Genomic DNA, 54228 nt, shown 5'->3' with positions numbered 1-54228 from the left:
GCACGCCTGGCGCACCTGTCCCTGGACGTGGGCGACGATGAGATCGTCCGGCTCTTCGCCGGCTGCGATATGACGGGGATCGACTGCCCGCTGGGCTGGCCTGACGCCTTTCTTCCCTTCCTTGCCGGGCACCTGGCGTCCGACGCCGTGCCGGTGCTCGGTCACGACGGGATCGAGGGCCGCCGGCTGCTCGCCTACCGGGACACCGACCGCTTCGTCACGGGCAGGACCGGGCTCATTCCGCTCAGCGTTTCGGCCGACCGCCTGGCCCACCCGGCCATGAGGTGCGCGGTGATCCAAGCCAAGATCGCCCGGGACGTTGGACCGCAGCCCCGGGACGGCTCCGGCGGCCTCGCCGAGGTATATCCGGCAGCATCCCTGAAACTTTGGGGAATCCACGCCCGCGGCTACAAGGGCCGGGGGGACCCGGAAGCTGCCCAGCTGGCCACGGCCCTGGCCGGCCTTACCCGGAAGGCGCCGTGGCTGGACCTGGCCGGGTACGGGGCCGACCTTGCGGCGTCCGATGACATGTTTGACGCTGTGATCGCCTCCCTGACGGCCCGGGCCGTACGTCTGGGGCAGACGCTGCGACCGGGCGCCGGTGATGCCGCGGCCGCGCTGACTGAGGGCTGGATCCACCTTCCCTCCGGTCAGCTGTCCGGGCTTACGGCCGCGTAACCGCCACTGTTACTCCCTCGCGTCGCGGCAGCCCTTGGCAACTTGCCGCGCAACGGCCACCGGGTAGTGTGTGATCCAGTATGTTCACGCTGACCATCAATCAAACCGACAGCCGGCGCGACGGCGACCGCGTGCCGCAGCTCCTCAAGGACCTGCGGCACATTCCGGCGCGCCTTGATTTCGACCGGTCCGTGGAGGACGAGGTCCAGGGCATCGTGGATTGCCCGCATCAGGTGGTGGAGGCGGCGATGATCGCCCTGCGCAGCGGCAGCTGGTATGTGGGCATCGGAGTAGGTCCGGTGAATGAACCCCTGCCGAACCAGATCAAGGACGCCTCCGGCCACGGGCTCATCTACGCCCGGCGTGCCGTGGACCGTCTCCGGAACGGCAAGGACCGCGTCCGGGTGGCCGTGGAGGGCCCGCTGACGGATCTCGCGGCCGAGGCGGAAGCGGTCCTGAGGCTCCTGGGCCACATCGTGCGCGACCGCAGCCAGGCGGAGTGGCGGGTGCTGGATCTGCTTACTCCCGGAGTCCGGGGCCAGCAGAAGGCCGTAGCCGAGGAACTCGGGATCACCACGCAGGCCGTCAGCAAGGCCGTGGCCCGGTCCCAGTGGAATGAAGAGCACGCCGCGCGTCCCGCGGCGGCCCGTCTCCTGGGCCTCATCCTCGAGGTCCGCTAGCCGACGCCGTCCTGGTTCCGCCCCGCGGGGTTCCCACTTTCCGGTGTGACCGCCCGGGGCTAGAGGAGGCTGCGGAGCACGTAGGCGGCGCCGTCGTCGTACACCGACTTCGTCACCTCATCGGCGGCGGCTATCACTTCCACCGGGGCCTGGCCCATGGCCACGCCCCGGCGCGCCCAGGTCAGCATCTCGATGTCGTTGCGGCCGTCCCCGATGGCGACCGTCCGCGGGGCTTCGATGCCGAGCCGGTCCCGAAGTTGCTCCAGCGCACTGGCCTTCGTGACGCCGGCGGCGGCAATGTCCAGCCACGCCGTCCACCCCACCGAATAGGTCACGCCGGCGAGCCCGACATGGCGGATCGCGGCATGGAATTCCTCGGGGGTGTTCTCCGAACTGAAGACCACCACGCGTACGGCCGTTGCCTCCAGCATCGTCTGGAAGTCGACGCCGATCGCTTCGACACCGAAGCTGGCGTCCTGGAAGCGTTCGGTGGACAGGAAGTTGAAGTCCTCGTCCTCGAGGGCGTACTTGGCGGAGGGCAGCCGCTTGCGCAGGGCGCGCAGGGCCGGACCCGGGTCGAAGGTTGCCTTGTGGATGATTTCGTAGCCGTCCGGCAGGCCGGAGTCGACGCGCAGGATCACGCCGCCGTTCGAGCACACGGCGTAGCCATTGTCGATCCCGATGTGCTCGATCACGGGCAGCGTGGCATTGAGGGAGCGGCCTGTGGCGATCGTGACGTGGTGGCCGGCGGCCACGACTGCCTGTGCCGCCTCGCGGACCGCCGCCGACATGTGGCCGTCGTGGTCCACGAGGGTGCCGTCGACGTCCAGGGCAACCATCAACTTGTCGCGGGCGCCGTTCTGGCGGGCGTCGTTCTGGCCGGCGTCGTTCTGATCTGTAGTGCGCCGGTCATCGTTGCCGGCGACTGGGGATCCAGTCATTGTTGTCATCTCCCAAGTAGAGCAGACACCCCCGGCACCCGCTAGGACTCACGCCACAGCACGGCGTGAATTTGCGGTAAACACCCCACAGCGTGTCCACGGTGCGGCTGTTTGCCGGGGCGGCTGCCGGGCCGCGGGCGGTGTCTAGAGGACGTGGCGTCTAGAGGACGGGGAGGACGGTCATGCCGCCCAGATACTTCTGCAGCGCGGCGGGGACGTTGACGGAGCCGTCCGGGTTCTGGTGGTGCTCCAGGATGGCGACGATCCAGCGCGTGGTGGCCAGGGTGCCGTTGAGCGTGGCCACGGAGCGGGTGCCCTTGGGGGCGCCGTCCGCGTTAACGACCCGTTCCCTGATGTTCAGGCGCCGGGCCTGGTAGGTGGTGCAGTTGGAGGTCGAAGTCAGCTCCCGGTACGCGCCCTGGGTGGGGACCCAGGCTTCGCAGTCGTACTTCCGGGCGGCGGAATTGCCCAGATCCCCGGCGGCGGTATCAATGACACGGTAGGGGAGCTCGCACTTGGCCAGCATTTCCTCTTCCCAGGCCAGAAGGCGCGCGTGCTCGGCGGCCGCCTGTTCAACGGTGGTGTAGATGAACATCTCCACCTTGTTGAACTGGTGGACCCGGATGATGCCGCGGGTGTCTTTGCCGTGCGAGCCGGCCTCGCGGCGGTAGCAGGAGCTCTGGCCCGCGTAGCGGATGGGGCCGTTGGAAAGGTCCAGGATCTCGTCGGCGTGGTAGCCGGCAAGTGCGACCTCGGAGGTGCCCACAAGGTAGAGGTCGTCTTCGGCGAGACGGTAGATCTCGGCGTCGTGCTTGACGTCAAAACCGGTGCCCTGCATGATTTCTGGCCGGACCAGGGTGGGCGTGATCATCGGGACGAAGCCTGCCTCGACCGCCTGGTCCATGGCCATCTGTAGCAGCGCCATTTCCAGCCGGGCGCCGACGCCGCGCAGGAAATAGAAACGCGAACCGGACACCTTCGCGCCACGTTCCATGTCAATGGCGCCGATCAGCTCGCCGATCTCCAGGTGGTCGCGGGGCTCGAAGTCGGGGAATTCGCGGGGCGCGCCCACGGTCTTGAGCACGATGTAGTCGTCCTCGCCGCCGGCCGGGACACCGTCCTCGATCAGGTTGGGGATGGTCCGGAGCAGCTCGTCGTGGGCGGTCTGGGCCAGATCGGCCTCGGCCGACGCGGCCTTGACGGAGGCAGCGAGCACCTTGACGTCGGCGAGGAGGGCCTGCTTTTCCTCGCCCTTGGCCTGTGCCACCTTCTTGCCGAACAGGTTCTGCTCCGCCCGGAGGTTCTCAAAGTGGATCAGCGCCGCGCGCCTGGCCGAGTCCGCGGCAATAATCGCGTCGATCGCGGACTCGTCGGCACCGCGGGCGCGCTGGCTGGCACGGAACTTGTCCGGATTCTCACTGAGCTCTTTTACGTCGATCACCAGACAAGAGTATCCAATCCCACCGGCATTGCCGGGCAGCGCAGTCGGGCAGGCCAGTCCGGGGACGCCGGCGGGATACTGTTGGATCACAATGCGCGACTGGCTGCTCTACCTCGTCATCGCTGGGGTCCTGGCATTTGCCGTCTCCAGCTGGTGGGGAGTGCGCCGGTTAAAGGCCAAGCACACCCGCAGAGCGGTGTGGGAGGAAACCCACAGTCCGGCGCCGGGCCGGCAGAAGGTCGCAGTGGTCCTGAACCCCATCAAGGCCAGGTCGGCCGAGGCCCGGTCGCTCATTGAAACCGCGTGCGCCCAGGCGGACTGGGAGCCGCCGCGCGTCTTTGAGACCACTGCTGAGGACCCTGGTTTCTCGCAGGCGCGGGCTGCGGTGGCGTCCGGAGCCAACGTCGTACTGGCCTGCGGCGGCGACGGTACCGTACGCGTCGTGGCTGAGGTCTTGGCCGGGACGGAGACCGCCATGGGCCTGATTCCCTTGGGCACCGGCAACCTCCTGGCCCGCAATGTGCAGCTGGAAGTGAACGACCTCCAGGGAAACGTGCAGGCGGCCTTGTTCGGGCACCAACGGTTCATCGATACCGCGCGGCTGACCCTGGAGAACTCACGCACGGGCGAATCGGCGCAGCACACTTTCCTGGTGATCGCGGGCATCGGCATGGACGCTGAGGTGGTCAGTGACACCAATGACGACTTGAAAAAGGCGGTGGGCTGGCTCGCCTACACGGAAGCTGGGGCCCGGCATCTTGTGGGTCGCCGCAAGAAGGTTTCGATCGCCCTGGACGATCAGCCTGAGCAGTCCAGGAAGATCCGCAGCGTCCTGTTCGCCAATTGCGGCCTGGTCCCGGGGGGCATCGACTTCATCCCGCAGGCCATGATCGATGACGGGATGCTCGACATCGTGGTGATGAGCCCGCGCAGTGCAATCGGCTGGCTCGCCATGTACACAAAGATTGTGCTCAAACATAAGAAAGAACTGCCGGTGATGACCTACTACCGATCCGGCAAAATCACCATCCGATGCTCCGAACCGATGCCCACCCAGATCGACGGCGATCCTTCTGGCGAGGCCACGAAGGTCGCCGTCCAAGTGGACCCGGGATCACTGCTGGTCCGGGTCAAGGAGGGCACCGAGGGCGGTTAGGCCGACGCCGGGCGGCCCGGCGGCTACGCGCTGGCGGCCCTCTTTGCTTCTGCCGCCCTTTTGGCGGCCTCCGCAGCGGCCTTGGCGGCCCTGGCTTCGGACTGCTCACGGATCATGGCCTGCTCCTCTTCGAAGCGCAGGCGGTCTGCCCGGTCGGCGTCGTCGCCGTCCCAGTCTTGGTTGTCAGCGGCGGGCTTGGGATTGACAATCATTCCCTGGCCGTCATTTTCTGTGCTGGTGCCTGACATGACCCGCTCCCTCCGTTAGAGGATTTCCCCAATGTGGATCAAGCAAGCATACGCACAGTTAACTAGGCGTGGAAGTGCGCCCTCAGGCATTTGTCTACGCTTTGGGCGAACCCCCTGAGGCATATTCCGCCACCGCAGATGCCCCGCGAAGTATGCCTTTCACCCACGCATGCGCGGCCCGGAATGCCGGATCCGAGGTGTGCGGCGGGACGCTGCTCTCGTGGCCGTCGGCACGCTGGTAGGAACCGAGGAAGCGGGTGGCCGGGCTGATCCGGTGAAGGCCCGCGAGCGCGTCCGCCATCCGGGCGTCGGCCACGTGGCCGTCGGCATCAATGCTGAAGAAGTAGTGGCCCAGATACTGCCCGGTCGGGCGGGATTCGATCCGGCTCAGATTCACGCCGCGTGTGGCGAATTGATCCAGGATCTCCATCAGCGCGCCCGGGCGGTCCTCGGGCAGCGGCACTACCACGGTGGTCTTGTCCGCTCCGGTGCGCGGCGGCAGGTCGCCCGGCCGGCCCACGAGAACGAACCGGGTCACGGCACCGGGATTGTCACCGATGTTTTCAGCCAGCACCGACAGGAGAGGCTGCTCCGTGGCCACAATGGGAGCGCAGATTGCGGCGTCGTAGTGGGCGCCGTCCCCTTCCAGCAGGCCCATCGCCGCCGCAGCGGTGGAGGACCCCGGAATGTATTCCGCATTCGGAATATTAGCTTCGACCCAGAGCCGGCACTGGGCCCAGGCGTGCCCGTGGGTGGAGACGCGGCGGATGTCCCCGATCCGCACGCCCGGCCGGGCGACGAGGACGAAGCTAATGGGCACCAGGGCCTCCCGGAGGATCCGGAGTTCCTGACCGGTGGCGATGGCGTCCAGCGTGGCCGTCACGCCCCCCTCCACCGAGTTTTCGATCGGCACCATGGCCGCATCGGCGGATCCGTCCCGCACCTTGTCCAGCGCCGTGTTCACATTCGAGGACGGGATCCGGATGGCGTCCGCGGCATCCGGAACCTGCATCAGGGCCGCCTCGGTGAAGGTGCCTTCGGGTCCGAGGAATGTGTACGTGACGGTGGGTGCGGGCAACGGCTCTTCCTTCTTCATTTACAGGACGACCGGCTTGAGGCCGTTGTCGGACACGAGCGGCATGCCGGTCCCAACCCACTGGTCCATGCCGCCCGCGACGTTCGTTGCGGAGTACCCCATGCCAACGAGCCATGCAGTGGCGCGGTAGGACCGGCCGCCCGTACGGCAAATGAGGTAGACGTCCTCGTCCGGGTCAAGCTCCTCGAACCGGGCAGGCAGCTGGTCCATTGGAATGTGCAACGCGCCCTCGGCATGACCGGCAACCCATTCATAGTCCTCGCGGACATCAACGATCTTGGCACCCTCGGGGATGCCAGACACACTGACGCTCTGGAAGTCGCTCATGTTCGTCCTTTCCGCTGTTTTCCGGGTCTGATCCCAGCGTATCCCTCGCCGCTGGCACGGCACGCGCGCGGGCTGCACGTTACGCTTCTGGAGAGCACGAAGGAGGCCCATGGCTGACGAACACGCCGCGAAGCGGCCCAACCCCGGCTCCAGCCCCGGGACATGCCCTCCCCTCACCGCGACGGCTGGACATAATGCCACAATGCCCACCCGCAGGCCCCAGGAACGGACATGTCCTCCCCTCACCGCGACGGCCGGCCATCACCCGGGCTCCGCGCTCCCCTCCCCCGGGACATGCCCTCCCCTCACCGCGACGGCTGGACATAATGCCACAATGCCCACCCGCAGCTCCCACGAACGGACATGCCCTCCCGGAATGGGAGTCGCCCCGCTCCAGGACCGGCTGAGGCAGCATTTCCTTGGCTGAGATCCACGAGCTGTCCGCCGTCCGGCTCCGCGATGCACTCAACTCCGGCGAGCTTTCCGCCCTGCAGGCCGCCGACCATTTCCTGCGCCGCATCGAGGAACAGAACCCGCACCTCGGGGCCTTCATCACAGTTACCGCGGAACAGGCGCGGAGGGACGCGGCGGCTGCGGACCAACGCCACGCTCTCCGCGGCCGGGGCGGCGACGCGTTGCCCCCGCTGCACGGCATGCCGGTCGCGTTCAAGGACCTGACAGATGTGCAGGGGGTCGTCACCACGCACGGCAGCGCGGCCCTGGAGCACAGACCCGCCGTGTCGGACGGCGCACTCCCCGCCGCGCTCAAGTCCGCGGGCGTAACATCGCTGGGCAAAACCCAGGTTCCCGAGTTCGGCCTGACAGCCTACAGCGAGAACCGGGTGGCCCCGCCGTCGCGCAATCCATACGCTCTTAGCCGCAGCTCGGGCGGCTCCTCGGGCGGCAGCGCTGCCGCCGTGGCCGCGGGGCTGCTGCCGTTCGCGCCGGGATCCGACGGCGGCGGTTCCGTGCGGATCCCGGCCGCCGCCTGCGGGCTCGTGGGACTAAAACCGGGCCGGGGGCTCGTGCCGGCCGGCGAAAGCTCCGGCGACCCCGCACGGCTCGTGGTTGCCGGGCCACTCGCCCGCTCCGCCGCCGATGCCGCACTGATGCTCGATGCTTTGGTGCCCGGCCCGGCGGACGCCAGCTATCTGCAACTGACCGGCCGGGAGCCTGGCCGGCTGCGGATCGGCGTCAGCCTGGACAGCCCGTGGCAGGCGCTTTTCCCTGGCACCGCGGAGCGGGAGTCGCTCGAGGCGCTGGCCGACGGCGCCGCGCGGCTCGAGGCGGCCGGCCATGAGACCTCGGAGGCCGTGATCCGCTACGACAACCGCTACCCGGACGCCTTCACCACGGCCTGGACGGCCGGCGTCGGCAGTGCGCGAATCGCACCGCAGCGCGAGGCGCTCCTGACCCCGCTCACCCGCACGTTCCGGCGCCGGGCGCAGCAGCGCAGTACGGCCAAACTCAATGAATCCCTCGGTTTCCTCCGGCAGTTCCAGCGGGACACGATCGCCCAGTACGCGCGGTGGGACCTGGTGCTCACGCCGGCGCTGGCGCAGTCACCCCGGCCGGTGGGCTGGTTTACCGGTGCGGGCCACGGCGGCGGCTACTGGCCGGCCGCCGAATGGGCGGACGACGCCGACGACGACTACCGCAAGCAATGCGAGTACGCGCCGTGGTCGTCCATGGTGAACGTCTGCGGCCTGCCGGCAATCAGCATTCCGCTGCACTGGACCGGCGGCGCCGCCGGTTCCGGCCTGCCCATGGGAGTGCAGCTGATCGGACCGATGGGCTCCGAGGGGCTGCTGCTGCAGGTCGCGGCCCAACTAGGGTTCTGACCCGGCCCCTGCTGCCGCTAGCCGCGTTCGACCACGGCCGGGGCCCGCCCTGGCCGGACATGCTCCCCCGTCCCACCCGAAACCGGACATGTCCCGCGCTGCCCCCGGCCGGAGCACATGTCCACGGTTGACCCGGGCAAAGCACATGTCCAGGGCCCAGGGATGACATGTCCTCTGCTCATGCTTCTCAGGGAACATAACCAGCGGTTCCACCGGTCACCGGACATGTCCCGTGTCCTCGAGGGGCATGTCCACTGGTCATGATGACCTGCGGGCACAATCCAAATATGTCCACTCGCGGGGACCAGGAATGGGCATGTCCCCCGGACGGGCTGCACGAACGATGGTTGCCGTACGGACATGTCCCCGGACGGGCTGCACGAACGATGGTTGCCGTACGGGCATGTTCCCCGCTCCGGGGGACATGTCCCCTGGTCACGGCGACGGGCGGACACAAGCCATCTATGTCCAGGGGCGGCCTCCAGGGTTGGACATGTCCCCCCGGGGAGCCGCCCGCCGGCCGAGCGGTGCTGGCCAACGTGCCATCCCCCGCCAAATGGACGCTGCCTCCGCCCGGCGGATATGGTTCAGTCAAACCCGAGGCGGCCAGGAAAGAGGATCGATGAAGATCACCGGTGCAGTACTTGAGGAAATCGACCGCCCGCGCCCCTTCGCAGAGTCCAAGCCAATCAGCATCTCCGAACTCGACCTAACTGCGCCCGGGCCCACCGAGATCCTCGTTCGGCTGGAAGCCGCCGGGATCTGCCACTCGGACCTGAGCGTCGTCGACGGTAACCGCGTCCGGCCGGTGCCCATGCTGCTGGGCCACGAGGCGGCGGGCCGGGTCGTCGAGGTCGGGGCCGACGTCGCGGATTTAAAGCCCGGGCAGCGCGTGGTCATGTCCTTTCTGCCGCGCTGCGAGAACTGCGAGAACTGCGCCGAGGACGGCCGGCTGCCCTGCACCGCCGGCTCGAAGAGCAACAATGACGGAACCCTGCTGCACGGCTCCCGGCACTTGAGCCGTGGCGACGAGCCTGTCCACCATCACCTGGGCGTCTCGGGATTCGCTACCCATGCCGTGGTGGACCGCGCGTCAGCCGTACCAGTGGACGACGACATCCCGGCCGAAGTCGCCGCTGTCCTGGGTTGCGCCGTGCTGACCGGCGGGGGCGCCGTGCTCAACGCGGCCCGGCCCCGGCCCGAGGACAGCGTCATGATCGTCGGCCTAGGCGGGGTGGGCATGGCGGCGCTCATCACAGCCATCTCCCAAGGAATCTCGCGGATCGTCGCCGTGGACACCCTGGACCAAAAACTCGACCACGCCCGCCGGCTCGGCGCCCACGAGACGTACACCCCGCAGCAGGTCGTCGACGGTGGGATCAAGGCCCGGTACGTGATCGAGTGCGCCGGAAATGCCCGCGCCTTTGAAACGGCCTTCGCCGCGACCTCTCCCGGCGGCACCACTGTCACGGCCGGGCTGCCTTCCCCCGAGGCCCGCGCCCAGCTCGCGCCGTTGACCGTCACCGCCGAGGCCAGAACGATCGTGGGCAGCTACCTTGGTTCGGCCGTCCCGTCGCGGGACATCCCGAAGTACGCCCAGCTGTGGCGGGAAGGCAAACTGCCCGTCGAGGAATTGATCTCGGACCGCATCGCCCTGGCCGACATCAACAAGGCCATGGACCAGCTGGCGGACGGCCACGCCATCCGGCAGATCATCATGTTCGACGGCGGTGAGCGCGCCTGAGAGGCAGGCCGCGGGGGTCTGAGAAGGCCCCCGGCGGAACTTTTTCGGACGCCCCGCACGGCCCCGGAATCCGCGAAAATTTCCGGCGAAACACCGTCGCCGTAGCTTGCCCCAAGGCGCCGCGAATGTGACAATCGCGCGTCATAATGTCAGCATTAAGTAAATGAGCACAACTCATTTAGACAATCGCCCCGCTACAACGCCGGGCGATACTTCCTTTTTTGGCCACCCAAAGATGCTGGCCAGCCTCTTCTCCGTAGAAATGTGGGAGCGCTTCTCCTTCTACGGCATGCAGGGAATCCTGCTCTACTACATGTACTTCACAGCCGCTGAGGGCGGCCTGGAGATCGACAAGGGCCTGGCCGCCGGGCTCGTCGGCGCCTATGGCGGCGGCGTCTACCTCTCCACCATTCTGGGCGCCTGGCTGGCGGACCGGCTCTTCGGTTCCGAAAAGGTGCTGTTCGGCTCCGCCATCATGATCATGGCCGGCCACATCGGCCTGGCCCTCGTGCCCGGTGTCCCGGGCCTCATCACCGGCCTGGTGCTGGTGGGCGTCGGTTCCGGCGGCCTCAAGGCGAACGCGACCGCCCTCGTCGGCACGCTCTACGGCGAGAAGGACGAACGCCGCGACGCCGGGTTCTCCATCTTCTACATGGGTATCAACGCCGGCGCGCTGATCGGCCCCCTCGTCACCGGCTGGCTGCAGGAAAGCCAGGGCTTCCACTGGGGCTTCGGCGCCGCCGCCGTCGGCATGGCCGTTGGCCTGACCGTCTACGCCCGGGGCCGCAGCAAGCTCCCCGCCCAGAGTCAGCGGGTCGCGCACCCGCTCCCGGACGCCGAGCGCAAAAAGTACGGTCTGATCTTCGGCGTCATCGCCGCGGCCATCGCCGTCCTGCTCAGCACCGGCACCGTCAACGCCGAGAACCTGGCCACGTCCATGGCCTACGCAGCCATCGGCGCGTCCGTCATCTATTTCGCCCTGATCTTCAGCAGCAAGAAGGTCACCGCCACCGAACGCGGCCGGGTGGCGGCGTTCATTCCGCTGTATGTCGCCTCCGCCGCGTTCTGGGCCCTGTTCCAGCAGCAGTTCACCTTCATCGCCGTGTACTCGGAGGAAAAGCTGGACCGGAACTTCTTCGGCTGGGAAATGCCGGCGGCCTGGGTCCAGTCCATCAACCCGGTGTTCATCATCATCTTCGCCGGCGTCATGGCTGCCCTGTGGACCCGGCTCGGCCGCAAGCAGCCGGGCTCGGCGCTGAAGTTCTCCATCGGTCTGTTCGTCATGGGGCTGGCGTTCCTGGCGTTCATCCCCCTCTCCGGCGGCGGAAAGACTCCGCTGCTGGCCCTGGCGGGAATCCTGCTGCTGTTCACGCTCGCCGAACTGTTCCTGTCCCCCATCGGGCTGTCCGTGACCACCAAGCTGGCGCCCAAGGCCTTCCACACCCAGATGGTGGCCCTGTTCTTCCTCTCCGTGTCACTGGGCACCACGCTCGCCGGCATCCTGTCCGGCCTGTACAACCCCAACGACGAACTGCCGTACTTCATCGGCGTGGGCGGAACCGCCATCCTGCTGGCTGTGGGCATGGCGGCGGCCTCGCCGGCGATCAAGAAGCTCATGGGCGGCGTGCGCTGACCCGCTGAAACCGGCATCCCGCGCTGACCTTGCGCGGAAGCGGGGCCCGCCGGGCGTGTCCCTAGACGCTGTACCCGCTGTTGCGGGCGGTGCCGATGACCAATCCGATGATGACCAGCACCAGGATAGTCACGGCGATGCCCACGTAACCCATCACGAGCCCGGCGATCGCCATGCCCCGGCCTGCCGGTTCGCGGCGCAGGGCTAGGTGGCCCAGGATGACCGCGGCCAGCTGCGGAAGCAGGAAGAAACCGAATCCCACGAGTGCGGCGATGCCGCAGCACATGCTGGCGATGCTCAGCGTTTTGGGGGCCGGCGACGCGCCGTAGTAGGAGGGCTGGCCGTACGCGTTGTAGCTGCCCGGCTGGGCATACGGGGAGCTCTCGCCGTAGGACTGGCCGGGCTGGCCGTAAACCGGAGGGTAGGGGCTTGAGTACTGGCCCTGGTCCTGCGCCGGCCGGCCGTAATGGTCCTGCCCGGGCTGCTGGCCGGTGTAGGGCTGCTGCGGGTAGCCAGACTGCGTGTAGTCCGGCTGGGCCGGGGACCCGGGCTGGGCGAAGTGCTGCGTCGCGGACCCGCCGTGCTCCTGGCCGGAGGGCGGTGCCGGCTGCCGGGGCACATCCGGCTGGTGGTCAGGGAGTCGCAGCGTCGGCTGCTGGCCCTCGGGCGTCTCGTTGTTCCCTTGTTTTGGCTGGTCAGTCATGGCATGTCCCCTCGAGAAGTCTCTGGGTCCAGAGTACCGCCGCAGGGTTGCGTTGGACCCGGCATGTCCGGCGGACTTCTCGCGTCACAGGACCGGGTTTGCCGCGAAACCGTGTTGCACCGCGCCGTCGTCTGGCATGCTAATGCCATGGCTAGCCGCGCGGGCACAGTTGCCCAACCCCAGGACCTTGTTGACCTCACTGCGCTCCTTGACGCGTACTACGACGTTTCGCCGGACCTTTCCGACCCCGGGCAACGGGTGGCCTTCGGCACCTCCGGGCACCGGGGTTCAAGCCTGAAGGCGTCCTTCAACGAACCCCACATCCTTGCCATCACGCAGGCGATCGTGGAGTACCGGGCTGGACAGGGCATCACCGGTCCGCTGTATCTGGCCAAGGACACCCACGGCCTGAGTGAACCGGCGCAAAACTCTGCCCTTGAGGTGCTGGCCGCGAACGGCGTGAACGTCCTCATCGACGCCCGCCACGGCTACACGCCCACCCCGGCACTGAGCCATGCCATCCTCACCCACAACCGCAATGCCGCCTCCGGCGCCCCGCAGGCCGACGGAATCGTGGTGACCCCCAGCCACAACCCGCCCGGCGACGGCGGGTTCAAGTACAACCCCCCGCACGGCGGGCCCGCGGACACCGACGCCACCGGCTGGATTGCCAACCGCGCCAACGAGCTGCTCGAAAACGGCCTGCGCGGCGTCAAGCGCATCTCCGTGGCCGATGCCCTGGCTGCCGGGACGACCGGCAAGTTCGACTTCCTCAGCAGCTACGTGGACGACCTCCCCTCGGTACTGGACCTGAACGCCATCCGCGAGGCGGGCGTCCGGATCGGCGCCGACCCCATGGGCGGCGCCTCAGTGGACTACTGGGGCGAGATCGGCGAACGCCACCAGCTGGACCTCACGGTCGTGAATCCGATCGTTGATCCGCAGTGGGCCTTCATGACTCTGGACTGGGACGAGAAGATCCGGATGGACTGCTCCTCGCCGTCGGCGATGGCCTCGCTGATCAGCAGGATGTCCGAAGGAGCAAAGTTCGACATCGCCACCGGCAACGACGCCGACGCCGACCGGCACGGGATTGTGACGCCCTTGGTTGATGGACGCGGCGGACTCATGAACCCCAACCACTACCTCGCAGTCGCCATCGATTACCTGTACCGGCACCGCAGCGGCTGGAACCCGCAGTCCGTGATCGGCAAGACCCTCGTGTCCTCCTCGATCATCGACCGCGTGGCCGGGAGCCTGGGCCGCAAGCTCGTGGAGGTTCCGGTGGGCTTCAAGTGGTTCGTTCCCGGGCTGCTGTCCGGCGAAGGCGCTTTTGGCGGCGAGGAATCCGCGGGTGCCTCCTTTAACAAGATGGACGGCAGCGTCTGGACCACGGACAAGGACGGCATCCTGCTGGCCCTGCTGGCCTCGGAGATCACGGCCGTCACCGGCCAGTCGCCGTCGCAGCTGTACAAGGGCCTTACGGATCAGTTCGGCGACCCCGTCTACGCCCGGATCGACGCCGCCGCGTCGCGTGAGCAGAAGGCCGCGCTCGGGAAGCTGTCCTCCTCGGACGTCACGGCCACCGAACTGGCCGGCGAAACGATTACCGCCAAACTGACCGAGGCTCCCGGCAACGGTGCAGCAATCGGCGGCCTCAAGGTGGTCACCGAAAACGCCTGGTTCGCGGCCCGGCCCTCCGGCACGGAGGACGTCTACAAGATCTACGCCGAGTCCTTCAAGGGTGCCGAGCACCTCAAGCAGGTCCAGGCCGAAGCGAAGGCCCTGGTGGACGGCGTCATTTCCTAGCCGCCCGGCAAACTGGCAGCACGGCGCGGGTCGGCCTCCCACCGGGGCCGCCCCCGCCCGGTTCCGCTCCCCGCCGCATGGGGCGCGCGGGCGCGGGCAGGCGGGTGCAGGTATGGGCCGCGCGGGCAGGCGGGCGCAGGAACGGCCGTCCAGTGCTGTCAGTCGGTCTTGTCCTTGGGCGCGCCCGCGGCCAGCACCGAGCGGTCCCGGCCGAGCGTTTTCGCTTGGTAGAGTGCGGCATCTGCGGCGGCCACCACGTTCTGGAGGGTCGCTGCCCCGGAGTCGGCGGAGGCGATGCCGTAGCTGACGGTAGGCAGGCGCGGAACGACACCCCGCCCCGATTCCTGGAGTCCGCGGCTGATTTCGGCCGTGATTTCGCCCGCCCGTGCGGGGGTGACGCCGGGGAGCAGGAGGATGAATTCCTCGCCGCCGTAGCGGCCCACGAGGTCGGTGGAGCGCACCGTTACCGTGCAGGCCCTGGCGAACGCCTGCAGGGCGGTGTCCCCGGCCGAATGTCCGAACTCGTCGTTGATGGACTTGAAGTGGTCCAGGTCCGCGAGGATCAGTGACGCGGTGGTCCTGGTCCGGCGCAGGCGGCGCAGTTCGTTTTCCGCCAGGTCCAGGAAAGCCGCACGGTTCAGGAGGCCGGTCAGCCCGTCCACCGTGGCACGCGCCCGCAGGTCCTGGGTCAGCTGCTCGTAACTGAGTTCGGCCATCGTGAAAGACGCCACCACGAGCGTGACGGTGGAGAGCGCCGTCGTCGCCACCGACCCGAAGACGGAGGTGAAGATGGGGCCGGACTGACCTTCCGCCAGGAACGCGACAAAGCGGCCCGCGTAGAAGAGGGCAAGAAGGCCGGCGACGAAGGCCAGCGGACGGTGCACGTGCGAGTACTCACGTTCGAGCAGGAACAGTTCCCTGCAGCCAAGGCCGATCAGGATGCCCATGAACCCGAGGTAGAACGCGCCGCCGGCCCAGATGTTCGTGGCCGGACTGTCAAGGATTGAAGCGACAGCCACGATGCCGGGGGCAACCGCAAAATGCCAGCGGGATGTGCTGGCGCTCCGCAACGATCGGGCGCCCGCCCAGATGCTGGCCGCGCCGGCCACTAGCAGCACGTTTCCGGCCGGGTTGGCCCATGCCTGGTGGATGGTGCCGTTGAGCAGGAACGCCGAATTCCCGGTCAGGAAGAGCAGCAGGGCCATGCACCACCAGCCGCTGTACGCAGACCTCGTCCGCCGGAAGGTGATGAAATAGAACAGCAGGAGCAGCGTCAGGTCGACGAGGGCCAGGGCGACCCGCAAGGTGGCGGTGTCAAGGATCATGAAGTTCCCCCGTCCTTCGTCCGTCCTCCGATGTGTGTGATTCATCGTCGAAGTTGACCCAAGTATGGCACCCGCCCGCGGAAATCCATGGTCGGTGTACCGATGTGACGCACGGCGGCCCCGCAGCCGGGCGCGCCCGCGTCCGCTCAGCCTAAGGGACCGACCCACAGCTTGAGTACCCGGCGGGTGGCGTGCCCGCCGTCGGGCGCCATGTCCACCAGGGCAATCCTGTCCAGTGCGACGGCGTCTCCCGGATTGAGCCGTTTGTCCCCGTGGTGGGAGACGTGCGGGCGGAAGCCTTCCAGGGTGTAGGCCGGCGTCGAGATCCTGCCGGGCAGGTCCTGAACCATCCGGACCAGTGCCGTGTGCAGGCCCGTCAGTTTTTCGCTGGGTTCGATCAGGTTGACCGGGATGGACCCGCCCCTGCCGAAGCCGTCATCACGGCCCACGGTCAGGCCGCTTCCGAGGGCGTCTGCGACGGCCTCCTCCATCAGGGAGGCGAGCGTTTCGGCGAGCGGGTCCGCCGGCGTGTCGGCCTCCGCCGTTTTTGTGGGGTCCGGGTCCTGGGGATCGGCATCTCGGGGGCCGGGGCTGTGGGCGGCCGGCCGGGCGGAGTCGCGGGCCGCGACGTCGAATTTGACCAGCGTGATGTGCAGCGGCCAGTTATCCCGGGGGAACTCCAGCCCCTCGGCCACTGGCTCCACGAACGCCACCACAATGAGGTTCCGCATGAGGCAAGTTTGCCACGCCCCGGCGACTGAGGAATCGGGGCGTGCAGATCGGGGATGGTTGCCCCCAGCCACCCGCGCAATCCACTGTGTCGAGGGCTCCGGCGCGGACTAAAATAGGTAGTGGCCCCGGATGCAGGCCATGCGCTGAACCGCAGAAATGCGTCCCGTGTGCCTCCGGCCTGTCCCCCATGGTGCCGGAGGCACCTCCGCGAAAGAATGCGCCGGAGGCACCTCCGCGACAAAACAGAGCCCGGGGCACCTCCGCGAGGGGGCGGCACCTGCTTGCTATACGGTGCGGACGACGTCCTCGTATGCGAACTTCGGCTTGGCGTCGCCCCAGGCGTCCGGACCGGGCTGGCCGATGTTGACCACCAGGAAGCTCTTCTGGCTCCCGTCGGGGAAGAACGCGGCGTCGATCGCGGCGAAGTCAGCGCCCGTCATGGGACCGGCCGCGAGGCCCAGGGAGCGGACGGCGAGGATGAAGTAGCCGGCCTGCAGGTGGGCGTTGTTGTTGCCGGTTGCGGCGGCAAGGTCAGGCGCTGCGTCGTACATGGCCTTGGGGGCGATGTAACCGGGGAGGAAGCTGTCCCACTGTTCCTGCCACGCGGTGTCGTAGCTCAGGACGGCAACCAGCGGGGCCGACTCCGTCTTGGCGCGGTTGCCGTTGGAGAGGGCACCCACCAGTGTGGCGCGCGCTTCCTCGGAACGCACATAGGTGACCCGCAGCGGCTGGGAGTTGAAGGCCGTCGGGCCAAACTTGGTGAGTTCATAGATGGCACGGGCCTGCTCGTCGCTGACCTCGCCGGTGAAGGCGTTGGCGGTGCGGGCCTCGGCAAAGATGGCGTCGACGGCGGCTGCGTCGATTACTGCCTCGTCGTGGGCGATTGTCATGGGGTCCCTTTCGCTGTGCCTGCACTCCGTCTCGCGCCAGCCTTGCTGCTGTCCTTGGTTGCAACTCCCGGCCGGAACGGCGGCTTCCCGGCCCGCCGGTGATGTTGGCCACAATCGCGGGCCGTTCCGGCCGGGCAGCGGGCCGTTCCGGCCGGGCAGCGGGCTGCCCGGCGACGGCCGGGGGTCCCGTGGGGCCCTGCGCGGTAAAGTTGCACCGGAAGATTCCTTCCTCCCCACATTCTCCGAAAGGCCCCGGCAATGAGCATGCTCGGCACCAAGTGGAAACTCCACGGCACCGGAAAGTCCATCCGCCCCGGTGAGGTTGTCCGGCCCGACGAGCGGCTCACCTGGCCGCTGACGATCGGCGTCGGAATGCAGCACGTCGTGGCAATGTTCGGCGCCACCTTCCTGGTCCCGATCCTCACGGGCATGCCGCCGGCCACCACCCTGTTCTTTTCCGGCATCGGCACGCTGCTGTTCCTGGTCATCACCCAGGGCCGGGTGCCCAGCTACCTCGGCTCCAGCTTCGCGTTCATCGCCCCGATTCTGGCCTCCCAGCAGCAGTTCGGGATCCCAGGGGCGCTCGGCGGCGTGGTGCTCGCCGGCGCCACCCTCGCCGTCGTCGGCGCCGTGGTGCAAAAGTTTGGCGCCGGCTGGATCAACCGGGTCATGCCGCCGATCGTCACCGGCGCGATCGTGGCGCTGATCGGCCTGAACCTGGCTCCCGCGGCAAAGCTCAACTTCGACAAGGCCCCGGTCACGGCGCTGATCACACTTTCCGTCATCATTCTGGTCAGCGTGCTGTTCCGCGGCATCCTGGGCCGCCTGAGCATCCTGGTGGGAGTCGTGGTGGGCTACCTCGTCGCCATGGCCCGGGGCGAAGTGGACTTTGCCAAGATGGACGGCGCCGCGTGGGTGGGCCTGCCGCACTTCCAGCTTCCCGAGTTCCATCTCGGCGTCGTAGGCTTGTTCGTTCCCGTGGTGCTGGTGCTGGTCGCCGAAAATATTGGCCACGTGAAGTCCGTGTCCGCGATGACCGGGCAGAACCTCGACGGCGTCTCGGGACGGGCGCTGCTGGCCGACGGCGCAGCCACCGTGCTGGCCGGCCTGGGCGGCGGCTCCGGGACCACAACCTACGCCGAAAACATCGGCGTCATGGCGGCAACCAAGGTGTATTCGACGGCGGCCTACTGGGTGGCCGGCACCTTCGCCATCCTGCTGAGCTTCTCGCCGAAATTCGGTGAGCTCATCGCCACGGTGCCGGCCGGCGTCCTGGGCGGTGCCGCCACCATGCTGTACGGCATGATCGGGATCCTGGGCGTGAAGATCTGGGTCCAGAACAAGGTCAACTTCTCCAACCCGATCAACCTGACCACCGCCGCCGTCGCCCTGATCATCGGAATCGCGGACTATACCTGGACCATCGGGGAACTGACGTTCACGGGCATCGCGCTGGGCTCGGCTGCGGCTCTGGTGATTTACCACGGCATGAAGGCGATCGCGAAGGCTCGCGGGACGGTGGCGGAACCGGAAACCGAGGACCCGGCGCCCACCGCCGCCGTCGCGGCAGCGTTGAATGCTGCCGCGAAGCGCACGGCGAAGAAGCGCCGCTAGCGGCCCAGCCGGCCGTAGTTCAGCAAAAACACCGCACGAGAAAGGACCGCCCTTCCGGCCACCAATCGGTGGCCGGAAGGGCGGTCCTTGTGTTCTCCGCCAGCGCGGACGTACAGGCGCCGGCCCGCCGGGCCCTAGGGCCGGGCGGGTTTAGCCGGCGTCGAACTGTTCCTCGTCGTCGTCCCGATCCTTCGGGGACTTGCTTTCCGGCAGGTCCGTCCCGGAACCGTCTGGCAGCCCTGCCGCGTCCTGGCCGGACTCCGAGGAAAAGGATCGCCCGGCGTCGGGCTCTTCGGTGTTGGCCGCGTCCATGTCAGCCTCGGATGAGGGCATCGCTGCCTGCGAATTAGGCCTGGCGTCCGCGTCGAATCCCGGGTCCGTACTGGCGTTCTCTGCACTCACTTGTTCCTCCGTTCCACCGAGGCGACCTGCCCCGGGCGCTCCTGCACTGTCCTGCGATTCGGTGCCGGACTGGCTTAAGTCCGGCGCCCCGGCCGGGTACGCCTCGCCGTCCGTGCTGTCCTGGTTCAGTCCTGCAGCATCGAAGGCTTCTTCTTCGCGGGGCTGGGCGAAGGACTTTGGGTCGCCGTGGGGCATCTCCTGCTCCGCGGTCGGAGTTCCGTATCCCCCGGCTTCTTCAATGGGGTCCTCGTTCTGGTTCTCCTGTGTCATGCCGTTTCCTCCTGTTGTTCTGAGTGGAAATGGTGCTTGGACGACGGTCCGTTGTTGGGGTGGCGCAGGTTGTTGGTGCCGCTGGTGGTGGTGCAGCGCGGCAGCGGCTGCCGGTAAGGCCCTACAGGCCCTTGCCTCCTGTCACCGGCAGCACGGCTCCAGAAATGTAGGACCCGTGGTCCGAGGCGAGCAGCACGTACGCTGGGGCCAGCTCCGCGGGCTGGCCCGCGCGCTGCAGGGGCGTGTCCTGCCCGAAGGTTGGCAGCTTGTCGGGCCATTCAGTGGCGGGAATGAGGGGTGTCCAGATCGGTCCCGGCGCCACGGCGTTGACCCGGATCCCCTTCGGCCCCAGCTCCTGGGCGAGCGCTTTGGTGAAGGCGACCTGCGCTGCTTTGGTCATGGCGTAATCAACGAGCTGCGGGGAGGGGTTGAAAGCCTGGATGGACGCGGTGGTGATGATGGAGGCGCCCGCTTCGAGGTGCGGCACGGCTGCGCGGGCGGTCCAGAGCAGCGAGTAGAGGTTGGTCTTGAAGACCCGGTCGAACTCCTCGGTGGGGAGCGATTCAAAGCTGTCGCGGTTCTTCTGGTACGCGGCGTTCAGCACGAGCACATCCAGCCGCCCGAACTCCGCCAGCGCATCCTTGACGATGCCGGCCGCAAAGTCCTCGCTCCGGCCGTCACCGGGGAGCAGGAGCGCCTTGCGGCCGGCCTTTTGGATCCACTCGGCGGTGTCCTGGGCGTCCTCTTCTTCCTCCGGCAGATACGAGATGGCGACGTCGGCGCCTTCACGGGCGAAGGCGATGGCGACGGCCTTGCCGATGCCCGAGTCGCCGCCGGTGATCAGCGCCGCTTTGCCGCTCAGCGCGCCACTGCCGCGGTAGCTCTCCTCGCCGTGGTCCGGCGTCGGGTTCATTGGCGCGGTGAGGCCCGGCTGCTTCTGTTCCTGCTCGGGAAAACCACCGGAGTGGTAGCCGGCGCGGGGGTCGCCCGGCTGGTCCTGCCTGTGGGTCGAAGCGTTGCCTGAATCACTCATAGTCCACCTAACTGCGTGTCGGTTTTCTAGGGTTCGTTCCCGGGCCCCGGCGCCGGACCGGTTCCTCGAAACTATCCCAGCGGAGTCAACACTTCCACCCTAACGGGAAAATAATCAGCAGACTTACTACCAATTTGTCATAATCAAAGCCTCAAGCTTAAGTTGAGTGTGTGCTGCGGCCCGCAGCAGAACACGTCCGTCGAAGGAGCCCGATGCCAGATCCTGGCGAGTCCAACGGCCGCGGCCGGCATGAGACCGCGGAAGAGACGCTGGACCGTAACTGGATGGAACTGTTGCAGGAACTCCGGGTGCTGCAGACCGGCGTGCAGATCCTGGCGGGGTTCCTGCTGACCTTGCCGTTCCAGGCCAGGTTCGCGACGCTGACCGAGTTCCAGACGGCCCTCTACCTGAGCCTCGTGGTGCTGGCGGCGCTCACCACCGCGACGATCCTGCTTCCCGTCAGCGTCCACCGCCGGCTCTTCCGGCAGAGGCTGAAGGCCACCCTGGTATCCAGCGCGGACAGCATCACCAAGGTGTCGCTGGCGGGCGTGGCGCTCTTGAGCGTCGGGACGACGACCCTCGTCTTCGATGTCACTGTCGGGCACACCGCTGGCCTCATCGTAGGCGGTGTGCTGTTCGCGGTTCTGGTACTGCTGCTGGTGTTTGTCCCGGCCCGGCTCCGCAGGAAAGCACGGCAGTCCGACGACGACCAACCAGACGGCCCTGAAGGCAACCAAGACCGTGAAGACCATTACAACGACAGCGACAACCAAGAGGGCAGGGAATAGTCCGATGACGAACATCGCAGACCGACGGCATGACGCACCTTCAAGAACGATCGGCAAGTGGGTCAAGGAACATGGACTGCTGCTGGCCAACATCGGGCTTTTTGTCGTCTTTTTCGGCGGCATGGTCCTCAGCGGGGCAGCCAATTACAGCGATGAGCAGACGGCCCACGGCGAGGCGGCAGTATCCGTGCTGGAGTACCTCCGCACCGGGGCCTTCGTCGAAGCGACGTTTGAAAACTGGGAGTCAGAGTTCCTGCAGATGGGCATGTACGTCCTGCTGACCGTGTTCCTGTTCCAAAAGGGTTCCTCCGAGTCGAAGCCGATGGGCAGCGCCGCCCCGCAGGATGAGGACCCCCGGCACGCCACGATCAAGGCCGCCACACCCTGGCCCGTCCGCCGCGGCGGATGGGTGCTCAAGCTTTACGAGCACTCGCTGTCGATCATGTTTTTTGCACTCTTCCTGATGTCATTCGTCCTGCATCTGGTCGGCGGGACCCAGGACTACAACAGCGACCAGGAAAGCCACGGCCAGCCCACGGTGTCGGTGCTGGGCTACCTCGCCACAAGCCGTTTCTGGTTCGAGTCCTTCCAGAACTGGCAGAGCGAATTCCTGGCCGTGGCGGTACTGGTGGGTGCCTCCGTCTACCTACGGGAAAAGGGCTCCCCCGAGTCCAAGCCCGTGGCCGAACCGCACTACGAGACGGGCGCCTGAACTCCGGCACCGCGGTGTTGATGCCCCGACGGCGTCCCGTGGCCCCCTTCGTTGCGCGCCCCTCAGGCCCCTTCAAGAACCTGGCTGGTGGCCCAGGCAAGGTATTTGGCGGCGTTGGCAACGGCCTCCTCCGGGCTCGCGGCGACATCCAGCAGCTGCGCCGCGGCCACCACGCCGTGCCGGGCAAGGTCTTCGGGGCTGACGAGGATCCGGCCGGCCACCACAATCACCGGAATGCCTCGGGACTGGGCGGCGTCGGCCAGCGCGATCGGCGCCTTGCCGGTAAGCGACTGGCTGTCCATGGAGCCTTCACCGGTGATGACCAGATCGGCCACTGCCAGTTTTTCCGCAAGCCCGGTGAGCCCGGCGACGAGCTCGAAGCCGCCTTCCAGGGCGGCGGTGCTGAAGGCCAGGAACGACGCCGGGAACCCGCCGGCCGCACCGGCGCCCGGGACGTTGACGTCCCGGCCTGTGCACTCGCGCAGGACCGAGGCCCAGTTGCGCAGGCCGGCGTCGAGCAGCTCTATTGCGTCCGCGTCGGCGCCCTTTTGCGGGCCGAACACGTGCGCCGCGCCGTCTCCGCCGTAGAGCGGGTTCTGCACGTCGACGGCGATCCTGAATTTCACCGCGGACAGCCGCGGGTCCAGCCCGCTCGTATCCACCGAGACCACATCGGCGAGGGGTCCGCCGCCGAGGGGCACCACGTTGCCGGCGGCGTCCAGCGGCTTGAGGCCGAGCGCGCGCAGGGCGCCGCTGCCGCCGTCGCTCATGGCCGAGCCGCCCACGCCCAGCACGATTTCCGTGGCTCCCGCGTCCAGGGCGGCGGCGATCAGCTGGCCGCAGCCGTAGCTGTGCGCGCGCAGCGCGTTGGCGGGGGTCGGTTCCATGTGCGCCAGGCCGGAGGCCTGCGCCGTTTCAATCACCGCGGTGGCCCCGCCGGAGGCGTCCTTGCGGATAGCCCACGCGGCACCGACCGGCGCCAGGATCGGGCCGACGACGGCATTAATCCTCTCCTCGTAGCCGGCCGCGACGGCCGCTTCCAGCGTCCCTTCGCCACCGTCGGCAACCGGGAACTGGATGGCTTCGGCGTCGGGATAGACGCGCAGGGCGCCTTCGGCAATGGCGGAGGCGGCTTCGGCGGCGGTGAGGGAGCCTTTAAATTTGTCCGGGGCAATGAGGATTCGCATGGCACCATCCTGCCAGCCCGGCGGCTCCGTCTCGGTTCTGTGTCATCCCCGGGGGCCCCGGCCGGCCGCGACAATGTCAGGCGGCGGTAGTAACGTGGCAGCCACAAAGCTTCGACCCGACGGCGAGCCGAGGGAGCGCGCCGAGGGAGGGACCAACGCACAGGGGGTTGCGGTGAAGGACGATGGACGGGCCGGAAGCCTCCGGGGCGTGACGGAATTGGTGCTGGTGCGCCACGGCGAGAGCCAGGGAAACGTGGCCGCCACGCTGGCCCACCAGGCCGGGGCGCACGTGATCAACGTGCCGGCCCGAGACGCGGACGTCGAGTTGTCGGACACGGGGCGGGACCAGGCGCTTGCCTTGGGCCGGCTGCTGTCAGGGTATCCGGAGGACCGGCGCACCGCCGTCTGGTCCTCGCCCTACGCCCGGGCGCGCCAAACAGCGGAACTGGCCGTCCAGACCGGCGGCTGGCCAACGCCGGTCCTCGTCGACGAACGGCTCCGGGACCGCGAGCTCGGGATCCTGGACATGCTCACGTCCGCAGGCGTGGAGGCACGGCTCCCCGAGGAAGCCGAACGACGGCGATGGCTCGGCAAGTTCTACTACCGTCCGCCAGGTGGCGAATCCTGGGCCGACGTCGCACTGCGGCTTCGCTCCCTGCTCGCCGACCTCGACCGCCGCCACGCCGGCGAGGGCATCCTGCTGGTGTGCCACGATGCCGTCATCCTGCTCATCCGCTACATCCTGGAGGGGCTCACGGAGCGTGAGCTGCTGGACATCGCGGCGACGTCCACCATCCTCAATGCCTCCGTCAGCCGGTTCGTCCGGCCCGGGGGCACCGGACCGTGGCTGCTGGAGGGTTTCAACATGGCCGACCACCTCGTGACTGAAGGCGTTGCGGTCACCCAGCACTCGGGGGACGCCGATGTCCACCCCCGCTAACTCCGCGCAGGCCGAGGCCGTCACCCCGACCCTGCTGCGGGAGTGGGCCCTTCCGGGTGGCGGTTCCGGGAAGGACGACCGCGGCTCGGTGCTGGTGATCGGCGGCGCTCGGAAGACCCCCGGAGCGGCGCTGCTGGCCGGCGTCGCTGCACTCCGCGCCGGCGCCGGCCGGCTCACCTTGGCTGTGGCGGAGTCGGTGGCGGTACAGCTCGCCGTGGGACTGCCGGAAGCGGGTGTTCTGGGACTGCCGGAGACGGCAGCGGGAACAGTCGTGGGGTCTGCCGCCGCGGGCCTTGGTGCCGAACTGGAAGCCGCCGACGCCGTCCTGGTGGGGCCGGGCCTCGATGACAAGGACCAGGCGACCGCGCTGCTGCGGGAACTTCTCAAAGCCAGCCCGGGCAGTCCCGGCAATGAGCCCGGTTCCGGTGCCCGGCAGCCGTGCTTTGTGCTGGACGCCTTTGCCCTCGGCAGCCTGCCGGAGCTGCAGGACGAGCTGGCCGCCTGGGCGGGCCGGCTGATCCTCACCCCGAACATCACCGAGGCCGCCATCCTGCTCGGGCAGGACGTGGACGATCTCCACCGGCAGGTGCCGGACCTGGCGGAGAAGTACCAGGCCGTCGTCACCTGCCAGGGCGTCATTGCGCGGCCCGGCGGCAGCAAAGGGAAGGCGGCCGACGAGCCCGGCCTCTGGGAAATCACGACCGGGCACAGCGGACTCGGGACCTCCGGCAGCGGTGACGTGCTCGCCGGAGCCATCGCAGGCCTCCGCGCCCGGGGAACCACCGATTCGCAGGCCGCGTGTTGGGGGACGCACCTGCATGCGGCAGCCGGAGACCGGCTGGCCAGCAGGCTGGGCGGCTTGGGCTATCTGGCCCGGGAGCTCACCGAGGAACTGCCGCCGCTCATGATGGAGCTGTCCGCCTGAGCTGTCCGCCTGGACTGCGGGTCAGCCCTGCCACGTCCCACGTTCCAGCAGGACTGCCTTGAGCAGGTCCGCGCGGTCGGTGATGATCCCGTCGACGCCGAGGTCCAGCAGCCGGTGCATCTCGGCCGGCTCGTTGATGGTCCACACGTGCACCTGGAGCCCGTGCCGGTGTGCACGGCGGACGAAGGCGGCCGTCACCACCCGGACGCGGCCATAGCGGAACGGGACCTGGAGGGCCTGGACGCCATCCAGGGCGTGCCGGACCACGAAGGACATCAGCGGAGCGGGCAGTACCGGCCCGAGAAGAACGAACAGCGCCGTGGACACAGTGCCGGCGGAGCCTGCAGCCGGGCGGCTCAGCTGCCGCAGCACGGCCCGGCGCCGGCGGTCCGAGAAACTGGCGACAAGCACCCGGTCGTGCAGTTCATAGCGTTCGATCGCCCACGCCAGCGCGGCAACGGAATTCCAGTCCTTGACGTCGATGTTGAGCCGGACGTCCGGATAGGCCTGGACGAGTTCCGCTAACTGCGGGATCGGTTCGGTCCCGCCGATCCGTGCCCTCGCCACGGTCGCCGCCGGAAGGTCCGCGATCCGGCCGCGCTCCGCCGTGATGCGGTCCAGGGTTTTGTCGTGGAACAGCAGCAGCACCCCGTCAGCCGTGGTGTGCACATCCGTCTCCAGGTGCCGGAACCCCAGGTCGACGGCGGCCCGGAAGGCGGCCATCGAGTTTTCCAGTCCGTCCAGGGAGAAGCCCCGATGGGCCATCGCCAGGGGCATTCCTGTACCGTGGGCGGCCCGGGCACCGGCGCCCTCCTGGGCGCTGCCGCGGTTGCCGCCGTCATAGTCGCCGTCACGGTTGCCGCGAGGGGCAAAGTAGGGGTGCGGGGTGGTCACCACTGAAGCGTACCCGAGCCCCGGCTTGCCTGGCGGGGAGGTCAGGAGTCGTGCGGGCGGATTTCGACGCCGTCGCTGCTGTGCAAAAGCGTGCGGCCGCGGCCGCCGTCGAGGTCCACCCAGACAACGCTGTGGTCCGCCGTCACGGCGTCCACGAGGCCGCCGGTCTCGAAGCCCGGGGCGAGCCGGACGCTGACGCGGTCACCTTGGCGCAGCTGCCCCCAGTGCCCGTCCGGTTCCGCCTGCTTCAGAGGCTGGTCCTCCGTGTAGTTGATGCGCTGCTTGGCCATGATTTCCCCACTATCGGTCTGTCGCGAGTCTCCAGCCTAGGAGGCCAAGATGAACATCAGTTGACCGCCCGCTGGGAATCCGGTGACCGGCCCATCGCCTAGCCCGTCCGGAGGCCGAGTTCGGCGAGCTTGGCCTCGAGGATCTGGGCGACGCCGTCGTCGTCGAAGTGCGGCGCCTGCTGGTCGGCAGCGCGGATGGCCTCCGGGTGGCCGCTGGCCATCGCGTAACCCTCGCCGGCCCAGCGCAGCATCTCGATGTCGTTGGGCATGTCGCCGAAGGCCACCACATCCGCGGCACCGATGCCGAGGGACGCCGCGTACTCGGCGAGGGTGACGGCCTTGTTGACGCCTGGAAGGGACAGCTCCAGCAGGGCCATGTTCGGTGCCGAATGGGTCGCGGCGGCCAGATGGGCGACGGCGGGGGTCACCTCGGCGAGGAACTCATCGGCCGTGCCCTCGCGGACTATGGCCAGGAACTTCACCACGGAGTCGGTCGCCGTGAGGGTGCTGCGCAGCGGGGCGGGCGTGAACTCCTCGAGAAGCCGGCTCGAGCCGTTCTCGAGGAAACCCGGTTCCAGGTGGAAGCCCGTCAGGGTTTCGGCGGCAAACAGGGCGGAGGGGCGCAGCCGCCGGATGATGCGGCGGACCTCGAACATGGCGTCCAGCCCCAGCGCCCGTGCGGAGAGCATGCGGTCGGCCTCAAGGTCCCAGACCACGGCCCCGTTCGAGCAGATGACGGTGCCGGTGTGCCCAAGCTGGTCCTGCAGCGGGTGGAGCCAGCGCGGCGGGCGGCCCGTGACGAAGACTACTTCCACCCCGGCATCGCGGCAGGCGTGGAATGCACGGACGGTCCGGTCACTGATCTTGCCCTCGTGGCTGAGGATCGTTCCGTCAATATCGCTTGCAACCAGACGCATACTGCCAGTCTACGTGGGCCTGCGCCGGCGGGCTGGGGCGCGGGCGGCGCCGGGGTCAGTGGCGTTCGTAGATGCCGGTGAGCGTGGCGCGGCCCACTGTGTGGCGCGAGAGTTTCGACTCGAGGCTTGCCGGGGACGTGCGCTCATCCAGACCCGAGGCCGCCACGTCCAAGGCATGGACCGTGACGACGTAGCGGTGCGGGCCGTGGCCGGGAGGCGGGGCAGCGCCGACGTAGCCGCGGAATCCGCCGTCGTTCTTCAGCTGCAGGGCACCTGCCGGAAGAAGCTTGCCGCCTTCGGCTCCTGCGCCGGCGGGCAGGGATGTGACATCGGCGGGGATGTCCAGCACCGCCCAGTGCCAGAAACCGCCGCGGCCGGGGGCGTCGGGGTCGAACATGGTGACGGCGTAGCCCCGAGTCTCCGCCGGTGCGCCGCTCCAGCTCAGCTGTGGGGACTCGTCCTGGCCGCCGGCACGCATTCTGCCGCTGCGCTGGGCCGGCGGAACGGTCTGCCCCTCGGCAAAGGATTCGCTGCCGACGTGGAATGCGGGAACATCGTGGTGCGTCATGGCTGTCCTTCCGTTGTGGCGGGGGCCGCTTCCCCCAGTTCCAGCTGGGCGAGCTCGGCGCGCGTGGGCGGATTGGCCCCGGCGCGGGAGACGGTGACGGCGGCCGCGCGCGAGGCGTGGGCCAATAGGTCGCGCAGGTTGTCGACGGCAAGTTCGCGCAGGGCCTTCCGGTTCTGGGCCCCGTCCAGGCCGAGGTCCACGACGGCGGACAGCAGCGCGGCCATAAACGTATCCCCGGCCCCCACAGTGTCCGCGACCACCACCCGCGGAGCGGCGAACTCGGCCACCCCGGCGGCGTTAATGCCCCAGGGTCCCTCGCCGCCCCGGGTGACCACCACCATCGCCGGCCCTTCCGAGCCCCCCAGCGCCAGCCAGCGGCGGGCCGAGTCCAGCGGATCCGTGCCCGGGTAGAGCCATTCCAGGTCCTCATCGGAGGCCTTCACCACGTCGGCGAGCGCCACGAACTTTTCGGCCTGTCCGCGGGCGTAATCCACGTCCGGGCTGATGCTGGGGCGGCAGTTGGGGTCAAAGCTGATGGTGGCGGACGGATGGCAACGCTCGACGGCGGCGAGCACCTCGGCGGCACCGGGCGCCAGCATCGTCGCGATGGAGCCGGTGTGCAGCAGGGTGGTTCCCTGCAGGAGGAACGGCAGGCGGGCCGCGACGCCCGGGAGCTGCCAGGCGAGGTCGAACGTGTAAGTGGCGGCGCCAGCGTCGTCGACCAGTGCGGTGGCCACGCTGGTGGGAAGGTCGTCGGGCGCCAGCGGGAGCAGCACGGAGCTCGATTTCAGGTGCGCCGCCAGGGCTTCGCCGTAGGCGTCCCGGCCGTAGCGGCCAAGGAACTGGACCGGATGGTCGAGCCGGGCCAGCCCCACTGCCACGTTGAGGGGGCTGCCGCCGACATGGGCCTGGACGCCGGAGGACCGCTGGACGACATCAACCAGCCCCTCGCCAATAACTGTGAGCATGCTCATACTCTGCCAGAGAATCCGGTCCGGTGCCCTGCGTTTCGCACCCCCGGGGCTCAGGCTGCTGAAGTGTCCAGGACGATCCCGGCCGCCTTTGCGTCGGCAAACCTGGCGTCGACGTGGACAACGTCCCGGCCTGCCCGCTGGAGCAGGCTGGCCGCAACTCCGGCACGGTAGCCGGAAGTGCAGTGCACCCAGAGCCGGCCGGCGGGGACCTCGTCGAGGCGCAACAGCAGTTCATGGAGCGGCACGTTGACGGCGCCCACCACGCGGGCCGCCGCGAATTCGTCGGCCCGGCGCACGTCCAGGACGGTGTCCCCCGCGGCCCGGCCGGCGAGCACGCCGTCCCAGCCGACGCGTGGGTATGAGGCGAGGGCAGCCTGCGGGGCCAGCGCGTGCGGCTCGGAACCGAGCGCGGCATCCGGTGTGTCGATGCCGATCCGGGAGAGGTCGCGGATGGCGTTCTCGACGTCCTCCTCCGACCCCACGAGGGTCAGCGGTTCGCCCCACGGCAGCACCCAGCCCAGGTAGGTGGTGAAGCTGGAGCCCTTCCCGTACTCGAAGCTGACGCTGCCCCTGAGGTGGCTGCTGGCGAAGGCCACGCGCCGCCGCAGGTCGACTACCCATTCGCCGTCGTGCAGCCGCCGGGTGAGCTCGGCGGCGCCGAGCGACTCGGGCACGGCCAGATCCGCGGGACCCGGCCCCCGAACGTTGGCGGGGCTCATGTGGGCGTAATAGGAGGGGTGGTCGGTGAGGTTGGCGATGAGCTCGCGGACGAAATGGTCCTCGTCGGGGTCTGTCAGCGCGTGGTTGGCGCCGAGCTGCTCGCCGATGGTGGAGGACCGGGCGCCGGTGGCGGGTCCCGAGGAGCAGAACGAGCCGAAGCCGTGGGTCGGGTACAGCGCGGCGTCGTTCCCCGCCTCGGCGGCCAGGCGCCGGACCGAGGCGTACTGGTCGCGGGTCAGGCCGACGGTGTCCGCGTCGGCAACAAGGTCGGTGCGGCCGACCGAGCCGTACAGCAGGCTTCCGCCGGAGAAGACGGCCCGCTTCGTGCCGTCGTCAACGATGAACGACAGATGGTTGTGCGTGTGGCCCGGGGTGGCCACGGCTTTGACGGTCAGCGACCCCACCCGGAGGGTCTGCCCGTCGGTGACGGGCGTCCGTTCGAACCCGACGGCGTCGGCAGCGTTGACGAGATAGCTGGCGCCGTGGGCGCGGGCCAGGATCAGGCCGCCGGTGATGTAGTCGTTGTGCAGGTGGGTCTCGGCGACGTGCGTGATGGTGACCCCGGCATCGCGGGCGGCGGCCTCAATGCGGTCCGTGTCCCGCTGCGGGTCGATCGCCAGCGCCGCCGAGCCGTCGTGGACCAGGTAGCTGCGGTCCCCGAGCTGCGGGGTCTCGATGACGATCACTTCCATGGTCCCTCCCCGGAAGATCAGCCCCGGTTGACCGGGTGTCCCTCATCCTGCCACTGCATGATCCCGCCAGTGACGTTGACCGCGTCGTAGCCGCGGTCTTCCAGGTAGGCGGTGGCCTGGGCGCTGCGGCCCCCGGCAGCGCACATGACGTAGACGGTGCCGCTGGCCGGAACCTCGTCGAGGGACTGCACGAACCGCGACAGCGGGACGCTCCTGGCCCCCGGAACCCGGACCGCGGCGTACTCGTCGTCCTCGCGGACATCGACGATTTCGGTGGCGTCGCCCAGGGCGGCTAGGTCCTTGACGGAAATACTCTGCATGCCTGTTCCTTATTCGAGGGCGCCGGGCAGCCCCGCGCGCGTATTCCAGCTTCATAATGATACCCGCAGGGGTACCGTCGCGCTCCGGCCGGTGTCCCCTGCCCGCCAAAAATCTCGCCCTTCACCCTACCCGGTAGCGCCTAGCCGGCAGCGGGGCCCTGCTGATAGACGTCCGGGACGCCGTCGTGGTCCGAGTCGATCGTTTCCTCCTCCTCGGTCCGGCGGTAGCGCGCGTTGCGGGTCCGGAGCACCGCGGTGGCGAGGAGCGCGGCCAGCAGCGAGGCCGCGAGGATTCCCACTTTCGCGTGGTCGTCATGGACAGTGCCCTGCCCGAAACTCAGTTCGGCCACCAGTAGCGACACAGTGAAACCGATACCGGCCAGGACCGACAGGCCGCCGATGTCGATCCAGGCGAAGGAGCCGTCCAGCCGGGCGCGGGTGGTCTTGGTGATCAGCCACGTGGTGCCCAGGATTCCGGCCGGCTTTCCGAGCACGAGGGCCAGGACGATGCCCACCGCCACCGGGTCCGTCAGGGCGGCGCCCAGGCCCTGCCAGCCGCCGACCGCCACCCCGGCGGAAAAGAAGGCGAAGACCGGAACGGCGATCCCGGCCGAGATCGGACGGAACCGGTGCTCGAAGATCTCCGCGAGGCCCGGTCCGGCCTCTGGGCCGCCGCTGGCCCGCGAGCGGCGGACAGGCACGGCAAAACCCAGCAGGACTCCGGCCACCGTGGCGTGGATGCCTGAGGCGTGTACCAGGGCCCACGTCACGGCGCCGAGCGGCAGCAGGATCAGCCAGGCGGCCAGCGCATGGGTGCCGAAGAACCGGCGGAATTTCTGCACCAGGACCGTGTAGAGGCCCAGCGGGAGCAGCGCCAGCAGGAGCGGCACGGGGTGGAGCTCGCTGGTGTAGAACACCGCGATGATGGTGATCGCCAGGAGGTCATCCACGACGGCGAGGGTGAGCAGGAAGATGCGCAGCGCGCTGGGCAGGTGGGAACCGATGATGGCAAGCACCGCGAGGGCGAATGCGATGTCCGTGGCAGTGGGGATGGCCCAGCCCCGGAGGGTCCCTGGGCCGGTGAAGTTGACGGCGGCGTAGATGAGCGCGGGAACGGCCACGCCGCCCACGGCGGCGGCCACGGGCACCACGGACTTGCTCGGCTGGCGGAGGTCACCGGCGACGAATTCGCGCTTGAGTTCGAGCCCGACGAGGAAGAAGAAGATGGCCAGCAGGCCGTCGGCGGCCCAGGCGCCCAGGCTCAGGTCCAGGTGCCAGGGCGCGTAGCCGATGGTGAAGTCGCGCAACGCGAAGTAGCTTTCCGACGCCGGGGAGTTGGCCCAGATCAGTGCCGCCACCGCCGCCGCGACGAGCAGCGCGCCGCCTACTGTTTCCTTGCGGAGGATTTCACCGATCCGAAGGGCCTCGGCGTAGCTGCCGCGGCCGAAAACCGTGAGGCGAGGGGGTGTGGGAGAAGGCGGCAGGGCGCTCATGGGGTCCTCAAAACGGGGTCGACGGAACTATGCCGACCAGACTTCCCGGCGCACCCGGGATCCAGTCTATTGGCTTTCGGCGGCCAGGGGGACGCCGGCGCGGTCCGGGGCCACGGGGCGCCGGCGCAGGGCGTACCTCAGGCCAGCATCTGCTGCACGAGTTCACGGCATTTCCGGTACGCGGGCGACTTGGGATCAATGAGCGCGTAGTGGTCGCCGGGGACTTTGAGCAACTGGACGGGTGCCCCGGCTGCTTTTGCCGCTCCGGCGTACGTCTCGGACTCGCTGAACGGCACGTCGGCATCGTCTGCGGTGTGGACGGCGTAAACGGACGCCGCCAGCGGCACGGCACTCATGGGGTCGGCGTATTTATGCCGTTTGGGGTATCTCTCTGAGGAGCCGCCCAGGAAGTTGCTCACGGCGCCGTTGCTGAGGTTGAGCCGCTCGGCGGCCGCCAGGTTGAGCACCCCCGACTGGCTCACGACGCCTGAAAGGTGCACCGCGCCGTCGTCGTCTCCCCTGCGCACCAGCTGACGGTCGACCTCCGGGGCGCCGAGTCCGGCGAGCCTGCTGCGTCCCGCCGCCCAGACCGCGAGATGCCCGCCGGCCGAGTGGCCCAGGGCCACCACACTGTCCAACCCGAGCCCGTGTTCGGCCGCGAGCTCCCGGAGCTTGTCGATCCCGGCCAGGACGTCGGCAAAGGTGTTCGGCCAGCCTCCGCCGTTGCCTGCCCGCCGGTACTCCAGGTTCCAGGCGGCCATGCCGTGCGCGGCGAGGTCCTTGGCCAGAGGTTCCCCGAGTTCTGCGCCGTACTGCGAACGCCAGTACCCGCCGTGGATCACCACCACCACGCCCCTGGGCGCGGCCACCTCCGGGAGAAAAAGCTCGCCCCACTGGCTGGGGTCCTCACCATAGCGGTACTTGTGCCTCTTCACAGCGTCCTCCTTGGGGCCAGGTGAACAGGCGACGGTGGCTGCCCCCAGTGCCACCGCCCCTGCGACAGGGATCGTAGCCCGCTGCCGCATCTCAGCCATGTGTTGAGCCTACCGCGGGCTCCGCGCTGCCCCGTGCAGAGCAGGATTGTCGCCGCCGTTCAGCGTCGGCCCCGCGGCGACCGGGAGCAGCTGCCGCGGGAGTGCTTGCGCTGTGGTGTCGGGGGTGAGCCGTAAGCTGGACAAATGGCGAGCAACTGGGACCGTTTGGACGCGGGCCTGCGCGATTCCGTGCAGGAGAACGTGGAACTGTACGAGCGGGTCCGGCCTGCGCTGAAGCTGGTCACCAGGGAGGTCCTGCTCACCCTGCGGGCCATGCTCAAGGACACCGAGGTCATGCCGTTGTTCGTCACCGGCCGCACCAAGACCGTCGAATCCTTCCGCGAGAAGATCTCCCGCACGGAAGAACCGCTGGAGCCGGGCGGCCCGCGCATACTGAAGTTTCCAGACCCCTTCCGGACCCTGAACGACATGGTGGGAATCCGCATCATCACCAAGCTGCCGGCGGAAAACGCGGCCGCGGCCAACCTGATCAAGCGCCAGCGCCAGCTCTTTGACTGCCGTGGGGACCGCGAAAAGGACATCGGCTCGATCGAGTCCGGCACCTACGGCTACTCCAGCCGGCACCTGATCCTGCGGACCATCCAGAATGAGGCCGTCAAGGAATACCAGCAGGTCTTCAACCCGGACATCCCGCCGAACGGCAGCTATTTCTTTGAGTGCCAGATCCGCACGGTGTTCGCCCACGCGTGGAGCGAGATCGAACACGACATCCGGTTCAAGGCCGAAGACCCCCGGGCCTGGACGCCGCACTTCGACCGCCAGTTCACCGCCACGGCGGCCATGCTGGAGACTGTGGAAAGCGCGTTTTCGGACCTGCATGACCGCTACGAGGAGGTCCGCAGTTATTGGGACCTGGACGGCGAGGGCGCGGCGCCGCTGACGCCAAACCGGATCCGCGACGTCTGGCGGACCCTGCTGCCGCACGTGGACCGGAAAGTCGACGACGACTGGGGCTGGGCCGCCGAACTGATGGCCGCCCACGGCCTCAACCAGACCGTGCAGCTGGCCGGGCTGCTCAGCGCCAACCGGATCACCGAAGTCCGGGAAGCCCTGGACCACCGCTACTCGCCCGGCCCGGACCGCCTGCTCGATGACCTGCTGCTGTGGCAGTACGGCACCGAACACATCGAGCTCACCGCCGAGCCGGCCGACACCGTCCCCCACCCCCGGCGCGACAGCCTGCTACGGCGGCTCAAGCAGATCGAACGGTACCGGCTCACCCGCGGGTAGCCGCAGCCGGGCTTACTGGCCTGCGCCGAGCTTGCCGGCCAGGCGTGCCCGCATCTGCACGCTGGCCTCGTTAAGGCCGACGATTTCCACGCTCTTGCCGTGCTGGCGGTACTTCTCCGTGATGGCATCCAGCGCGGCGACAGTCGAGGCGTCCCAGAGGTGCGAGTCGCGCATATCGATGACCACCCGCTCCGGGTCAAGGGCGTATTCGAATTGCGTGTAGAGATCGTTCGAGGACGCGAAAAACAGTTCGCCGTCCACGCGATAGGTGGCGCGCCGCCCACCGTCGTCCTCCGTAATCGCGCGGTCAACAGTCACGAAGTGCGCCACGCGCCGGGCGAACAGGACCATGGCGGTCAGCACGCCGACGCCGACGCCGATCGCCAGGTTGTGCGTGGCGACGGTGACGGCCACCGTGGCGGCCATGACCAGCGTCTCGCTCTTGGGCAGCGCTTTGAGGGTGGCCGGACGGATGCTGTGCCAGTCGAACGTCGCGATGCACACGAAAATCATGATGGCCACGAGCGCCGCCATGGGGATCAGCGAAACCACGCCGCCGAGTGCCACCACAAGGACGAGCAGGAAGACGCCGGCCAGGAAGGTGGAGATCCGGGTGCGCGCCCCGGAGGCTTTGACGTTGATCATGGTCTGGCCGATCATGGCGCAGCCGCCCATTCCGCCGAAGAAACCGGTGACGATATTCGCCACGCCCTGGCCCCAGGCCTCACGGGTCTTGGAGGTGCGGGTGTCCGTGATGTCATCGACAAGCTTCGCGGTCATGAGCGATTCGAGCAGCCCCACGAAGGCCATGGCCAGGGAGAAGGGGAAAATGACCTGCAGCGTCTCCAGGCTGACCGGCACGTTCGGAAGGAAGAGGAGCGGCAACGAGTCCGGCAGCGCGCCCTTGTCCCCAACGGTGGGGACGTCGACGCCGGCCACCACGGTCACGAGGGTCAGCACCACGATCGCGACGAGCGGGGCCGGTACGGCGCTGGTCAGCCTGGGCAGGGCGAAGACGATCAGCAGGGCCGCCGCGGTGAGCGGATAAACCAGCCAGGGCACGCCGATCAGCTCGGGCAGCTGGGCCAGGAAGACCAGGATGGCCAGGGCGTTCACGAAGCCCACCATCACGGAACGCGGAATGAAACGCATCAGCTTCGCCACCCCGGACAGGCCAAGGATGATCTGGAAAATACCGGCCAGGATCACCGCCGCCACCAGAAAGTCCAGCCCGTGGGACTTCATCAGCGGGGCGATCACCAGGGCTACGGCGCCGGTCGCCGCCGAAATCATCGCCGGCCGGCCGCCGACAAAGGAGATGGTGACGGCCATGGTGAACGCGGCGAAGAGCCCGATCCGCGGGTCCACGCCGGCAATGACGGAGAAGGCGATCGCCTCCGGGATCAGGGCCAGGCCAACCACCAGGCCGCCGAAGACCTCGTTCCTGAGCCGGCGCGGGGACGTCAGGGCACCCCGGACCGATTGCAGCTGCCCGGGCGTGAGCGCCGGGGCATCCCCGGCGGTTTTGGCGGCCATCGCTGGCTCCGTTCGTGGTCTAAAAAGAAAATTGTCCAGCGATAAATCTGACATATTTGCGGGACACGCGGTCACGAAGTGGTCGGTTCGCGGATGCCGGTGACACCATACATGGATGCTTGAGGCAACCAAAAACCAGAACACCACCCAGGACGCCGGCGTTGCCGCCCATGTCCCGGCCAATCCAGCCCTCGCCGCCGAGGCGAAGATCGCCCGCGTCGCGGTGACTATCTTCCCGATCCTCGTAGTCGTGGCCGGGGTCGCCGGCTTCCTGCTCCCCGGTGCATTCAAACCGCTTGCACCGAGTGTTCCCTTCCTGCTGGGCATCATCATGTTCTGCATGGGGCTGACCCTGACGCCGCCAGATTTTGCCTCCGTGGCCAAGCGCCCCTGGGCCGTGGCTCTGGGCATCGTGGCCCACTACGTCATCATGCCGGGGGCCGGCTGGCTGATCGCCGTCGCCCTGCACCTCGAGCCGGAGCTGGCCGTGGGCCTGATCCTGGTGGGTTGCGCGCCGTCGGGCACTGCCTCCAACGTCATGGCGTTCCTGGCCAAGGGTGACGTCGCCCTGTCCGTGGCCGTCGCCTCCGTGTCCACCCTGATTGCCCCAATCGTTACCCCGCTGCTGGTGCTGCTCCTGGCCGGCTCGTACCTGAGCATCGACGCTGGCGGCATGGTCCAGGACATCGTCAAGACCGTCCTCCTGCCGGTCATCGCCGGCCTACTGGCCCGGCTCTTCCTCCGCAAGCTCGTGGCCAGGGTCCTGCCGGCCCTGCCGTGGGCCTCCGCGGCGGTCATTTCGCTGATCGTGGCGATCGTGGTGGCTGGCAGTGCAAGCAAGATCGTTGCCGCCGGCGGAATCGTGTTCCTCGCGGTGGTGCTGCACAACGGCTTTGGCCTGGGCCTGGGCTACCTGGCCGGCAAGCTGGGTCGACTGGATGACAAGGCACGCAGGGCCCTCGCGTTTGAGGTCGGGATGCAGAATTCCGGCCTGGCCGCCACGCTCGCCACGGCGCACTTCAGCGCGCTGGCCGCGCTGCCCTCCGCCGTCTTCTCCCTGTGGCACAACATCTCCGGCGCCATTGTGGCCGCGTGGCTGGCCCGCCGGCCCGTCCGGGAGGGTTAGGGCCTGCCGGGCCCCCGGGCGTCGAGGCCGGACAACTGCTCAGCTCTGCCGGGATTCCGGAAGGAGTGATTCCAGAGCAAGGTCCTTCGTAAAGGCCAACGGTCCGATTGTTTCGGGATCCGCGGTGAGATCGAACTGCGCCTCGTAACCGGCATTCAGGTACAGGTGCTTGGCCTCCGGCTGCCGGGGGCCGGTGGTCAGGTAGACGTTGCGGTAGCCGCGGCGCGCTGCCAGCGCCTCGAGTTCCGTGAGGACGAACCGGGCAAGGCCCCGGCGGCGGTGGGCCGAGTGCGTCCAGATCCGCTTGAACTCGGCGGTGTCCGGCCCGTACCGGCGGAAGGCGCCCCCCGCCACGGATTGGCCGTGCTCGCGCACAATGAGCAGGGCCCCGCCCGGGCCGGCGAATTCTTCGGCCGGGTACCGGTTGAGTTCTTCCGCGGCCGCTCCTTCGCCAAAGAGATTGCCGTACCGGGAGTCATATTCGTGGGCGAGTTCGTCAAGCAGCGGTCGGACCCGGGGATCACTCATGGGCAGGTTCAGGACCGTCAGCCCGGAGACGGCCAGTGGGGTTGCCGGGAGTGTTGGCGGGGTCATGCCGGGTCCTTTCCGGCGGCGGCAGCATGCGGGATGGACTGCGCGTCGCTGTGGTGGTTGTGGCGGGGGTAGCTGTTCCCCGCCAGCAGAGACAGGATACGCCGGGCCAGGGCGTCGTTTTCGCGGAACGGCGCGGCGTTGGTGCGGGGGCGGGCGAAGGCGCCTGCCCCCCAGCCGGAGGTGCCGGGCCCGACGCCGAACAGCCGGGGACGCCGCTCCCCCACCGGGCTGATGAGCTCGTTGCTGGCGGAAACGAGCAGCCGTCCCGTTGCATGGGTGCCGTCCGCGGTCAGGAGCTGTTGCTCTGTGCCGAGTCCGGAGGTGTGAAGCTGGCGCAGCAGCGGGTTCGCGGAGCGGGCCACCGACGGCGCCGGGAGCCGGGCTTCGATCAGGGCCGCAGCTGAGACCGTGATGCCGGACTGCGCCGAGCTGGCCACGAACCGGCCCGAGTACTCCGCGGCGGTGATCTCGAGCCCAGGTCCGATGAAGCGCAGCAGCCCGGCCTCGTGGATCGCCAGCATCTCCCGCAGCCTGCGCGGCGGCGGCCCGGAGTCCACGAAGCTGAAGAAGCCGTGCCACCAGCCCTGGACGTCGCGCTGGGATCGGGCGTTGAGCCGCTCGGACGGCACCAGGCGGCCCAGTTCCATGTAGGACTTGAGCAGGGAGATGAACAGGGCCAGCGTCTCCGAATGGTCCGGCCCGGTCCGGAGAGCGAGGTCCCCTTCGATGTAGTCCACTAATGCCGCCTGGACGTCCGCGTGGCCGGTGAAGACGCGGCCCTGGAAGGGATGGTCCAGCCGTTCCAGGTCCAGATGGAGCTCCGCGTCCGGGACAGATTCGGCGACGAGCCGCTGGCGGGCCCGGCTGTACCAGTCCACGGCGGCGAATCGTTCCGCGAATTCCTCCCAGCCGGTCCGGACCCGCTCCGGGTATCCAGTGAACAGCTCCCGGTAGTACGCGTAGCCGGCGTCTTTGGCGATCAGCGGCCAAAGCTGCGCGCGGAAATCCAGCTCGCCGGACGCGGCCAGCAGCGCCCCGACGGACTCGGCGGTGAAGAACTCGGGTTCCCCGGCCGCCTCGCCGCGCAGGGCGGAGGTGATCTTGGAGTGGTAGGGCACGCCCCGGCGGGATCCGGCCCACAGCCTGGGCTCGGCGCCGGAGGGCACGTAGCGCAGGCCGCCGTCGGGCAGGTCCTCGAACCGGCCGCCGAGGCCTGCCATCAGCAGCACCAGCAGGTCCACGAACGCCAGGCCCATGCCGGAGACAATCACGTCCTGCCCGGCGCCGAGGCGTGAGTAGTCGACGTCGGTGGTGTAGCTGGGCGCCGCGTGGAACGCGCCGTGCCGGGCGGCAAACCCGGCCCACGCGGCAGACTCCTCGTCCGGCAGCGAATCAGTATGCCCCAGGGAGGCGACCACGACGTCGGCGCGCAGCACCGCCCCGCCAACCAGGCGCACGCGGTAGCCGGCCGCGCCCGCTTCGTCCCGTTCGGCTGGGCCCCCTTCCGTTTCGCCCGGTTCACGACCCCGTCCCGGCGCGTGTTCCGGTTCGATGGCGGAGGCCGTGTCCCGGTGCACCGTGACGGTGGTATCCGGCCCGAGGGCAGCGACGGAGCGGCGGAAGAACCATTCGAGGTAGACGCTCTGCAGCTGCCGGGTGGGGAACGTGGCGCCGGTGAGGGTCCTCAGCTGGGCCTGAAGTTCCTGCGGAAGCTCCGGCACGTCGGCGATGGAGCCATCCAGAACCCCGGCGGCCCATTCGGACAGGCTTGGGCCCGGGGCGGCCGGCCCCTCGCACTGGACCGAGGCGTCGGTGAACATCGTGACGTCGGCGGCGGCGGAATTGAGCATCAGCCCCGAGTGCTGCTGGTAGCGCCAGATCCGGCCGGACCCCGGGGCGTAAGGCTCCACCACGTGCACGTGCAGCGGGCCTGTGAAGAGTGCAGGCCGGTTGGCGGCGAGGCGTTCAAGCAACCCGGCCGTGCGCGGCCCGCCGCCGATCAGGACCACGGTCGGGGAATGCACTGGCATGAGGTCTCCTGGGTCTGGTTCGGAGCCCTCATGCTAGGCACCCGAAACGGGGCCGGTCGAGGCGCCCGGTCATGGCTGTTCACCCTGCGTAACCGCAGGTCAAACGAGGAAAGAATTCGACTTGTGACGCCGTGCGAAGCCACGTGAACGCATGCAACTTCCCGCCTTGCCGGGCGTTTTCGGCGGACCCTAGATTGGCTGGAATCCAACCCCAAGAGAAGCAACTGGAAGAAGCGAGGTGGCGCATGAGTTCAGCAGCAACCACTGTGGCCCAGTCCGTACCGGGGGCGGCGTCCGCCGTCGCAGCCCCGGAGTCCGGCACCGGTTCCACGCCCAACAGCCCCACCCCGCCGGGCGCCGTCCCCGGCGGCAGGGGACCCGCCACCGACTACGCCGGCTACCGGGTCATCCCCGCCCGGCACCCGTGGCGCTGGGTGGGCACGGCGGTGGTCGCGCTCGGCGTCGCCGGGATCGCCTGGTCCCTGGCCACGAACCCCCGCTGGGAATGGGGCGTGGTGGCGCAGTGGTTCACCGCGCAGTCGATCGTCAACGGCCTGCTGGAGACGCTCAAGCTGACCGCGATCTCCGGGGCGCTCGGTTTCATCCTGGGCTTCGTCCTGGCCCTGATGCGGCTCTCCGCGTCACCGCTGCTGGTGTCCGTCTCCTGGACCTTCTCCTGGATCTTCCGCTCCACCCCGCTGCTTGTGCAGATGCTGCTCTGGTACAACCTGGGATACCTGTACGAGAAAATCAGCTTAGGCATCCCTTTCACTGACGTCCGCTTCTTCGAGGCGCAGACCACCACCCTGATCAGCCAGTTCGCCGCCGCGGTGCTGGGCCTGACGCTGAACCAGGCGGCCTATTCGGCAGAAATCATCCGCGGCGGCATCCTCTCTGTGGACCAGGGCCAGCTGGAGGCCGCAGCCGCGCTCGGCATCCCCGCCTGGCGGCGCTCCACCCGGATCGTCCTGCCGCAGGCCATGCGGGCCATCCTGCCCACCGCCTTCAACGAGGTGATCGGCCTGGTCAAGGGCACCTCGATCGTCTACGTCCTGGCCTACTCGGAGCTGTTCTACACCGTCCAGGTCATCTACAACCGCACCCAGCAGGTCCTGCCCCTGCTGCTCGTGGCCACGCTCTGGTACGTCGTGATCACCTCGGTCCTGAGCGTCTTCCAGTACTACATCGAGCGGCACTACTCCAAGGGTGCGGTCCGCACCCTTCCGCTGACTCCGCTCCAAAAAGCCCGCAAGTTCTTCGCCACCCATGCGCCCGCCCGCCGGGACACCGCCCAGGAAAGGGGCACCCGATGAGCACCGCCACCGACGTCACCGCCGCCGGCTCCGCAGGTTCCACTGCCCCGGCAGCCGGCGCCGCCACGACACTGCAGCCGACGCCCACCCGCGGCCTCGTCGAGATCACCAAGGTCCGCAAGTCCTTCGGCGCCACGGAAGTCCTCAAGGACATCACCCTGACCGTCGAGCCGGGCGGCGTCGCCGTGATCGTCGGCCCCTCAGGGTCCGGCAAGTCCACGCTCCTGCGCACCATCAACCATTTGGAAAAGGTCGACGGCGGGTTCATCGCGATCGACGGCACGCTGGTGGGCTACGAAGTGCGCGGCAACAAACTCCACGAGCTGCGTGAAAAAGACATCCTGAAGCAGCGCACCGAAATCGGCATGGTGTTCCAGAACTTCAACCTGTTCCCGCACCTGACGGCGCTGGAAAACGTGGCGGAGGCTCCGGTGGTTGCGCCACGTTCAGATAAGGCCCGCAGGTCCAAGGCCGAGGCCCGCGAGCGCGGCCTCGAACTGCTGGACCGGGTGGGCCTCAAGGACCGTGCCGGCGCCTACCCCCGCCAGCTTTCCGGCGGACAGCAGCAGCGCGTGGCCATCGCCCGGGCGCTGGCGCTGGATCCCAAGATCCTGCTCTTCGACGAGCCCACCTCGGCCCTGGACCCGGAACTGGTCAACGAGGTCCTGGACGTCATCCGCGAGCTCGCCACCTCCGGCACCACCCTGATCATCGTCACGCACGAGATGGGCTTCGCCCGCGACGTCGCGGACACCGTGGTCTTCATGGACCAGGGCCGGATCGTCGAGCAAGGCCACCCACAGGACATTTTCACCAACCCGCGCGAAGAACGCACCCGGAGCTTCTTCTCCAAAGTGATCGAACCGGCTTTCAACATCTAAAGGACCCCCATGTCTATCCGTTCCACCCTCCGCACCGTCCGTACCGGTATTCCCGGCAGCAGCGCCGGGCGCAGAAACGCAGTGCTTCCCGCCGTCGTCCTCGTCGGCGCCCTCTCCGGCACGCTGGCGCTGAGCGCCTGCTCCGACCCCGGCGCAGCGGCGTCCGGCGCGCAGCCGGCAACGACGGCGGCGCGCAACGGCGTCGTTTACAACACCTCGCAGGACCAGCAGCGCATCCGTGTCGACAAGGACGCGGCGCTGGCCGCGAAAGTCCCCGCGCTGATCAGCAAAGACGGCAAGCTCACCGTCGCCACCACGGCCGGGGCCATCCCGCTGTCCTTCCACGCCACGGACGATAAGACCCCGATCGGCGTCGAGGTGGACCTCGCCCAGCTGGTCGCGGACAAGCTGGGGCTGGACCTGGACACCCAGGTCACCTCGTGGGAGAACTGGCCGCTGAAAACCCAGTCCGGTGACTTCGAGGCCGTCTTCTCCAACGTTGGCATCAACGCCGCCCGCGTGAAGCTCTTCGACTTCTCCAGCTACCGGGCCGCGTACATGGGCTTCGAGGCCAAGAAGAGCTCCACTTACAACATCAAGAGCGCCGACGACATCTCCGGCCTGAAGATCTCCGTCGGCTCGGGCACCAACCAGGAGAAGATCCTCATCGCGTGGAACAAGGAGCTGGAGGCCAAGGGCAAGGCGCCGGCGGTGCTGCAGTACTACTCGTCCGACGCCGACACCATCCTGGCCCTGTCCTCCGGCCGCACGGACCTGAACCTCGCGCCCTACCCCTCCGTCACTTACCGCGAAAACACCCGTGACGACCTGAAGGTGGTGGGCAAGGTCAACGCCGGCTGGCCGTCCGAAACCCTAGTGGCGGCCACGACGCTCAAGGGCAACGGCTTGGCCCCGGTGATCACGGACGCGCTGAACTCCGCCATCAAGGACGGCTCCTACGCCAAGGTCCTGAAGCGCTGGGGACTCTCCGAGGAGGCCCTCCCCGAGTCCAAAACGGTTACCGAGGCCAACTTTGGAACCGCCCCCGCAGGGAAAACAGAGGCAGGGAAGACACAGTGAAGTTCCAGGTCCTCGACATCATCCCGCATCTGAAAAACCCGGTCACCGGGGAGATCGTCTCCACCGCCGACCGGCTCAACCAGGTGGTGGAAACGGCGCGCCGGGCCGAGGAGCTGGGCTATGACAGCTTCTCCGTCGGCGAGCGCCACGCCGGCGAGTTCATCTCTTCCTCCCCCACCACCGTGCTCGCCGCGATCGCCTCGGTCACGTCGAGGATCCGGCTGCAGAGCGGCGTGACCGTGCTCTCCGTGCTGGACCCCGTGCGCGTCGCGGAGGACTACGCCACGATCGACCAGCTCAGCCGCGGCCGGCTGGAACTGGTGATCGGCAAGGGCAACGAGGTGTTGCAGTACCCGTTGTTCGGCCTGGACCTGGCGGACCAGTGGGAGCTCCTCGCCGAGAAGTACGGCCTGCTCCGGCGGCTCTGGACCGAGGAGAACGTCACATGGTCCGGCACCTTCCGGCCCGCGCTGACCGAACCGACCACCACAACGCCGCGGCCCTTCGCCGGAGCGCCCCGGGTCTGGCACGGCTCGGCCACCAGCCTGACCTCCGCGGCGCTGGCGGCGCAGTGGGGCGATCCGCTGTTCACCGCGAACGCGATCCAGCCGCGCGAAAACTACAAGGTGCTGATTGACCACTACCGCGAGGAATACGCCCGCCACGGCCACGACCCCCAGCACCAGTACCTGGGCTCCGGCTCCGGGGCGGGCGGGGTGTTCATCGCGGACACCACGCAGGAGGCCAAGCGGCAGTTCGGCCCGGTCTACGAGGCCCTCACTACCGGGCGCAACGTACCCGGCAACAACTCCCCGTACCGGGACATCGACCACGCCGTCGCCGAAGGGCCCGCACTCGTGGGCAGCCCCGAGCAGGTGATCGACAAGATCCTCAGCTACCACGAGCTCTACAGCCACGACCTGCAGTCCATCTCGCTGCCCACCACGCTGCCGTTCGGCCAGCAGCTGGAGATCCTGGAGCGGTTCGCGCTCGAGGTCATTCCGGCCGTCCGCGCCGCCGCGCCCACCACCCTTTGGGCCGACGGCGATCCGTACGCCGGCCGGCCGGAGGCTGCCGGTGCCACCGAGGCCGACGCCGCGGCCCGCGTCGCGGCCAACCACGCCACCCACAGGAGTGCCCATGTCTACGCCAACTGAAACGTCCACTGGTACTTCCACCCGCGAAGACCGTGCCTTCGAAGCCGCATGGGCAGACTGGCACGCCGGGCACGAACGCCACCGCGCCGACCCCCACGGCTTCCTCGCCGTCACGCACCTGCACTGGCTCGACGCCGTCCCGGTACGCCTCGACGGGGCGCCCGGCACCTGGAGCGCCGAAAACGACGTCGTCCGATTGGTTTTGGCGTCCGGCGAACGGGTGCTCCGGGACGGGCAGGAACTGAACCCGGACGGAACCGGCGCCACCGTGGTCCTGGGCCCGATCGCCGAGCGCGAAGGCCTCAGCCTCCGCGTGGAGGACGCCGGCGCCGGCGACACCGTGATCGAGGTGGCCAAGCGCGGGGGCCGTTTCGTCGTGCGGCCTCGGCATCCCCTGAACCCGCTGCTGACCGGCTACCGCGGCACACCCACCTACGCGCCCAGCAGCGAATATTCCGCCCCCGGCATATTTGTGCCGTTCGCCGAACCTCGGCCCACGACCGTGGGCGCTGCCGTCGAAGGCATCCAGCATGTCTACGAGGCCCCGGGCGAGCTCTGCTTCCGGCTGCACGGCCAGGACCTGGTCCTGACCGCGTTCAACGGCCACGTACCGGGCACGTTGTCCGTGCTCTTCACCGACGCGACGTCGGGCCGGACCACGTACGGCGCCAACCGCTCGCTCACCGTTGCTGCGCCCGGCCCCGGCGGGACGGTCACTCTCGATTTCAACCGGGCTGTGAACCTGCCCTGCGCCTACACCGACCTCGCCACGTGCCCGCTGCCGCCCGCAGAGAACCGCCTGCCGGTGGCGATCGAAGCCGGTGAACAGATCCCCTACGAACGTCAGGACGCCTCATGAGCACTCTCGACACCCTGCCCGGATCCGGCTGCGGCCTGCTGATCATTGACCTCGACGGGGCCGGCAGCCACCCGGCCGCGGGGCGCCTTTCCCCGACGGCGGCCGCCGCGCTGGATCCGGACCAGGTCCGCGGCGCTGTGCTTGCCGCCGAATCTGCCGGTTTCCACGCGGCGACGTTTTCCGACCCGGAGCTGCCGGACACCGCCCCGGCCGAAAGGCCGGACGCCGCGGCCGCGGCCCGGCTCGACGCCGTGCAGCGGGCCGCGTTCGCCGGTCCGGTGACGCGGTCGCTCGCCCTCATCCCGGAAGTGGACACGGTCTATACCGAGCCGTTCCACATCTCCACCCAGCTGGCCAGCCTGGACTACGTTTCCAACGGGCGGGCCGGCTGGCTCGTGGCCGCCTCGACAAGCGCAGCCGATGCCGCCGCCGTCGGACGGGAGACGGTCCGCGGGGCACTGCTCGCCGGGGAGGCCGCAGATTCGATCGAGGTCGGCCGCAGGCTCTGGGATTCCTGGGAAGACGACGCGGTGATCCGCGACGTCTCCACCGGGCGCTACTTCGACGTCGACAAGCTGCACTACATTGACGTCGAGACTGACAACTATTCCGTCAAGGGTCCGTCGATCATTCCGCGGCCCCTGCAGGGACAGCTGCCCGTGCTGGCCCCCGCCGGTCTCCTTGCACCGGAAGCCGTGGCGGCGGGAGCCGCCGATGCGCTCCTCGTCTCGGCCCCGGCGTCCGGGCTGCTGGCCGCCGAGCTCACGGAAACCCGGGTCGGACTGTTATCAGGGCCCGCGCCCGGCGGAAATGCCCCGGCGCTGATCGCCGAACTCGACGTCGTGCTGGACGCCCGCGGCGAGGCTGCTGCGGAGCGGCTCGCCGTGCTGGATGGCCACACCCCGTGGCAGAGCCCGCGGGCGCTATTCGCCGGGACGGCGGCCGAGCTGACCGAACTGCTCACCGAGGTGCTGGCCGTGGCCGACGGCGTCCGCCTGCACCCCGCCGTACTGGACACGGACCTGGAGGAACTCTCACGCCTGGTCCTGCCCGAACTGCGGCGCCGGGGACTCCTGGCACCAAACACCCCGGACGCCACCTTCCGGGACCAGCTGGGGCTGGCACGGCCCGCCAGCCGGTACGCGGCCGCAACCGCCGCCGCTGCCCCAACCACAGCCGCCGGCACGGAACACTAAGGAGCCCCCATGAGCCACACGTCAGAATTTACCCCCTCCGGGCAGCTCCAGCTCGGCGTCTTCTTCCAGGGCGTCAACTCCGGAACCGTCTGGAAGGCCGCCGACTCCGGATCCCAGACCGACTTTGAATCGTTCCGGCGCATCGCCCAGACCGCAGAGCGCGGCCTGTTCGCCGCGTTCTTCCTCGGCGAAGGCCTGCGGCTGCGCGAACACCTCGGCCGCCCGCACGCACTCGACGTCGCCGGCCGGCCGGACGCGCAGACCGCCCTCGCCGCCCTCGCCGCCGTGACCACCAGCATCGGCCTGGTCGCGACGCAGAACACCACCTACAACGACCCCGCGGACCTGGCGCACCGGCTCTCCTCACTGGACCTGCTCTCCGGCGGACGCGCCGCCTGGAACATTGTCACCACGGACAACGCCTGGACCGGCGCCAACTTCCGCCGCGGCGGCTACCTGGACCATGCGGACCGCTACACCCATGCCGAAGCCTTCGTGGAAACCGCCAAGCGGATTTGGGACGCCTGGGACGAGGACGGCACGGTCCGGCGGGTGCACCACAGCGGCAAGCACTACACCGTGGACGTCACGCCGAGGCTGCCGCGCAGCGCCCAGTACCGGCCGGTACTGTTCCAGGCCGGCGATTCGCCCGAGGGCCGGGACTTCGCCGCCCGGCAGGCGGACGTCATCTTCTCCGCCCACCCGCAGCTCGAGGATGCGCTGGCCTTCCGCCGCGACATCGTGGAGCGCACCCTCCGGGCCGGCCGGGGCGCCAACGACGTCAAAATCATGCCCGCCAGCGAATTCATCCTTGCGGCCACGCCGGAGCAGGCCCTTGAGAAGAAGGCCTGGGTCCGCAATCTGCAGATCGGTCCGGAACAGGCGATCGCCTACCTCGAGCAGTTCTGGGGCCGGGAGCTGCAGGGCTACGACCCCGACGGCCCGCTGCCGGACATCGACCCCTTGGTGGAGGAGACCTCGGAAACCCGCGGCAGCGGCTTCCACGGCGCCAAGGCCCGCCAGCTCGCGGACCAGTGGCGGGCCGAGGCCGCGGAAAAGGGCCTGTCCATCCGCCAGTTCGTATCCGCCAAGACCAGCCGGGGCGACTCCACGTTCACCGGCTCTTACACCCAGGTCGCGGACCGGCTGGCCGAGTACGCCCGGACAGGCGCCGTCGACGGCTTCAACATCTCGCCGTGGCTGATCCCGAGCGGGCTGGACGACATCGTCAACCACCTCGTCCCGGAACTGCAGGAACGCGGGGTATACCCCACGCAGTATGCGGGCACGACGCTGCGGGAAAACCTCGGCGTGGCCACCCCGGTGCGCTCCGCGGCGGACGCCAGCACCCCCACCGTGCAGGCACAGGCGTAGGCAATGGCCGACCTCGAGCCCGTCACGGAACGCGGCACGGAGAACGGCGCGGACCGCAGCGCAGAGCGCAGCACGGGCCACGGCACGGCCGACACCCTTCGGCTGGAGCTCACGGTCTGGGAGCAGCTCCTCTAGCCTCTAAATCCCGCCCTACCCCACCATCGATTGCTCCCCACCGGCTCCCTCGCCTCGCAAGCTCGGCCAGGGAACCCTGCCGGCGTGGGCCCAGCGGCCCTTTTGAGGGCCCATAAGGGCCGTTACGGAGCAATCGTTCCAAGCCTTTGGCAAGGCGAACAGGAAATCCCCGCCGGATGGTGTCCGGCGGGGATTTCCTGTTCTGCTCCCGGCGTGTGCGGCTACGGCCTTCGGGCGGGCTACTTCTTCGGCAGGCCTGCCGGGTTGAGCTCGGACTTGGCGACGGCCTCGGCGCTGAGGCCCCAGCGGTCCAGGATCTTGGCGTAGCTGCCGTCCTGAATCAGGTGGTTCACTCCCGCCTGGGCCGCGGCGGCAAGGCCGTTGCCCTTCCTGGTGGTGACCGCGATGTTGGCCTTCAGCGGCCAGCCCCCGGCCACCAGGCCCACGAGCTTGGTCTTGGCGTCGGTGGCGGCCTTGTAGGCGGCCGTGGCATTCGGGCCGAAGGTGAGGTCCGCGCGGCCGGACTGGATGGCCAGCTGGGAGGCGGAGTCGTCGTCGAAGTACTGGAACTCCACGGGTGCGAGCCCGTTCTTCTTGTTTTCTTCGTCCCAGCGCAGCAGGATCGCTTCCTGGTTCGTGCCGGAGCCGACGATCACGCGCTTGCCCGCGACGTCGGGTGCCGATTCGACCTTCGTGATGTTGCTGTCGGCCTTGGCGTAGAAGCCGAGCTTGTCCTCGCGGTAGCTGGCGAAGTCGAACTTAAGCTTGCGCTCTTCAGTGACGGTGACGTTGGAGAGCACGGCCTCGTATTTGCCGGACTCGACACCCAGCGGCCAGTCGGCCCACGCGGTGGGGACAATGTCCGCCTCGAGGCCCAAGGTCTGGGCGAGGGCGACGGCGAGATCCACCTCGTTGCCGACCGGCGTCTTGTTGTCCGTGGCGTACACGGCGAGCGGTGCGGCGAAGGGGCTGACCGCCACGGTCAGCTTGCCGTCCTTCTTGACGGCGTCCGGGACCAAGGCGGCCGCCGCTGCATCTTTTGTGACCGGAATCCGGTCCTGCTGCGGCGCGAGGTTGAACTGCTTAACGCCCGACGAGGACGACGGCGCGGCAGTAGTGCCGCCGGCGGCGGCGGCACCTGGGTCGGAGCACGCCGCCAGCCCCAGGAGTGTGGTGGCGGCGAGCGCCACGGTGATGCCGGATTTGAACGGAAGACTGGACATGTTTACCCCTCGAAGATGCTCGGATGTGATGCTGTGCCAGCAACTATCCGGGCCACGCAAAGGGCGGTCAAAGTGCCGTGAAACTCAGGGATACAAGGGGTAACCGCGCTTAATGCCGACGGTCCGCACATGACCTGCTGCGGCCAAGTGTTACCGCAGATTGCCGTGCATGACGCGGCGGGACGAAATTGTTCACGCCAGCCCGCAACTGGCCTAGCCTGCATAGAAAGGCAGCACGACACAGGAGGGGTGGACTTGCCAGTGACCACGCAGCACACTACGCGCCGGACGACGCACCGGCTCAGCATCGACGCCCCGGCGGAGCTGATCTTCAGCATGCTGCGGGATTCCTCGCACTGGCCCTACTTCGACGGCCTGACGGTCTATTCCGAGCGTGTCGGCGGGGACGACTCGCGCCACGAGCTGCGGACCTCGGTGGTTTCCAACGGTTCCCTGAGCTCCAGCCACTGCTGGCGTGTCTTCGATGCGCCCGCGCTCCGCGCAGAGTTCCAGCAGCTGGACCTTGAACGCCCGCTCCGGCTGCTCGGCGGAACCTGGGAGATCAGCCCGGCGGACGGGCCCAGCGAGGTCACGCTGAACCACTATTTCGAGGTTGACGACGACGATCTCGCCGAACGGATCACCGGGATCATCGGGGACTACGGTCCCCGGGAGCTGGAGGCGCTCCGGGCCAGCTGCGAACGGCTCGCGTTGCTGCTGCAACACCACTCCGGGCAGGGGCACTCGATATCCGAGCCGGCGGTAGCCCGGCCCACCGCGGTCCGGGCCGCAGCTGTCCGGGCCGCAGCGAAGGAGGCCTGAGTGTCGGAGGACAGGTTCACAACCGAACGGGACGGCTTCGGCCGGCTCCTCGCCGACCGTGACGTCTGGCGCCAGGCCGCCTCCATTGCGGCAGCGGGCGAGCTCACCGCCCGCTGGCTGGAGGGCAGCAGCCAGTACCAGCCGGGCACCTTCGCGCCCGGGTTCGACGACGAGACCACGGCCATCGCCGGGCAGCTGGCCCGCCTCAACCGCAACGGGCTCTTCACCAAGGAATCCCAGCCCGGCGTGCAGGCCGAAGGTCTGGCGCAACGGGCCTACGTGACGGGCTTCTGCAGCCCGGAGACGGCGTCGGCGCTCCTGGACCTGTCCGCCCGTTCCGACATGGTGACCGTCGCCCACGCCCCCGGCGAGGCGAGCAGTGCTTCCATTCCGGTCACCGTGCAGGACGACGCCGTCGTCACCGTGCTGGGCAGCAGCGAGGGACCGGTGGATGAAGAGCAGCTGAAGGACTGGGCGGCCGAGTCCAACGAGGCCCTGGCCCTCGTCCTCGCGGACGCCTGGTACGTGGAAATCTTCGATCCGGTCTGGGGCAGGAACACGGTCCTGCTGCCGGCCGTGCTGGAGGCGCTGCAGTCCCACTAGCCGCGCAGGCCGGGCCCGTCGGACGGGGTGGTCCCCGTGGGCCGGGCCCGCGCAGGGTTCAGGCGTAGGTTCAGGTTCACATGTCGGTGGCGTCCCAGCCGATGCTGGCGGCCTCGTCCAGCGTCCGCGCCTCGAAATGTTCCAGCAGGTCCTTCATGGCCTCGACGCTTTGGGTGAAGACGTCCGATGCCCGCCACTGTTCAACCTGTTCCAGGGATTCCCATGGCCCGGTGCTGATGAACCGGTTCTTGACGTCCCGGTCGTGCATCAGCACGGCCTTGCCGTTGGGGAAATCTTCCTTGGTTTTCCTGGCCAAGTCGCGCCAGGCCTGCACGAAGTCATTCTCGCGCCCGGGATGCACCAGCCAGATTCCAAGCGTATAAACCGACACGTTGGCCACCTCCATGCTCTGTACGGGGTTGATATGGCCGATTATCTTCCCGCCCGTCTGGCCGGGGTAGGGCCGGACTGCCCGGGCCGGACCGAGACGCGGCGGCCTATCAGGAAACCGTTGTCAGGATGGAGCGGAAGGCCTAGCATGTGGGCGGAGCCCCATGCTGGGTACCGGCCCCGGACCTTCCCATCAATAGGTATCGGCCACGCCAGGGCGTACCTGCGCCCCCGGCGTCACAGGATAGGAAACGCCATGACCAAGTATCTGTTCGAAGCGAACTACGTTGGCGACGGAATCAAGGGCCTCATGCGCGAGGGCGGCACCAAGCGCCGCGATGCGGTCGTTGAGGCGCTTAAGTCGGTGGGCGGCTCGCTCGACAGCTTCTACTACGCCTTCGGGGACACCGACGTCCTGGGCGTCTTCGACATCCCCGACCAGGCCAACGCCGCCGCCCTGTCGCTCATGATCAATTCCACCGGGGCCGTGAACCTGCACCTGAAGCCGCTCATGACACCGGAGGACATCGACGAGGCAGCCAAAAAGACGCCGAGCTACCGGGCCCCGGGGCAGTAGGGGAATAGTGCCATAGCTCAATGGGCCACACCATGGTGGCCCGTTTCACCGGCACCGGGTTTGCTGCGCTGGGTGAACCAGGGCCTCAGCCCTGGCCGTCCATGATCTCGTCGGCATTCTCCACGACCCAACCAAAGAGCGGGAGCAGGTGTGCCGTCAGTTCCCGTCCGCGCGGCGTCAGGCTGTAGTCCACGCGCGGCGGAATACTGGGCTGCGCCTCACGGTGGACCAGCCCGTCACGTTCCAGGATCTTGAGGGTCTGGGCCAGCATCTTTTCACTGACGCCGTCGGCCCGGCGCCGAAGATCGCTCCAGCGCTGCTCGCCGTCGTCGAGCGCAACCAGGATCAGGACCCCCCACTTGCTGGTGACATGGTCCAGCACCACCCGGCTGGGGCAGCCCGCAGGAAAAACTGCGCCTGCCGGGGCGGCGGAACCGCGCCTCAGTCCGCTACTAACCTTCATATCAGTACCTTACTTCAAAGTGCGTACTCTCTGCCGGGAAGTTCGACGCGGGTGGCCTTGTTGTCCCTTGCGGAAGAGCAAGAAAACCTGAAAGGACTTCCCATGAGCATCGTCATTACCGGAGCCACCGGCCAGCTGGGCCGCCACGTCGTCGTCGCCCTCCTACAGCGCGGCGTGCCCGCCGACCAGATCGTCGCCGTCGGACGCTCCACCGAGAAGCTGGCCGACTTCGCCAGCCGCGGCGTCCAGGTCAAAACCATGGACTACGACGACGCCGCGACGGTCGCCGAGGCGCTTGCGGGCGCGGACCGGGTCCTGCTGATTTCCTCCAGCGCCGTCGGCCAGCGCGTGGCGCAGCACCGGACAGTGATCGAGGCCGCCAAGGCCGAGGGCGTGGAACTGCTGGCGTACACCAGCATCGCCAACGCCGACACCACGGGCATGAAATTGGCCGCCGAGCACCTGGCCACCGAGGCCCTTCTCGGGGAGTCCGGCGTCCCGTTCGCACTCCTGCGCAACGGCTGGTACTTGGAGAACTACACCGACCAGCTGCCGGGCACACTCGCCCAGGGTGCGCTGGCCGGCAGCGCAGGCGACGGCAAGATCAGCGCGGCCACCCGCGCCGACTACGCCGAGGCCGCCGCCGCCGTGCTCGTCGCCGAAGGCCAGGCCGGCCGGATCTACGAACTCGGCGGCGACGAGGCGTTCACCATGGCCGAGCTGGCCGAGGGGATCAGCGCCGCGGCCAACCGGCCCGTCAGCTACCAGGACCTCCCCGCGGCGGAGTACGCAGCAATGCTGGCAGGCTTCGGCGTGCCCCAGGACTTCGCGGACATTCTGGCGGATTCGGATCTCGGGATTGCCCGCGGCGATCTGCACGTCGCCACCGGGCACCTCAGCGGGCTCCTTGGCCGGCCCACCACCCCCATGACCGCCGCCGTCCGCGCTGCAGTGTCAGCTCTTTAGTCTGGGACGGTTTTTAGTCCGGGGCATCTTCAGTCCGGGGCATTCTGAGTCCCGGGGCTCCGGGAAATCCTCCCGGCACTGACCTACCGGGCCTACCGTCACCGGCCGGGCTGCACAGCGAGCCCGTCTCCGCGTAGCCGGGTTGGGCGCAGCCGGGCTCGGCGCAGCCCGGCTCGGCGCAGCCCGGCTCGGCGCAGCCCGGCTCGGCGCAGCCCGGCTCGGCGCAGCCCGGCTCGGCGCAGCCCGGCTCGGCGCATGGACAATCGAGCCCGGAGCGAGCGCGGGAAGTCGGGGCGGGCTGCCGTCGTCACGCCAGGGCGGAAAGCCCGTCGGAGTGCCCGCCTTGCTGGCTGCCGGTGGCAGTGAATTGGTCCAGCCAGGCCAATGCGGCATCCCTGGACGTGAAGAACTCATGCGGATAATGGGTGTGCCGCTTCATGGCTGCAGCAATAACACGGTCCACAGTGCTGGATCCAAGCACGGCAATCGCCAAGACCCCTTTTGCCTGAGCGAACTCGTATCTGGCGCCCGCGCTGATCTCCACGTCGGTCATTTCGGAGAGCATCGGCATCGGCGTCCCACCGCTGATCTCCTCCACGGCACACATGGCGTCCTTGGCGTCGTCGACGTCAACAAAGGAGCCGGGAACCCAGAGGGATTTGATGATGCCCGCGCTGATGCTCAGCACGTTCTTCCCATCAGCAGCTGCTATCTGTCCTGGCATCATCGTGACCATTCTAGGGCCGGCCCCGCCGAGCCAGGGCTTTGCGGGTCGTTGCGCGTGGCGGAGCGCAAACACCCCGGAACCGGGACTCGGGCCGCCCGCCACGAGTGGACATGTCCCCCGCCCCTTCCCCCGAGCGGACAAGTCCCCGCACGTTGGCGCGGGAGGACATGTCGCCGATCCGGAAAAGGACATGTGCCGCTGTTACCGCCCGCCACGAGCATGTCCCTTGCCCGATGGTTCGAGTGGACATGTCCCCCGGCTGGAAGGGACATGTGCCCCGGTACGGCGCGCGGATGGACATAGTGGGCTTATGTCCATCCCTGGGCGTCGGCCGGGGACATGTCCCGCGGGCAGGGTCGCCTGCTGAGCTGCAGGAAATTTCCACAGCTGATTCACAGGAACCGCTCCTATCGCAGTGACAGCCCAAGGGCCGACAATAGTTCGACCTGATAGGAAGTATCTGCCGGAAGATGGTGGCCGCGACTTGCTGGAGCGTCAGTGGCGAGTATCGTGACCTTTCGACCCGACAGCAAGCGAACTTGACTGAATACTGATGGGGGCTCTTCGGCATGATCACGCTGCGCAAGCTCGTCCTTCCCTCGTTCCTCGCCGTCATGCTGCTCTCAACGTCGGCCTGCACGTCGGAGACAACCGCAGGGGGCTTCCCGCCCACCAGCGCGAGGAGCAACCCGGACCAATCCGCCAACCCCAGTGCCGCCGCGCCGCCCCGGGCCGACTCCGCCGGCCCCAGCACCGCCCCTCCCCGCGCGGCTGCCCAGCAGCTCAGTCCTGCGAGTCCTGTGGATGCGCGGACGGTGCTGGCGGAGTTCAGGTCCCGGGGCATGGTGGGCCATCTGGAGGCGTTGCAGCGGATTGCTGATGACAATGGTGGGAACCGTGCGGCGGGC

General features: G+C 68.5%; 54 protein-coding genes and 1 pseudogene (1 of these 55 only partly in view). 27 read left to right on the top strand and 28 right to left on the bottom strand.

Translation table 11 applies throughout. From position 1 onward, the window contains the following. Together ACFVVK_RS11615 and ACFVVK_RS11610 are read left to right on the top strand one after the other, a co-directional pair. A protein-coding gene (locus ACFVVK_RS11615; protein ID WP_390266588.1) for a DUF429 domain-containing protein crosses the window boundary here: on the top strand, nucleotides 1–678 show its 3' portion. Its footprint begins 78 nt before the window's first position; 678 of the gene's 756 nt are visible here — the last part of the coding sequence; its start codon lies off the left edge, out of view; it ends in the stop codon at nucleotides 676–678. Between the two features lie 80 nt (nucleotides 679–758). Further along, a complete protein-coding gene (locus tag ACFVVK_RS11610; RefSeq protein WP_390266586.1) occupies nucleotides 759–1358 on the top strand; it encodes a hypothetical protein in 600 nt (199 codons plus the stop codon). A 59-nt stretch (nucleotides 1359–1417) separates the two neighbouring features. Here the strand turns inward: ACFVVK_RS11610 and ACFVVK_RS11605 are convergent, their stop codons facing one another. After that, nucleotides 1418–2308: an HAD family hydrolase gene (locus ACFVVK_RS11605; protein ID WP_390266584.1), complete on the bottom strand. Its 891-nt coding sequence runs from the start codon at nucleotides 2306–2308 to the stop codon at nucleotides 1418–1420. A gap of 151 nt (nucleotides 2309–2459) precedes the next feature. Beyond that, the gene (gene serS / locus ACFVVK_RS11600; RefSeq protein ID WP_390266582.1) at nucleotides 2460–3740 is read right to left on the bottom strand and encodes a serine--tRNA ligase; all 1281 of its coding nucleotides are present in this window, start codon (nucleotides 3738–3740) and stop codon (nucleotides 2460–2462) included. A 91-nt stretch (nucleotides 3741–3831) separates the two neighbouring features. Here serS and ACFVVK_RS11595 point away from each other — a divergent pair, with 91 nt between their 5' ends. After that, entirely contained in the window at nucleotides 3832–4896 is a 1065-nt protein-coding gene (locus ACFVVK_RS11595; protein ID WP_390266580.1) for a diacylglycerol/lipid kinase family protein, read from the top strand. A 23-nt stretch (nucleotides 4897–4919) separates the two neighbouring features. Here the strand turns inward: ACFVVK_RS11595 and ACFVVK_RS11590 are convergent, their stop codons facing one another. The 3 genes from ACFVVK_RS11590 to ACFVVK_RS11580 form a co-directional block, all read right to left on the bottom strand. Next, complete coding sequence (locus tag ACFVVK_RS11590; RefSeq protein ID WP_390266578.1) at nucleotides 4920–5144, bottom strand: hypothetical protein; 225 nt, start codon at nucleotides 5142–5144, stop codon at nucleotides 4920–4922. Between the two features lie 94 nt (nucleotides 5145–5238). Then, nucleotides 5239–6240, bottom strand: coding sequence for a prephenate dehydratase (gene pheA / locus ACFVVK_RS11585; protein ID WP_390266576.1), 1002 nt, complete (start codon nucleotides 6238–6240; stop codon nucleotides 5239–5241). Then, complete coding sequence (locus tag ACFVVK_RS11580) at nucleotides 6241–6567, bottom strand: rhodanese-like domain-containing protein (RefSeq protein ID WP_390266574.1); 327 nt, start codon at nucleotides 6565–6567, stop codon at nucleotides 6241–6243. Between the two features lie 419 nt (nucleotides 6568–6986). On the opposite strand from ACFVVK_RS11580, the gene ACFVVK_RS11575 reads away from it, so the two are divergent. From ACFVVK_RS11575 to ACFVVK_RS11565, 3 genes are all read left to right on the top strand, one after another. Continuing rightward, complete coding sequence (locus ACFVVK_RS11575; protein ID WP_390266572.1) at nucleotides 6987–8408, top strand: amidase; 1422 nt, start codon at nucleotides 6987–6989, stop codon at nucleotides 8406–8408. A 622-nt stretch (nucleotides 8409–9030) separates the two neighbouring features. Continuing rightward, entirely contained in the window at nucleotides 9031–10152 is a 1122-nt protein-coding gene (locus tag ACFVVK_RS11570) for an alcohol dehydrogenase catalytic domain-containing protein (RefSeq protein ID WP_390266570.1), read from the top strand. Nucleotides 10153–10315: 163 nt separating this feature from the next. Continuing rightward, nucleotides 10316–11785, top strand: coding sequence for a peptide MFS transporter (locus ACFVVK_RS11565; protein WP_390266568.1), 1470 nt, complete (start codon nucleotides 10316–10318; stop codon nucleotides 11783–11785). 61 nt (nucleotides 11786–11846) lie between these two features. Here the strand turns inward: ACFVVK_RS11565 and ACFVVK_RS11560 are convergent, their stop codons facing one another. Then, entirely contained in the window at nucleotides 11847–12488 is a 642-nt protein-coding gene (locus ACFVVK_RS11560) for a DUF4190 domain-containing protein (protein WP_390266566.1), read from the bottom strand. A 147-nt stretch (nucleotides 12489–12635) separates the two neighbouring features. Here ACFVVK_RS11560 and pgm point away from each other — a divergent pair, with 147 nt between their 5' ends. After that, a complete protein-coding gene (gene pgm / locus ACFVVK_RS11555; protein ID WP_390266565.1) occupies nucleotides 12636–14297 on the top strand; it encodes a phosphoglucomutase (alpha-D-glucose-1,6-bisphosphate-dependent) in 1662 nt (553 codons plus the stop codon). Between the two features lie 158 nt (nucleotides 14298–14455). On the opposite strand, the gene ACFVVK_RS11550 is transcribed toward pgm, so the two are convergent. The 3 genes from ACFVVK_RS11550 to ACFVVK_RS11540 all read right to left on the bottom strand — a co-directional run bounded on the left by ACFVVK_RS11550 (nucleotide 14456) and on the right by ACFVVK_RS11540 (nucleotide 17244). Beyond that, nucleotides 14456–15622 carry a GGDEF domain-containing protein gene (locus tag ACFVVK_RS11550; protein WP_390266564.1) on the bottom strand — a complete coding sequence of 389 codons (1167 nt, stop codon included), beginning with the start codon at nucleotides 15620–15622 and terminating at the stop codon, nucleotides 14456–14458. A gap of 146 nt (nucleotides 15623–15768) precedes the next feature. Next, nucleotides 15769–16353, bottom strand: a complete 585-nt coding sequence (locus ACFVVK_RS11545; protein ID WP_390266563.1) for a hypothetical protein — start codon at nucleotides 16351–16353, stop codon at nucleotides 15769–15771. A 285-nt stretch (nucleotides 16354–16638) separates the two neighbouring features. Further along, the gene (locus ACFVVK_RS11540) at nucleotides 16639–17244 is read right to left on the bottom strand and encodes a malonic semialdehyde reductase (protein WP_390266562.1); all 606 of its coding nucleotides are present in this window, start codon (nucleotides 17242–17244) and stop codon (nucleotides 16639–16641) included. A 258-nt stretch (nucleotides 17245–17502) separates the two neighbouring features. Here ACFVVK_RS11540 and ACFVVK_RS11535 point away from each other — a divergent pair, with 258 nt between their 5' ends. Continuing rightward, on the top strand, nucleotides 17503–18858 hold the full coding sequence (locus tag ACFVVK_RS11535) for a uracil-xanthine permease family protein (RefSeq protein ID WP_390266561.1): 1356 nt from the start codon (nucleotides 17503–17505) through the stop codon (nucleotides 18856–18858). Between the two features lie 150 nt (nucleotides 18859–19008). Here the strand turns inward: ACFVVK_RS11535 and ACFVVK_RS11530 are convergent, their stop codons facing one another. Together ACFVVK_RS11530 and ACFVVK_RS11525 are read right to left on the bottom strand one after the other, a co-directional pair. Continuing rightward, nucleotides 19009–19530 carry a hypothetical protein gene (locus ACFVVK_RS11530; RefSeq protein WP_390266560.1) on the bottom strand — a complete coding sequence of 174 codons (522 nt, stop codon included), beginning with the start codon at nucleotides 19528–19530 and terminating at the stop codon, nucleotides 19009–19011. A 121-nt stretch (nucleotides 19531–19651) separates the two neighbouring features. After that, a complete protein-coding gene (locus ACFVVK_RS11525) occupies nucleotides 19652–20563 on the bottom strand; it encodes an SDR family oxidoreductase (protein WP_390266559.1) in 912 nt (303 codons plus the stop codon). A gap of 212 nt (nucleotides 20564–20775) precedes the next feature. Between ACFVVK_RS11525 and ACFVVK_RS11520 the strand changes: the two genes are divergently transcribed. Beyond that, nucleotides 20776–21351: a DUF6328 family protein gene (locus ACFVVK_RS11520; protein ID WP_390266558.1), complete on the top strand. Its 576-nt coding sequence runs from the start codon at nucleotides 20776–20778 to the stop codon at nucleotides 21349–21351. Nucleotides 21352–21355: 4 nt separating this feature from the next. Next, nucleotides 21356–22063, top strand: a complete 708-nt coding sequence (locus ACFVVK_RS11515; protein ID WP_390266557.1) for a DUF6766 family protein — start codon at nucleotides 21356–21358, stop codon at nucleotides 22061–22063. Between the two features lie 62 nt (nucleotides 22064–22125). Here ACFVVK_RS11515 and ACFVVK_RS11510 read toward each other — a convergent pair whose 3' ends face one another. Further along, the gene (locus ACFVVK_RS11510; RefSeq protein ID WP_390266556.1) at nucleotides 22126–23250 is read right to left on the bottom strand and encodes a glycerate kinase; all 1125 of its coding nucleotides are present in this window, start codon (nucleotides 23248–23250) and stop codon (nucleotides 22126–22128) included. A gap of 208 nt (nucleotides 23251–23458) precedes the next feature. Between ACFVVK_RS11510 and ACFVVK_RS11505 the strand changes: the two genes are divergently transcribed. Together ACFVVK_RS11505 and ACFVVK_RS11500 are read left to right on the top strand one after the other, a co-directional pair. Continuing rightward, on the top strand, nucleotides 23459–24190 hold the full coding sequence (locus ACFVVK_RS11505) for a histidine phosphatase family protein (RefSeq protein WP_390266555.1): 732 nt from the start codon (nucleotides 23459–23461) through the stop codon (nucleotides 24188–24190). Further along, nucleotides 24174–25115, top strand: coding sequence for an NAD(P)H-hydrate dehydratase (locus tag ACFVVK_RS11500; protein WP_390266554.1), 942 nt, complete (start codon nucleotides 24174–24176; stop codon nucleotides 25113–25115). Before ACFVVK_RS11505 ends, ACFVVK_RS11500 begins: the two co-directional genes overlap by 17 nt. Before the next feature lie 21 nt (nucleotides 25116–25136). Here ACFVVK_RS11500 and ACFVVK_RS11495 read toward each other — a convergent pair whose 3' ends face one another. From ACFVVK_RS11495 to ACFVVK_RS11455, 9 genes are all read right to left on the bottom strand, one after another. Then, nucleotides 25137–25880, bottom strand: coding sequence for a glycerophosphodiester phosphodiesterase (locus tag ACFVVK_RS11495; protein ID WP_390266833.1), 744 nt, complete (start codon nucleotides 25878–25880; stop codon nucleotides 25137–25139). A gap of 170 nt (nucleotides 25881–26050) precedes the next feature. Then, entirely contained in the window at nucleotides 26051–26299 is a 249-nt protein-coding gene (locus tag ACFVVK_RS11490) for a hypothetical protein (protein ID WP_390266553.1), read from the bottom strand. A gap of 98 nt (nucleotides 26300–26397) precedes the next feature. Next, nucleotides 26398–27216 carry an HAD family hydrolase gene (locus ACFVVK_RS11485; RefSeq protein WP_390266552.1) on the bottom strand — a complete coding sequence of 273 codons (819 nt, stop codon included), beginning with the start codon at nucleotides 27214–27216 and terminating at the stop codon, nucleotides 26398–26400. Between the two features lie 55 nt (nucleotides 27217–27271). After that, nucleotides 27272–27784, bottom strand: a complete 513-nt coding sequence (locus tag ACFVVK_RS11480; RefSeq protein ID WP_390266551.1) for a YbhB/YbcL family Raf kinase inhibitor-like protein — start codon at nucleotides 27782–27784, stop codon at nucleotides 27272–27274. Further along, the gene (locus ACFVVK_RS11475) at nucleotides 27781–28752 is read right to left on the bottom strand and encodes a carbohydrate kinase (protein WP_390266550.1); all 972 of its coding nucleotides are present in this window, start codon (nucleotides 28750–28752) and stop codon (nucleotides 27781–27783) included. The genes ACFVVK_RS11480 and ACFVVK_RS11475 overlap by 4 nt, the downstream gene beginning before the upstream one ends. A 56-nt stretch (nucleotides 28753–28808) precedes the next feature. Then, nucleotides 28809–30170, bottom strand: coding sequence for a rhodanese-like domain-containing protein (locus tag ACFVVK_RS11470; RefSeq protein ID WP_390266549.1), 1362 nt, complete (start codon nucleotides 30168–30170; stop codon nucleotides 28809–28811). A gap of 17 nt (nucleotides 30171–30187) precedes the next feature. Continuing rightward, nucleotides 30188–30490, bottom strand: coding sequence for a rhodanese-like domain-containing protein (locus ACFVVK_RS11465; protein ID WP_390266548.1), 303 nt, complete (start codon nucleotides 30488–30490; stop codon nucleotides 30188–30190). A 140-nt stretch (nucleotides 30491–30630) separates the two neighbouring features. Then, complete coding sequence (nhaA, locus tag ACFVVK_RS11460) at nucleotides 30631–31983, bottom strand: Na+/H+ antiporter NhaA (RefSeq protein ID WP_390266547.1); 1353 nt, start codon at nucleotides 31981–31983, stop codon at nucleotides 30631–30633. Between the two features lie 137 nt (nucleotides 31984–32120). Beyond that, nucleotides 32121–32918, bottom strand: coding sequence for an alpha/beta hydrolase (locus tag ACFVVK_RS11455; protein ID WP_390266546.1), 798 nt, complete (start codon nucleotides 32916–32918; stop codon nucleotides 32121–32123). 243 nt (nucleotides 32919–33161) lie between these two features. Between ACFVVK_RS11455 and ACFVVK_RS11450 the strand changes: the two genes are divergently transcribed. After that, a complete protein-coding gene (locus ACFVVK_RS11450) occupies nucleotides 33162–34268 on the top strand; it encodes a GTP pyrophosphokinase family protein (protein ID WP_390266545.1) in 1107 nt (368 codons plus the stop codon). A 12-nt stretch (nucleotides 34269–34280) separates the two neighbouring features. On the opposite strand, the gene ACFVVK_RS11445 is transcribed toward ACFVVK_RS11450, so the two are convergent. Beyond that, a complete protein-coding gene (locus tag ACFVVK_RS11445) occupies nucleotides 34281–35804 on the bottom strand; it encodes a SulP family inorganic anion transporter (protein ID WP_390266544.1) in 1524 nt (507 codons plus the stop codon). A 115-nt stretch (nucleotides 35805–35919) separates the two neighbouring features. On the opposite strand from ACFVVK_RS11445, the gene ACFVVK_RS11440 reads away from it, so the two are divergent. Next, entirely contained in the window at nucleotides 35920–36930 is a 1011-nt protein-coding gene (locus tag ACFVVK_RS11440) for a bile acid:sodium symporter family protein (RefSeq protein WP_390266543.1), read from the top strand. 39 nt (nucleotides 36931–36969) lie between these two features. On the opposite strand, the gene ACFVVK_RS11435 is transcribed toward ACFVVK_RS11440, so the two are convergent. Continuing rightward, complete coding sequence (locus tag ACFVVK_RS11435; RefSeq protein ID WP_390266542.1) at nucleotides 36970–37524, bottom strand: GNAT family N-acetyltransferase; 555 nt, start codon at nucleotides 37522–37524, stop codon at nucleotides 36970–36972. Beyond that, a complete protein-coding gene (locus ACFVVK_RS11430; protein ID WP_390266541.1) occupies nucleotides 37521–39554 on the bottom strand; it encodes an FAD/NAD(P)-binding protein in 2034 nt (677 codons plus the stop codon). Before ACFVVK_RS11430 ends, ACFVVK_RS11435 begins: the two co-directional genes overlap by 4 nt. Nucleotides 39555–39799: 245 nt before the next feature. Here ACFVVK_RS11430 and ACFVVK_RS11425 point away from each other — a divergent pair, with 245 nt between their 5' ends. From ACFVVK_RS11425 to ACFVVK_RS11390, 8 genes are read left to right on the top strand one after another with little or no spacing between them, the layout of a single operon-like run. Continuing rightward, the gene (locus tag ACFVVK_RS11425; RefSeq protein ID WP_390266540.1) at nucleotides 39800–40867 is read left to right on the top strand and encodes an amino acid ABC transporter permease; all 1068 of its coding nucleotides are present in this window, start codon (nucleotides 39800–39802) and stop codon (nucleotides 40865–40867) included. Beyond that, a complete protein-coding gene (locus ACFVVK_RS11420; RefSeq protein WP_390266539.1) occupies nucleotides 40864–41748 on the top strand; it encodes an amino acid ABC transporter ATP-binding protein in 885 nt (294 codons plus the stop codon). Before ACFVVK_RS11425 ends, ACFVVK_RS11420 begins: the two co-directional genes overlap by 4 nt. A 9-nt stretch (nucleotides 41749–41757) precedes the next feature. After that, the gene (locus tag ACFVVK_RS11415; RefSeq protein ID WP_390266538.1) at nucleotides 41758–42828 is read left to right on the top strand and encodes an ABC transporter substrate-binding protein; all 1071 of its coding nucleotides are present in this window, start codon (nucleotides 41758–41760) and stop codon (nucleotides 42826–42828) included. Beyond that, nucleotides 42825–43985, top strand: coding sequence for an LLM class flavin-dependent oxidoreductase (locus ACFVVK_RS11410; protein WP_390266537.1), 1161 nt, complete (start codon nucleotides 42825–42827; stop codon nucleotides 43983–43985). Before ACFVVK_RS11415 ends, ACFVVK_RS11410 begins: the two co-directional genes overlap by 4 nt. Further along, nucleotides 43969–44844, top strand: a complete 876-nt coding sequence (locus ACFVVK_RS11405) for a DUF1684 domain-containing protein (RefSeq protein WP_390266536.1) — start codon at nucleotides 43969–43971, stop codon at nucleotides 44842–44844. Before ACFVVK_RS11410 ends, ACFVVK_RS11405 begins: the two co-directional genes overlap by 17 nt. Beyond that, nucleotides 44841–46040 (top strand): LLM class flavin-dependent oxidoreductase, encoded by a 1200-nt coding sequence (locus ACFVVK_RS11400; protein WP_390266535.1) that lies wholly within the window; start codon nucleotides 44841–44843, stop codon nucleotides 46038–46040. The genes ACFVVK_RS11405 and ACFVVK_RS11400 overlap by 4 nt, the downstream gene beginning before the upstream one ends. Nucleotides 46041–46049: 9 nt before the next feature. After that, nucleotides 46050–47414: an NtaA/DmoA family FMN-dependent monooxygenase gene (locus ACFVVK_RS11395; protein ID WP_390266534.1), complete on the top strand. Its 1365-nt coding sequence runs from the start codon at nucleotides 46050–46052 to the stop codon at nucleotides 47412–47414. Nucleotides 47415–47417: 3 nt separating this feature from the next. Further along, on the top strand, nucleotides 47418–47549 hold the full coding sequence (locus ACFVVK_RS11390) for a hypothetical protein (RefSeq protein WP_390266533.1): 132 nt from the start codon (nucleotides 47418–47420) through the stop codon (nucleotides 47547–47549). 239 nt (nucleotides 47550–47788) lie between these two features. Here ACFVVK_RS11390 and ACFVVK_RS11385 read toward each other — a convergent pair whose 3' ends face one another. Then, nucleotides 47789–48772: an ABC transporter substrate-binding protein gene (locus ACFVVK_RS11385; protein WP_390266532.1), complete on the bottom strand. Its 984-nt coding sequence runs from the start codon at nucleotides 48770–48772 to the stop codon at nucleotides 47789–47791. Between the two features lie 261 nt (nucleotides 48773–49033). On the opposite strand from ACFVVK_RS11385, the gene ACFVVK_RS11380 reads away from it, so the two are divergent. Continuing rightward, entirely contained in the window at nucleotides 49034–49594 is a 561-nt protein-coding gene (locus ACFVVK_RS11380; protein ID WP_390266531.1) for a hypothetical protein, read from the top strand. Next, nucleotides 49595–50197, top strand: coding sequence for a DUF6919 domain-containing protein (locus ACFVVK_RS11375; RefSeq protein ID WP_390266530.1), 603 nt, complete (start codon nucleotides 49595–49597; stop codon nucleotides 50195–50197). A gap of 76 nt (nucleotides 50198–50273) precedes the next feature. Here the strand turns inward: ACFVVK_RS11375 and ACFVVK_RS11370 are convergent, their stop codons facing one another. Next, entirely contained in the window at nucleotides 50274–50588 is a 315-nt protein-coding gene (locus ACFVVK_RS11370) for an antibiotic biosynthesis monooxygenase family protein (RefSeq protein ID WP_390266529.1), read from the bottom strand. Nucleotides 50589–50843: 255 nt separating this feature from the next. Here ACFVVK_RS11370 and ACFVVK_RS11365 point away from each other — a divergent pair, with 255 nt between their 5' ends. After that, on the top strand, nucleotides 50844–51164 hold the full coding sequence (locus ACFVVK_RS11365; protein WP_390266528.1) for a GYD domain-containing protein: 321 nt from the start codon (nucleotides 50844–50846) through the stop codon (nucleotides 51162–51164). 85 nt (nucleotides 51165–51249) lie between these two features. Here ACFVVK_RS11365 and ACFVVK_RS11360 read toward each other — a convergent pair whose 3' ends face one another. Next, nucleotides 51250–51627 (bottom strand): winged helix-turn-helix transcriptional regulator, encoded by a 378-nt coding sequence (locus ACFVVK_RS11360; protein WP_390266527.1) that lies wholly within the window; start codon nucleotides 51625–51627, stop codon nucleotides 51250–51252. A gap of 102 nt (nucleotides 51628–51729) precedes the next feature. On the opposite strand from ACFVVK_RS11360, the gene ACFVVK_RS11355 reads away from it, so the two are divergent. After that, a complete protein-coding gene (locus ACFVVK_RS11355; protein WP_390266526.1) occupies nucleotides 51730–52593 on the top strand; it encodes an SDR family oxidoreductase in 864 nt (287 codons plus the stop codon). A 307-nt stretch (nucleotides 52594–52900) separates the two neighbouring features. Here the strand turns inward: ACFVVK_RS11355 and ACFVVK_RS11350 are convergent, their stop codons facing one another. Next, nucleotides 52901–53320, bottom strand: coding sequence for an STAS/SEC14 domain-containing protein (locus ACFVVK_RS11350; RefSeq protein ID WP_390266525.1), 420 nt, complete (start codon nucleotides 53318–53320; stop codon nucleotides 52901–52903). A gap of 569 nt (nucleotides 53321–53889) precedes the next feature. Between ACFVVK_RS11350 and ACFVVK_RS11345 the strand changes: the two are divergent. Further along, a pseudogene (locus ACFVVK_RS11345) lies at nucleotides 53890–54228 on the top strand (hypothetical protein); the annotation flags it as partial.

It is taken from the genome of Arthrobacter sp. NPDC058192, from assembly GCF_042883665.1.
Taxonomy (GTDB): domain Bacteria; phylum Actinomycetota; class Actinomycetes; order Actinomycetales; family Micrococcaceae; genus Arthrobacter.
This window is presented reverse-complemented; position numbering and strand designations above follow the sequence as displayed.

What these genes read in the sequence shown, in the direction of transcription:
- ACFVVK_RS11610 (WP_390266586.1), top strand. Translation starts at nt 759, where the DNA reads ATGTTCACGCTGACCATCAATCAAACCGACAGCCGGCGCGACGGCGAC.
- ACFVVK_RS11605 (WP_390266584.1), bottom strand. Translation starts at nt 2,308, where the DNA reads ATGACAACAATGACTGGATCCCCAGTCGCCGGCAACGATGACCGGCGC.
- ACFVVK_RS11595 (WP_390266580.1), top strand. Translation starts at nt 3,832, where the DNA reads ATGCGCGACTGGCTGCTCTACCTCGTCATCGCTGGGGTCCTGGCATTT.
- ACFVVK_RS11590 (WP_390266578.1), bottom strand. Translation starts at nt 5,144, where the DNA reads ATGTCAGGCACCAGCACAGAAAATGACGGCCAGGGAATGATTGTCAAT.
- pheA (WP_390266576.1), bottom strand. Translation starts at nt 6,240, where the DNA reads ATGAAGAAGGAAGAGCCGTTGCCCGCACCCACCGTCACGTACACATTC.
- ACFVVK_RS11580 (WP_390266574.1), bottom strand. Translation starts at nt 6,567, where the DNA reads ATGAGCGACTTCCAGAGCGTCAGTGTGTCTGGCATCCCCGAGGGTGCC.
- ACFVVK_RS11570 (WP_390266570.1), top strand. Translation starts at nt 9,031, where the DNA reads ATGAAGATCACCGGTGCAGTACTTGAGGAAATCGACCGCCCGCGCCCC.
- ACFVVK_RS11565 (WP_390266568.1), top strand. Translation starts at nt 10,316, where the DNA reads ATGAGCACAACTCATTTAGACAATCGCCCCGCTACAACGCCGGGCGAT.
- ACFVVK_RS11560 (WP_390266566.1), bottom strand. Translation starts at nt 12,488, where the DNA reads ATGACTGACCAGCCAAAACAAGGGAACAACGAGACGCCCGAGGGCCAG.
- pgm (WP_390266565.1), top strand. Translation starts at nt 12,636, where the DNA reads ATGGCTAGCCGCGCGGGCACAGTTGCCCAACCCCAGGACCTTGTTGAC.
- ACFVVK_RS11550 (WP_390266564.1), bottom strand. Translation starts at nt 15,622, where the DNA reads ATGATCCTTGACACCGCCACCTTGCGGGTCGCCCTGGCCCTCGTCGAC.
- ACFVVK_RS11545 (WP_390266563.1), bottom strand. Translation starts at nt 16,353, where the DNA reads ATGCGGAACCTCATTGTGGTGGCGTTCGTGGAGCCAGTGGCCGAGGGG.
- ACFVVK_RS11540 (WP_390266562.1), bottom strand. Translation starts at nt 17,244, where the DNA reads ATGACAATCGCCCACGACGAGGCAGTAATCGACGCAGCCGCCGTCGAC.
- ACFVVK_RS11535 (WP_390266561.1), top strand. Translation starts at nt 17,503, where the DNA reads ATGAGCATGCTCGGCACCAAGTGGAAACTCCACGGCACCGGAAAGTCC.
- ACFVVK_RS11530 (WP_390266560.1), bottom strand. Translation starts at nt 19,530, where the DNA reads ATGACACAGGAGAACCAGAACGAGGACCCCATTGAAGAAGCCGGGGGA.
- ACFVVK_RS11525 (WP_390266559.1), bottom strand. Translation starts at nt 20,563, where the DNA reads ATGAGTGATTCAGGCAACGCTTCGACCCACAGGCAGGACCAGCCGGGC.
- ACFVVK_RS11520 (WP_390266558.1), top strand. Translation starts at nt 20,776, where the DNA reads ATGCCAGATCCTGGCGAGTCCAACGGCCGCGGCCGGCATGAGACCGCG.
- ACFVVK_RS11515 (WP_390266557.1), top strand. Translation starts at nt 21,356, where the DNA reads ATGACGAACATCGCAGACCGACGGCATGACGCACCTTCAAGAACGATC.
- ACFVVK_RS11510 (WP_390266556.1), bottom strand. Translation starts at nt 23,250, where the DNA reads ATGCGAATCCTCATTGCCCCGGACAAATTTAAAGGCTCCCTCACCGCC.
- ACFVVK_RS11500 (WP_390266554.1), top strand. Translation starts at nt 24,174, where the DNA reads ATGTCCACCCCCGCTAACTCCGCGCAGGCCGAGGCCGTCACCCCGACC.
- ACFVVK_RS11495 (WP_390266833.1), bottom strand. Translation starts at nt 25,880, where the DNA reads ATGGCCCATCGGGGCTTCTCCCTGGACGGACTGGAAAACTCGATGGCC.
- ACFVVK_RS11490 (WP_390266553.1), bottom strand. Translation starts at nt 26,299, where the DNA reads ATGGCCAAGCAGCGCATCAACTACACGGAGGACCAGCCTCTGAAGCAG.
- ACFVVK_RS11485 (WP_390266552.1), bottom strand. Translation starts at nt 27,216, where the DNA reads ATGCGTCTGGTTGCAAGCGATATTGACGGAACGATCCTCAGCCACGAG.
- ACFVVK_RS11480 (WP_390266551.1), bottom strand. Translation starts at nt 27,784, where the DNA reads ATGACGCACCACGATGTTCCCGCATTCCACGTCGGCAGCGAATCCTTT.
- ACFVVK_RS11475 (WP_390266550.1), bottom strand. Translation starts at nt 28,752, where the DNA reads ATGCTCACAGTTATTGGCGAGGGGCTGGTTGATGTCGTCCAGCGGTCC.
- ACFVVK_RS11470 (WP_390266549.1), bottom strand. Translation starts at nt 30,170, where the DNA reads ATGGAAGTGATCGTCATCGAGACCCCGCAGCTCGGGGACCGCAGCTAC.
- ACFVVK_RS11465 (WP_390266548.1), bottom strand. Translation starts at nt 30,490, where the DNA reads ATGCAGAGTATTTCCGTCAAGGACCTAGCCGCCCTGGGCGACGCCACC.
- nhaA (WP_390266547.1), bottom strand. Translation starts at nt 31,983, where the DNA reads ATGAGCGCCCTGCCGCCTTCTCCCACACCCCCTCGCCTCACGGTTTTC.
- ACFVVK_RS11450 (WP_390266545.1), top strand. Translation starts at nt 33,162, where the DNA reads ATGGCGAGCAACTGGGACCGTTTGGACGCGGGCCTGCGCGATTCCGTG.
- ACFVVK_RS11445 (WP_390266544.1), bottom strand. Translation starts at nt 35,804, where the DNA reads ATGGCCGCCAAAACCGCCGGGGATGCCCCGGCGCTCACGCCCGGGCAG.
- ACFVVK_RS11440 (WP_390266543.1), top strand. Translation starts at nt 35,920, where the DNA reads ATGCTTGAGGCAACCAAAAACCAGAACACCACCCAGGACGCCGGCGTT.
- ACFVVK_RS11435 (WP_390266542.1), bottom strand. Translation starts at nt 37,524, where the DNA reads ATGACCCCGCCAACACTCCCGGCAACCCCACTGGCCGTCTCCGGGCTG.
- ACFVVK_RS11430 (WP_390266541.1), bottom strand. Translation starts at nt 39,554, where the DNA reads ATGCCAGTGCATTCCCCGACCGTGGTCCTGATCGGCGGCGGGCCGCGC.
- ACFVVK_RS11425 (WP_390266540.1), top strand. Translation starts at nt 39,800, where the DNA reads ATGAGTTCAGCAGCAACCACTGTGGCCCAGTCCGTACCGGGGGCGGCG.
- ACFVVK_RS11420 (WP_390266539.1), top strand. Translation starts at nt 40,864, where the DNA reads ATGAGCACCGCCACCGACGTCACCGCCGCCGGCTCCGCAGGTTCCACT.
- ACFVVK_RS11415 (WP_390266538.1), top strand. Translation starts at nt 41,758, where the DNA reads ATGTCTATCCGTTCCACCCTCCGCACCGTCCGTACCGGTATTCCCGGC.
- ACFVVK_RS11405 (WP_390266536.1), top strand. Translation starts at nt 43,969, where the DNA reads ATGTCTACGCCAACTGAAACGTCCACTGGTACTTCCACCCGCGAAGAC.
- ACFVVK_RS11400 (WP_390266535.1), top strand. Translation starts at nt 44,841, where the DNA reads ATGAGCACTCTCGACACCCTGCCCGGATCCGGCTGCGGCCTGCTGATC.
- ACFVVK_RS11395 (WP_390266534.1), top strand. Translation starts at nt 46,050, where the DNA reads ATGAGCCACACGTCAGAATTTACCCCCTCCGGGCAGCTCCAGCTCGGC.
- ACFVVK_RS11390 (WP_390266533.1), top strand. Translation starts at nt 47,418, where the DNA reads ATGGCCGACCTCGAGCCCGTCACGGAACGCGGCACGGAGAACGGCGCG.
- ACFVVK_RS11385 (WP_390266532.1), bottom strand. Translation starts at nt 48,772, where the DNA reads ATGTCCAGTCTTCCGTTCAAATCCGGCATCACCGTGGCGCTCGCCGCC.
- ACFVVK_RS11365 (WP_390266528.1), top strand. Translation starts at nt 50,844, where the DNA reads ATGACCAAGTATCTGTTCGAAGCGAACTACGTTGGCGACGGAATCAAG.
- ACFVVK_RS11360 (WP_390266527.1), bottom strand. Translation starts at nt 51,627, where the DNA reads ATGAAGGTTAGTAGCGGACTGAGGCGCGGTTCCGCCGCCCCGGCAGGC.
- ACFVVK_RS11355 (WP_390266526.1), top strand. Translation starts at nt 51,730, where the DNA reads ATGAGCATCGTCATTACCGGAGCCACCGGCCAGCTGGGCCGCCACGTC.
- ACFVVK_RS11350 (WP_390266525.1), bottom strand. Translation starts at nt 53,320, where the DNA reads ATGATGCCAGGACAGATAGCAGCTGCTGATGGGAAGAACGTGCTGAGC.